The sequence below is a fragment of the Pseudomonas sp. GW821-FHT01C01 genome, from assembly GCF_059422645.1.
In genome coordinates, this window is the sequence record NZ_JBWKXF010000019.1 from 1 (window position 1) to 57,671 (window position 57,671).

Consider the following 57,671-nt stretch of genomic DNA (forward strand, 5'->3'; position numbering starts at 1 on the left):
TCTTTCGTTCATGGAACCTCCAAGTTGGCGAAATCATATCGCCCTTAAGAGGTGTCCGGAATTATTAGGCCAGTTCAGCTTGCTCGCGAAAAGGTCGTGCCAGTCACCATCAATGTTGAAGACTGCCTTCGCGAGCAAGCCCGCTCCCACAACGGAATACGTTTCGTCAGTCGATCAAGTAAACCACCTTCATCGGCTGTTTTTTTTATGCCTGTGCTTTTTGTCTCGCCCCCCGCCAAGAGGACAAACCCTACATTTGAACTGTAGTGATCAATGTCACTGGCAGGAGTTACCAGCACCGAGCTAACGTAGAGGTATTGCCTAAACGATTCGATAAAAGGATCTGCCTGATGCACATCATCAATGCCCGTCTGCGCAACCAGGAAGGCCTGCATGAGTTGTACCTGGAAAACGGCCTGATCAGCAGCGTCACGCGCCAGATCGAAGCCCCGACCCTGGGCCCTGACGATCTGGACGCCGGTGGCAAACTGGTGGTGCCACCCTTTGTCGAGCCGCATATCCACCTCGACGCGACCCTGACCGCCGGCGAGCCGCGCTGGAACATGAGCGGCACGCTGTTCGAAGGCATCGAGTGCTGGGGCGAGCGCAAGGCGACCATCACCCTGGAAGACACCAGGAACCGGGCGAAAAAAACCATCCAGACCCTCGCCGCCCACGGCATCCAGCATGTGCGCACCCACGTCGATGTCACCGACCCGCAACTGACCGCACTCAAGGCCATGCTCGAAGTGCGCGAGGAAAGTCGGCACCTGGTCGATATGCAAATCGTCGCGTTCCCTCAGGAAGGCATCGAGTCCTACCGCAATGGTCGCGAATTGATGGAAGAAGCCATCCGCATGGGCGCGGACGTGGTGGGTGGCATTCCGCATTTCGAATACACCCGCGATCAGGGTGTCAGCTCGGTGAAGTTCCTGATGGACCTGGCCGAACGCAGCGGTTGCCTGGTGGACGTGCATTGCGACGAAACCGACGACCCGCATTCGCGCTTTCTCGAAGTGCTGGCCGAAGAGGCCCGCAGCCGCGACATGGGTTCGCGGGTCACGGCCAGCCACACCACGGCCATGGGCTCCTACGACAACGCCTACTGCGCCAAACTGTTTCGCTTGCTCGGGCATTCGGGGATCAGTTTTGTCTCCTGTCCCACTGAAAGCATCCACCTGCAAGGGCGCTTCGATACCTTCCCGAAACGCCGGGGCGTGACCCGGGTCAACGAGCTGCTGGAAGCGGGCATGAACGTGTGCTTCGGCCAGGACTCGATCGTCGACCCGTGGTATCCGCTGGGCAATGGCAACATTTTGCGGGTGCTCGAAGCCGGGCTGCACATCTGCCACATGCTCGGCTATCGCAACTTGCAAAGTGCGCTGGATCTGGTGACGGACAATAGCGCCAGAGCCATGAACCTCGGCGATCGCTACGGCCTGGAGCGCGGGCGGCCGGCGAATCTGCTGATTCTGTCGGCGGAGAGTGATTATGAGGTGATCCGCAGCCAGGGGTTGCCGCTGTACTCGGTGCGCAATGGCAAGGTGTTGATGAAGCGCACGATGCCGGTGGTGGAGTTCAGTGAGCTGAGCTGAGTTTGGTGTTGACTGATCTGGCCTCTTCGCGAGCAAGCCCGCTCCCACATTAGATTTGTGTCGTTCACAAAACCCTGTGGGAGCGGGCTTGCTCGCGAAGGCTATTTTGAAGTCAATCGATCAACCGAGCCGTACCAAACAGACTGACCCGACTCAATTCCCCCCGCTCTTCTTCCAGCAAGATCGGAGCCGTACCACCCGGCATCGTCACCTTCACCTCCCCCGCACTGACCCAACCTACCCACCATGCCGCGCACGCCACTGCACTGGCGCTGGTCCCCGACGACGCCGTCGGCCCCTCACCCCGCTCGAACACTCGCGCAGCAATATGCCCTTCGGACAAGCGCATTGCCCATTGCAGATTGATCCCCGCCGCACAGGGCCGTCCTGCCCCGGTCGGCATCGCGTAGGCGATTCGCGTCAGCCCCTCACCCAGTCGCGCTTCTCGCATCTGCTCATTGCTCGGCAAGTCGTCGGCGTTTTCGACCAGCGTTACGCAATGCGGATTACCGACCCGCGCGAACTGGCTGCGCGACCATGCGCCATTGAGTGCCGACAACTGCTCAACATGGCTGAGTTCGCGGCCATTCAACAGCGCTGTTTCAACCCCCACGGCACTGACCGCCGACGGCCCGAACCCAGGCTGGCCCAGATCAAGCCAGAAGCCCTTTGCGCCCTCGACTTGTGCGGTTCTCACTGAAGTCTGTCCCGGTGAAGGCGTGTCGGACTTGTCGTGATGAACCCTGAGCAGAAAGGCTTCGTCTCGAGGTAAAAGCCCTTGGTCGCTCAACGCCTGGGAAAAAATCGTCAGACCGTTGCCGCTGCGCTCGGCCAGGGTGCCGTCGGTGTTGACGATCAACAGATCAAAGGGGGGCGACGACTGAAAGGGTCCGACCAGCAAACCGTCGCTGCGATGCTCCTTGCTGCCGGACGGTTGCGTGCCAGGAGCCCAGCTACAGCAAGCCTCAATGGCGGCCAGCGCCCAGGTTTCGAGGGTTTGCGCTGCCTGGCTGGCCTGCCCGGGCAGGTCGATGCCCAGGCGGCGCAGTTCTTCGGGCGCTACCACGATGTAAATATTGCCCCGTGCATCGTACCTCTGCGCCATGGCGCCCTCCGCGTGTCATTGGAATGGCTCAACATATCGCGAAAAACACCGGCGCTGTGTAACGATGTCGCGCTGATTGCCCCGTAAACTTTCCGGGCACTGATCGAACCCTCGCCGGTCGATCACTGTCCGTTGAGGACGTGACGTTTTTTGCCAGGGATTGATATGACCAGCCTCAACAACCAAACCACCTTCGTTCCCGGCCGCCTGGAACAAATGTCCACGCGCATCGCCTTTTTCATCGCCGGGTTCGGCATCGCCGCGTGGGCTCCGCTGGTGCCTTATGCCAAGGCGCGGGCCGGGCTGGATGAAGGCACCCTGGGTCTGTTGCTGTTATGCCTGGGGGTGGGCTCGATCCTGGCGATGCCGTTGGCCGGGATCCTGGCCACGCGTTTCGGCTGCCGTCGGGTGACGACTGGCGGAACGTTGCTGATCTGTGCCGCCCTGCCGCTGCTGGCGACGGTGTCGTCGATACCGGCCTTGATCGCAGCGCTGTTCATGTTCGGCGCGGGCCTCGGCACGGTGGATTCGACGGTCAACCTGCAAGCGGTGATCGTCGAGCGCGCCAGCGGCAAAAACATGATGTCGGGTTTCCATGGCCTGTTCAGCCTGGGCGGGATTGTGGGGGCGGCGGGCGTCAGCGGGTTGCTTGGCCTGGGTATTTCTCCACTGGGAGCCACTTTGGTGGTGATCGTGATGCTCCTGATCGCGCTGGCCAGGGCTGTGCCGCATCTATTGCCCTACGGCAGTGAGAGTTCGGGGCCGGCGTTCGCGGTGCCCCATGGCATTGTCCTGTTCATTGGCGGGATGTGCTTCATCGTGTTTCTCGCCGAAGGCGCGGCACTGGACTGGAGCGCGGTGTTCCTGGCGCAGGAACGTGGCATCGACACGGCGTATGCGGGGCTTGGTTATGCGGCGTTTGCCTTGACCATGACGGCAGGGCGTTTGACCGGCGACAAAATCGTACGGCGCCTGGGTGCGACACGGGTGATTGTGTTCGGTGGGCTGACGGCCGCTTCAGGACTGTTTCTGGCAACGTTCGCGCCGAGTTGGGAAGCCGCGCTATTGGGGTATGCGCTGCTGGGTGCCGGTTGCTCGAACATTGTGCCGGTGTTGTACACCGCGGTGGGCAAACAGACCGTCATGCCGGAAAGCATCGCCGTGCCGGCCATTACCACCCTGGGTTATGCGGGCATTCTGGCTGGCCCCGCCGTCATTGGCTTCATCGCCCATGGCAGCAGCCTGAGTTTTGCCTTTGCCTTGATGGCGGTATTGCTGGTGGCGGTGGCGATTGGCGGGAAGGTGTTGGAGGTCTGAAAAGCTTCGCTGGCAAGCCAGCTCCTACAGTTGATCAATGTCGTACACAAATAATGTGCTCGCAGGATCCCTTGTAGGAGCTGGCTTGCCAGCGATGAATTCACCTCTGTCTATCAGAACCCGACACTGGCCTGCACAAAGAACGTACGCGACGCACCGACGTACATGCCCGAGTTGTTGTCGCTGGAACGGGTGAAGTACTGCTTGTCGAAGATGTTTTTCACTCCTGCGCCCAGTTTCAGGTTCGACACCTGCGGGCCGAAGTCATAGCCGCCACGCACGTTCCAGGTCACGTAACCCGGAATGTCACCGAACTGGCCGTCGGCGGTGCCTTCGGTGATGTAGTTGCCGTTGAAGCTGCCATCGGCGTTCACGCCGGTGCCCGGCGAACGCTGCTTGGACTGGGCGAACGCATCGACGTTGTAAGTCCAGCGGTTGATGTCGTAGCGCAGGCCGGCAGTGGCCACCTGACGGGAGTAGAACGGCAAGTCACGGCCCTTGAAGCCCGGGATATCACCTTCGCTGGTGGCACGGGTGTAGGTAAAGCCGGCGTTGGCGGTCAGGCCGTCAAGGCGTGGGTCCAGCGCGGCCAGGTCGTAGTGCACCGACGTTTCGATGCCCTGGTGCTTGGTCGCGCCGAGGTTGGTCCAGCCCACATCGTTGCTGATGTATTGCAGTTCATCGTCGAAGTCGATGTAGAACAGCGTCACTTCGCCGCCCCACACGTCATCGTTGTAGCGCGTACCGATTTCGTAGGTCTTGGCCTTTTCCGGCTCCAGGCCGTTGGCGGTGTTGTTGCCAATGCCACCCTGCCCCAACTGGAAGTACTGCAGCGCGCCGAACGAGGTTTCGTAGTTGGCGAACAGCTTCCAGGCCTCGGACATGTGATACATCACGCTCAGGGCCGGCAGCGGCTCATTGCTCTCGATGCTGCGATTTTTCTCCGGCACCCGTTTACCGGCGTTATCGAGCACCGGGCGGTCGTGCCAGTCGGTGCTGATGTGCTCGAAGCGAATACCCGGGGTGACGGTCCAGTTGCCAATGTCGATCTTGTTGTCGACGTAGACCGAATTGGCCTCGGTTCCACCGGTGCGGTCCTGATAGACATGGCCGTCCGCCCCCGGACGCACGACTGGCTCGTTGTTGACCAGCGCCACGCGACTGGCCTCTTCGTGCATCGCTTCTTTCAGGTAACGGTAACCGACGCTGACTTCCTGGGTGGTCGGGCCCACATCAAACACATGGGACACCCGTGGTTCGATACCGTAGGTGTAGTAGCTGCGCGGATAGGAGTTAAGTGTGCTCAGGTCACGAGAGGCGATGGTGCTGCCACGAAAACTGTCGGTGTAGTAGGTCAGCACTTCGGCCTGGGTGCGATCGTCGATCTGCCGCACCCACTTGAACGACACATCCTTGCGGCGGCCGCTGAAGTTGTCGTGGTCACGCACGGACTGGAACGGGTCGGCGTCGAATTGCGCCTGGGTCAGGCCGCCGGGCATGTCGGCCTTGGCGTCGTAGTAGTGGAAGTTGAGGCTGAAATCGTCGACATCGGTCGGCGCCCAATGGGTCTTGAGGATTACATCGTCGATGTCGTTGCCGTTGTTGCTTTCACGGTAACCGTTGCCGTTCACGCCGGAGTACAACAGCGCCACGCCCATGCCGTTGTCGGCGGTACCGCCCATGAACGCCGTGTCGATGTGCTTCCAGCCACCGTGCTGCGAAGTTTCCAGGGTGGTGCCGACTTCCGCGGAGGCTTTTTCCGGGATCGCGCGGGTCACGAAGTTGATCACGCCGCCGACGTTCTGCGGTCCGTAGCGTACGGAACCGGCACCGCGCACCACATCGATGCTGTCGAGGTTACCCGAGGAAATCGGCGCCATGGACAGTTGAGGCTGACCGTAAGGCGCGAACGCCGCCGGGATGCCGTCGATCAGCACGGTGGAGCGTGGCGACAGGCGCGAGGTCAGACCGCGCACGCCGACGTTCAGGGAAATATCGCTGCCGCCGGTGCCATTGGCATCTTGCACTTGCACGCCCGGAACGCGTTTGAGTACATCGCCGACGTTCATCGCGCCCTGCTCGATCATGGCTTCGCGGCGGACCACGGTTCGTGCACCGGGGTGGTTCTGCACCAAGGCGGCATCGGCGTCATCGAGCCAGTCGCCGACCACCTTGATGTCGGTCACGCCCAGTTCCAATGGACCGTTTGCCGCCGAAGTCGGTGCCGGCATCAACGTCACCGAACCTTCATCGATCTGGTATTGCAGGCCGCTGCCTTGCAACAACTGACGCAGTGCGTCTTCCGCAGACAAGTTGCCATCCACCGCTGGGGCCTGTTTGCCAGCGACCAGTTCAGGGCTGAAGAACACCTGAAGCGAGGTTTGCTGGCCCAACTGACTCAAGGCCTGTCCCAAGGGTTGCGCCGGGATGTGGATGCCGTCGGCCGCAAAAGCCTGGGGCAGCGCAACGTTGACCGCCAGCGCGAGGACCAGCGGCAACCAGGGGAGATTGTTGTTTTTAGCGGTGGAGTTTTTCACGTCGAACGTAGTCCTGTGGATCGCAAGAGTGTGCGCTTGTTAATGCAAACCAGTTGCAGTTGAACAGGAAGACGATGAACTCGAAAAAAACCTGAATTTTATTTTGAAATTATTTCCTGACTGCCGTCGCCCAGGGTGCGCACGGCCACCGGCAGGATGCTCGGCAAGGCCTTGAGCAGCGCATCGGTGTTGTCGGACTTGAACACACTGGTCAGGCGCAGATTGCCCACCGCCGGGTTGCCGACCTTCAGCGGTTTCTCCCGATAGCGCGAGACCTGCTCCGCGACATCGGCCAGGCTGGCGTTGTTGAACACCAGTTTGCCGTTGCGCCAGGCGGTCATTTCCGCCGGGTTGACTGCGTAGGCGGCCGCGACCTTGCCCTGGGCATCGACATGGGTGCCAAGACCTGCTGTCAGATTGATGAAATCGTTGTCGGCGGCGTCGCGCCCTTGAACCTTGACGGTGCCCTGCTCCACCACGATCCGGGTTTCGCTGGCGCCACGGCGCACATCAAAACGGGTGCCGGTCACCGTGACCTTGCCGCTGCCCGACTCGACCACAAAGGGTCGGCTGGTGTCGTGTTCGACGCGAAACATCGCTTCGCCCGCGCTCAATTCGACGTTGCGACGATCCTTTTCAAACCGCACTTGTATCCGGCTGCGGCTGTCCAGATCGACCACCGAGCCGTCCGGCAGCACCACATGGCGGCGTTCATTCAGGGCCGTTGAAAACTCAGCGGTGTAAGGCGCCGGATGATTCAGGCCGCTGAACAAACCCAGGCCGAGCGCCACGGCCAGCACACTGGCAGCCACCGCGTAACGCAACACGGGACGGCTTTTTTTCAGCACCGGCGGGGTTTCGCACAAAGCCCGCAAACGCGGCGCCGACACCAGGTCGGCGGCGCTCCACAAACCCTGGATTACTTCGAATTCGTTTCGGTGTTGGGGGTGTTCGTCCAGCCAGGCCTGAAACTGGCGATGCACCGCGACATCGGTGACAGGCTCCTGCAAACGCACAAACCACTGCGCCGCGTCATCGCGAACCGTTGTTTGCCCGCACGCACAATCACGAGTATCCATCATGGAAGTTCCTGTCTGGCTGGGGAGGAAATGGCGCGGTCGATCATGACTGCAACCCGTCCAGGCGATCGCGCAGATGCCGAAGCGTGCGGATCATATACTTTTCCACCATGTTCTTGGACAGCCCCAGGCGTTCGGCGATTTCTGCCTGGGTCAGGCCCTCGATTTTCTGCCAGACAAACACTTTGCGGCAGTTGACCGGCAACTCGGTGAGCGCCCGTTCGATGGAATCAGCCAACTGGATCGCGTGCATGAAATGCTCCGGGTCGCCGGTCGGCGACTCACTGAGATCAATCGCCTCTGACTCCATGGCGCCCCGCCGGTCCTCACGCCGATAACCGTCCACGGCGATGTTGCGCGCGGTCTGGTGCAAATACGCCCGGGGCTGTTCCACCACCGCCGAATCGGACTCAAGCACCCGCACGAAGGTATCGTGGGCCAAGTCCTCGGCCTGCTGACGATTTCTCAGGCGACGGGTCCAGGTGCCAACCAACTCTTCGTAATGCTCGAAAAAGCCGTGTCTGCGGGGCAGCTTGAGGGTCATTGCGGTGTGCTGTGGAGATGGGGCGCGAATAGTAATGCTTCCTATTAACCAGAAGCAATGGTTTGCGCCCCCCTGGTCGATCACCTTGCCTGCCTGCCTTTGTGCAATTCGTCAGGAACGCTGGATTGCGGCACAGAACCAAAGAAAAACGCCGACGTTGAACCTCAACAGCCCTCAATAACCCCAAAGTCAAAAGATCGCAGCCTGCGGCGCGCCTACCGACTCACCACAATCTTCCCGATCATCTGCGGGTGCAACGCACAAAAATACTCGAACTCCCCCGGTGTGTTGAACACCCAGGAATAACTGTCACCAGTATCCAGCGCCCCGGAGCGAAACACCTTGTGGGTTTCCGCCACCGTGTGCGGGATCTCGTCGTCGTTAACCCACGTCACCTTGGTACCCACGGCTACCTCCAGATCCTTGGGCCCGAACATGAATTCCTTGATATCGATTTTCACCTCCTGAGCCCACACCGGCATCGATACCATCAGGCAGGCAACGGCCAACAATCGCATTTTCATTGCGCCTCCTCCCCTAAACCAGTGTCGAATCGATCAGCGCCAGCGGATGCTCACCCTGGGTCGCTCGCACATCGGTGAGCCCCAGATAATTGCGCAACTGATCAGCCGCTACCGTCATCGGCCCCGGTGTCGGCGCCGTACCCGGCGCGGGTTGTGGATAAGCCGTGCCGCGAGCGGTATGGAAAGTGATATTGCCTTCGACCTTCTGGATGACCTGGTGGATATGCCCGTTCAACACCGTCACCGAACCGTACTTGCGCAGCATGGCAATCGCCTGATCACCATCCTCGGTGCCCCAGCCCCATGGCTGATAAATCGTCCACAACGGAATATGGGTAAACACCACGATTGGCGTGCTGCTGCTCACCACGCGTAAGTCGTCGGCCAGCCAGGCCAGTTGATCGGCGCCCAGGGTCGCTTCACGGCCCGCCTGGAAGTTGAAGACGTTCACCAGCGCAATGAAGTGCACGCCATGGTCATCGAAGCTGTACCAGCCATTGCCTTTGGTGCCCTTGCCGTAACGCTCCAGATAAAGCTTGCCGCCGCCCTCGTCGAGGGTGTCGTGCTCGCCCGGCACGTAGTGCACGGTGGACGGCAGGCCGTTGAGCAATTGTGCAGCGGTGTCGAACTCGTCGGCTTTGGACAGGTGGGTGATATCGCCGGTGTGCAGGATCAGCGAGGGCCGTTTTGGCAGCGCAATGACCTTGTCGATCGCCACTTGCAAGGTCTTCAGCGGTTCCGGGTTGGCCTCCTTGTTGAAACCGATGTGCGAGTCGCTGATCTGCACGAAGTGGAAGGTGCTGGCGAGCGCCTTGGGGTCGGAAACATTGCCCGCCTCATCCAGGGCGAAGGCCCGGGGAATGCCGCCGCTCAGGGCCCAGATCACGCCGGCCCCGGCCCATGCCGAGCACTTGAGCAGCGTCCGGCGGTCGGGGTTGAGCGGACCGTCGGTGCGTCGTTGGTTTTTTGCATGAATGTCCATCGGTATGCCCTCGGTGGCGTACTACAGTGGTGAAGCGGGTGATGTAGCTGACACGAGGTAAACCGAGCGGAACGGGACTTTATTCCAGATCAAAAAATAAGTTTTTTCCGGGAATAAAATGCGCCGCACCACGGTTATTAGGGGTGGGACAGTGCGGGAACCACTATGAAGCGATTTGAGGAACTGTTTGCGCCCCACTTGGACGCCGCTTACAACCTCGCGCGCTGGCTCACCGGCAACGACAGCGCCGCATCCGATGTCGTGCAGGAAAGCGCCTTGCGCGCCTTCAAGTTTTTGCACCGCTTCGCCGATGGCAACGCCAAGGCCTGGTTCCTGACCATCGTGCGCAACGAAAGCTACACCTGGCTCAAGGCTTCGGCCGGCCACCATTGGGTCGCCATCGGCGATGAACTCCCCGAAGACGACAAGACGCTCAGTCACAGCCAGACCCCGGAACTGCTGGCCATCCACAGCGAAAATGCGGCGCTGATCCAGCAAGCCCTGTGCGCCCTGCCGCCGGCGTTTCGCGAGGTGATCGTGCTCAAGGAACTCGAAGACATGCCCTACAAGGACATCGCCCTGGTGGTCGACATTCCCATCGGCACCGTCATGTCGAGGCTGGCCAGGGCGCGGGCCATGCTCAAGCTCGAACTACTGAAGTTGCACGATCATGAATGAACTCGACTGCACGGTTTGCCAGACGCTGATGCATGGCTATCTGGACCAGGAACTTGATTCGGCGACGGCTGCGAATGTGGCCGGGCATCTGGCCGAGTGCGCCGAGTGCGCGCGGTTGCATGATCAGACGAAGCTGCTGAAGGCCGGTGTGAAGCAACGGGCGCCGTATTACGCGGCGCCTGCAGCATTGACTGCCCGGGTGTTCGCCCCTGCCCCCCCGGCAGCCAGCTTCGTCGAGCGTTGGCGCCAATGGTTCGCACCCGTTTTTTCAGCGGCGGCGCTGGCCTTGGCGGTGGTGTTGTATGTAGCGACGCCGGGCAGCGAACAGCCGTTGATGGACGAGGCAGTCTCCAGCCATGTGCGCTCGTTGATGGGCGAGCATTTGAACGATGTGGTGTCGTCCGACCGCCACACCGTGAAGCCCTGGTTCACCGGCAAACTCGACTTCTCGCCGCCGGTGCTCGATTACTCCGCACAAGGTTTTCCCCTGCTGGGCGGACGGCTGGATTATCTGCAGCATCAGACCACGGCGGCCCTGAGTTATGGTCGGGCCAAGCACATAATCAATGTGTTCATCTTGCCCGTGCAGGAGGCCGACAAGCCGCGACAGAGCCAGACGATCCGAGGTTTCAACGTCGTGTCCTGGCAAGAAAACCACATGCGCTTCGTGCTGGTTTCCGATCTGGAGAAAAGTGAGCTGGAGGCGTTCAGCCAAATGCTCAAACCGTAGATTTCTAAAGAATCGCACCGAAACAGATGACACAAAACCCTGTGGGAGCGGGCTTGCTCGCGAAAGCGGTATGTCAGTCAATGATGATGTCGACTGACACTCCCTCTTCGCGAGCAAGCCCGCTCCCACATTTGATCTCCACTTTGCTCAATGCTTGCGCAACCACTCGATAAACAACGCAAACAGTTCCGACTGCGAACCCACCTGCAGTTTCAGGTACAGGTTCTTGCGGTGCATGCGCACGGTTTCCGGCGAGATGCTCATCTGGCTGGCCGTGGACTTCACCGAATGCCCGCGCAACACCATGTGCGCCACTTCCCGCTCGCGTTCGGTCAGCAAGTCACTGCCGAAATGCTCGAATGCCGCCTGCACGCGGTGCTTGAGATCATCGCGCAGGCCTTGCTCGTTATCGCTCCCGAACCCGCTACCGCGCTGCATGCCACGCTGACTGAACTCGCTGATGAATTCGCGCACCAACGGCTCGACGGCGCGCAGCAGATTCAGCTGTTCGACGCTCAGACATTCCCCGCCGAAACCTTGAAACAGGCTGACGGAGATCTTCGTGTCGTTGCCGGTATCGACGATGTAGTAGCTGTCTTCCGAGCAGCCCGCCTTCAGGTAATAGGATTTGTAGTAGTCACTGTCGAAGAAGTTGTCCGGCGCGATCTCTTCCAGGTGATAGAACCCTTGCGCCAACCCTTGCTCCACTGCCAGGCAGAACGGGTCGAGCAAATAGCCTCCGGAAAAATAGCGCTCAAGAATCGAGACCTGATACTCCTGCGCAATCCCGCGCTGATGCAACAACTGCGGCGCGCGGTCCTTGCGCTCCAGGCTGATCATCATCGACTCGACGGACACCAGTTGCGCCAACGCTGACGCCAGGTATTGCAAGGCGTCAGGCTCATCGATATGGGCGAATGCCTCGCGCATTCCCCCATGCCATTTGTGCAACGCCCCGAAGGGCACTGCGATCAGCGTATCGTCGTCTGGTTTGCTCATGCCCCGCAGTCTAGCGGGTGCGCTGGCCCTTGGTAACAGCCTGCAGGGCGAATTCATTGGCCGAGGTACTGGCCGCTCTGCTCAAGCTCGGCTGCCACTTCCAGAATGCACGCGCGCAGGGTCTCGACGATTTCATCGACCTGGACAACCGTCAGGATCAGCGGCGGCGACATCACGTTGAGGTGCATGATCGGTCGCACCAGCAAGCCCCGGGCCTGAGCGCGCACGTGAATTTTCTCGCCAATGTTGATTTCATCGGGGAACAGCGCCTTGGTGCGTTTATCGGCGACGAACTCCACGCAGGCCATGAGTTTCTGGCAGCGCACATCCCCCACCAGCGGCAAGTCCCGCAGGGTGGCCAGGCGTTCTTCCAGATAAGCCCCCACCGTGTCGACGTGGGCCAGCAGGTTTTCCCGTTCGATGATTTCGATGTTCTTCAGCGCCGCCGTGCAACACACCGGGTGGCCGCTGTAGGTGAAGCCGTGAGTGAAGCAGCGGCCCTTGCCCGGCTCGGCAATGACTTTCCAGATGCGCTCGGAAAAGATACACGCGCCCAGCGGCAGGTAGGCCGAGGTCAGGCCTTTGGCGGTGGTAATGATGTCGGGCTGCACGTCGAACACATCCCGGGAGGCAAAAAACTTGCCCAGGCGCCCGAACGAGGTCACCACTTCGTCGGCGACGAACAGGATGTCGTAGCGCTGGCAGACGTCCCACATGCGTTTGAGGTAACCCTGTGGCGGAATGATCACCCCGCCCGAGCCCATGATCGGTTCGGCGAAAAACCCGGCGACCTTGTCCGCGCCAATCGACAGGATCTTGTCTTCGAACTCCTTGACCAGAAACTCGAGGAACTGCGCCTCGTCCATGCCATCGGGTGCGCGGTACGGGTTCGGGTTGGACACGTGGTGGATCAGCGGGTTGGCGTAGTCAAACTCCGGCACGCGGTCGGCGGCCTTGTTGCCGATCGACATGGTCAGGGTGGTGGAACCGTGATAGGCGTTGAACCGCGCGATGACGTGCTTCTTCTCGGGTTTGCCACGGCAGTTCTGGTAGTACTGGATCAGCCGGTACGCGGTGTCCACGGCGGTGGAGCCGCCGGTGGTCAGGAACACATGGTCAAGGTCACCGGGGGCCAGGCTGGCGAGCTTTTCGCACAGCTGAATCGCCACGTTGTTGGACATGTCGGAAAACGGATTCGAATAGGCCAGTTGCCGCACCTGATCGGCGATGGCCTCGGCCATTTCCTCGCGACCCAGGCCGATGTTGGTGCACCACATGCCGCCCACCGCATCGAGAAAGCGGTTGCCCTGGGTGTCGTAGATGTAGGCGCCATCGCCTGCGACGATGTTCAGCGAGCCTTGTTCGGCGTGTTCGTCGAACATGTGGTAGCCGTGCATGTGATGGGCCTTGTCGGCCTTGACCAGTCTGGACTCATCCGCCGGCGAAAGTACGGTGCGTGTTGGGGTCGCCATAAATAAACCTCTAACCGAATTGACTAACGATCGAACAAATCAAATGCCGCTTTTCACGGTGCTCCAGACCCGGGTGATCGCCCGCATGTCCTTGGCATCCTGGGTCTTCTGCGGGAACAGGCGCTCGCGGGTTTGCGCGTCCGGGTAGATCGCCGGGTTGTTGCGCACATCGGCGCTCAACAACGGAGTGGCCGCCGCGTTGCTGTTGGCGTAATTGATGAAATCGCTTACATCCGCCATCACCTGCGGCTGCATCAGGTACTCAAGAAACTTGTGGGCATTGGCGACGTGGGGCGCGTCGGCCGGGATGTACATGTTGTCGAACCAGATCAGCGAGCCTTCCTTGGGGATGAAGTAGGCAAGGTTGATCTGCTTCTTGGCTTCTGCGGCGCGGGCCATGGCCGTGGCGTAATCGCCGGACCAGGTCATGGCCATGCACACGTCGCCGTTGGGCAGGCTGGTCAGGTAATTGACCGAGTCGAATTTGCGGATGTACGGCCGCACGGACAGCAGCAAGTCCTGGGCGGCTTTCAGATCTGCCGGGGCGGCACTGTTCGGGTCACGTCCCAGGTACTTCAAGGCCAAGGGGATGACTTCGGTCGGGGCGTCGAGCAGGGTCACGCCGCAGTCGGCGAAGCGCGAGACGATCTTCGGATCGAAGATCATCGCCAGCGAACCGATCGGCGCGTCCGGCATGCGTTCCTTGATCTTGTCGACGTTGTAGGTGACGCCATTGCTGCCCCAGGTGTAGGGCGCCGAGTAGGTGGTGCCCGGATCAAACCCCTGCAGGTCCTGCAAGACTTTCGGGTCCAGGTTGCTCCAGCCCGGCAGTAACTTTTTATCCAGCGGCTGGAACACCTTGGCCTTGATCAACGGCGGCGCGAGGGATGCGTTCAACACAATCAAGTCATAGCCGGAGTGGCCGGTGAGCAATTTGGCCTGCACCGTTTCGTAGGCATCGAAGGTGTCGTAGATGACTTTGATGCCGGTGGCCTTTTCGAAGTCGGCCACGGTTCTTTCACCGATGTAATCCGCCCAGTTGTACAGCCGCAGCGTATTGCTGTCGTCCACTTGAGCGGCGTAGGCATTCAAAGTCAGTGGTACAACAAACAGACTGGAAATCACCTTAAGCAGCGTCTTGCCCATAGCAAATGCACCTTATAGCGAGTTCGGCTCTGGATGAGCGGATGCCCCCACTATTGGCGGATTCGCCGGGCGCAACCATACCCCGAATGGGTGTGTGTCGTTTTTGGCGCACCGGCATGGCAAAAAGCGGCAGTGCAGTTGACCCGTTTTGCCATAGATCCGGGGTTTGTCCGGCGCTTAAAGTGGCAGCCTGAACCGACCCTGCGGAGCCTGCGATGACCGACCTGATCAAACACGAGCAACGCGACGGCGTGTTGACGCTGACCATCGACCGCCCGGACAAGCTCAACGCACTGAACAACGCCATGTACACGCAACTGGCCGACCTGTTGCTGACCGCCGACGAAGACGCGCAAACCGGCGTGATCATCCTCACTGGCGGCCCGACCTGCTTTACCAGTGGCAATGACCTGGTGGACTTTCTCCAGCACCCGCCGACGCACCTGGACGCCCCGGCGTTTCGCCTGATGAAAGTCGTCACGCACCTGCAAAAACCGCTGATCGCGGCAGTCTGCGGGGCGGCCATCGGCATTGGCACCACGTTGTTGTTGCATTGCGATCAGGTGCTGGTCACCCGCAATGCCAAGCTGCGCATGCCGTTCGTCAACATCGGCCTGTGCCCCGAATTCGGCGCCAGCCTGTTGCTGCCACGCCGGCTCGGCCATGCCCGCGCCGCGAGCCTGCTGCTGTTGGGCAACGGCCTGGACGGCAACGAAGCGCTGGCCTGGGGCCTGGCCAACGAAGCCTTCGATGACGGCGAACAATGCCTGGCGGCGGCGACAAAAATCGCCCAGCGCTTTTTGGCGATGCCCCAGGAGGCCTTGCGCCAATCCCGGCAATTGATGAAACAGGCGACGTTGCCGGAACTGGAAGCCACCCTGCGCGAAGAAAACACGCTGTTCATCCAGCGCCTGAATACCGATGAGGCGAAATCCGCCTTGAACGCCCTGATCAATCGCAGTACAGATAAGAATCCACCGAAAGGAAACCAGCCATGAACACTCCGGAAATCTACGTCGTCAGCGCCGCCCGTACCGCCATCGGTACGTTCGGCGGTTCGCTCAAGGACGTGCCACTGGCCGACCTCGCGACCACGGCCGTGAAAGCTGCCCTGCAACGCGCCGCCGTGGACCCGGCACTCGTTGGCCATCTGGTGATGGGCAACGTGATCCCGACCGAAACCCGCGATGCCTACATTTCCCGGGTCGCGGCGATGAACGCCGGCATTCCGAAGGAAACCCCGGCCTACAACGTCAACCGCCTCTGCGGCTCGGGCCTGCAAGCGATCATCAACGCCGCACAGACACTGATGCTCGGCGATGCGGAAATCGTCGTCGGCGCCGGTGCCGAATCCATGAGCCGTGGCCCGTACTTGATGCCGACCGCCCGTTGGGGTTCGCGCATGGGCAACGCCCAGGTCATCGACTACATGCTGGGCATCCTGCATGACCCGTTCCATGGCATCCACATGGGCATCACTGCCGAGAACGTCGCCGAGCGCAATGGCATCACCCGTGAAATGCAGGACGCCCTGGCGCTGGAAGACCAGAAACGTGCAGCCCACGCGATTGCCAACGGCTACTTCAGCGAGCAGATCGCGACCGTGGAAATCCAGGATCGCAAAGGCGTCAAACTGTTCAACGTCGACGAACACCCGCGCGCCACGTCCCTGGAACAACTGGCAGCCATGAAGCCAGCGTTCAAGAAGGACGGCTCGGTCACCGCCGGCAACGCCTCGGGCCTGAACGACGGCGCCGCTGCACTGGTCATGGCTACCGGTAACGCGGTCCAGGCCAATAACCTCAAACCACTCGCCCGCCTGGTCAGCTACGCCCACGCCGGCGTCGAACCGGAATTCATGGGCCTGGGCCCGATCCCGGCCACCCGCCTGGCACTCAAGCGCGCCGGTCTGACCGTCGCCGACCTGGACGTGATCGAAGCCAACATCGCCTTCGCCGCCCAGGCCTGCGCCGTCAGCCAGGAACTGGACCTCGACCCCGCCAAGGTCAACCCGAACGGTTCGGGCATCGCCCTGGGCCACCCGGTGGGCGCAACCGGCGCGATCATCGCCACCAAGGCCATCCACGAACTGCATCGCACCGGTGGCCGTTATGCACTGGTGACCATGTGCATCGGTGGTGGCCAGGGGATTGCGGCGATTTTCGAACGCGTCTGAACCCTGCACCATCCCCTGTAGAAGCAACCTCTACAGGGGCAGCAGTACCTGTGGGAGCGGGCTTGCTCGCGAAAGCTCTGGGTCAGGCAATACAAATGTCGACTGACACGCCGCCTTCGCGAGCAAGCCCGCTCCCACAAGGGCAATTTATTGCTTGTCCTTTCGTGCAAGAGGTCGCTGGCCAAAGCAAGCGCACTTGATGATTTCCCCGCGCAACTGGTCGCAATCGATCAATACCGCCCCCGCCCCGCACCCTAGATTAGCTCCCAGAACACGAAGCCGTACCGCGCGGCCAGTCACTGAGGAGATAGCCCCATGCACCGTTTCCAGACCCGTAAGCAGCAGAGCCCGATCGATGGCTGGGATCATCAGGACCCGGAAGAAGCCTTCACCCTGCCCTCGCGTTACTTCTATGACGAAACCCTATTCAAGGCCGAGCGCGACAAACTTTTCATGCACGCCTGGCACGTGGCCGGGCACGTCAGTGAGTTCGCCGAGCCGGGTCAGTACGTAGTCACGGATCTGTTCGACCAGAGCGTAGTGGTGGCGAAAAACCGTCAGGGCCAGATCCACGCCTTCCATAACGTTTGCCAGCATCGCGGCAATCGCCTGCTCGAAGAACGGCGCGGCACCACCGGTGGCGTGGTGCGTTGCGCCTATCACTCGTGGTGCTACGAAATGGACGGCAGCCTGCGCAGCGCACCCCGCTGCGAGAAGATGAAGAACTTCGAGTTGCAGCAGTTCAACATCCCGCAGATTCGCACCGAAGAAATGGGGGGGTTCATCTATTTCAACCTCGACCCGGCCGCGCCGTCCCTGCGGGATTTGTTCCCCGGGGCGGACGAGGAAATGCGCCGGGTGTTTCCAGACCTGGCCGACATGCGCCTGATCGAAGAGCAAGACGTGATCGTACCGGCCAACTGGAAGGTGATCATGGACAACTCCATCGAGGGTTATCACTTCAAGTTGTCGGGGCCGTGCCACATCGACCTGGCCCGGCTGATCGACTTCAAGGGCTACCAATTGAGCAAACGCGACAACTGGTGGACCTACATCGCCCCGGCCAATCTCTCGGTGACCGAAGCCTACGGCGTGCCGTTGCGCGAGGACCTGAACCCGGACGAGTGCTTCTTCAACATCGGCATGTGGCCGAACAACACCTTCTATACCTTCCCGTTCTCGGAGTTCCTGGGCTCGTTCATCATGATTCCGCTGGACGCCGAGCGCTCGCTGCTGCGCTTCGGCTACTACTCCAGCAATGCCGAGACTGCGGCGGTCAGCACGTCGTGCATGAAGTGGATGAACGAGGATCTGGGACCGGAAGACATCGCCCTGAACATCTCGGTGCAGAAAGGCCTGCATTCGCTCGGTTACGACCAGGGGCGCTACATGATCGATGCCCAGCGCAGCAATGAAAGCGAGCATCTGGTGCATCACTTTCATCGGTTGGTGTTCAACGGGATTCATGGGTCTACCGCGAGTTGACCGGACGAATGCAGTCCCTGTGGGAGCGGGCTTGCTCGCGAATGCGGAGTGTCAGTCGACATTTTCATTGCCTGATACACCGCATTCGAGAGCAAGCCCGCTCCCACAGAGTTTTGTGTCTTGACCTTTCATTAAGGGAGAACCCAAACCATGTCCGATCATGAATTTGATTACCTGATCGTGGGCGCAGGGTCCGCTGGCTGCGTATTGGCCAATCGTCTGGGCGAGGACCCGACGGTGCGGATTCTGCTGCTGGAGGCCGGCCCGGCGGACCAGAGCTGGACCATCGACATGCCGTCCGCCGTGGGCCTGGTGGTGGGCGGCACGCGCTACAACTGGAGCTACAGCTCCGAACCGGAGCCGTATCTGGGCGGTCGCCGGATCGGCACACCGCGAGGCCGCACGCTGGGCGGTTCGTCGTCGATCAATGGCATGGTCTACATCCGTGGCCATGCCCGGGACTACGACGGCTGGGCCGAACAGGGCTGCGACGGCTGGCGTTATCAGGATGTGCTGCCGTATTTCAAGCGTGCGCAAACCCATGCCGATGGCGCGGACGATTACCGCGGCGCGGCAGGCCATCTGCACATCACCCCGGGCGATACGACGACGCCGTTGTGCGCGGCGTTTCTGGCGGCCGGTGCCGAAGCCGGATATGGCCTGAGCGATGATTTGAACGGTTATCGCCAGGAAGCCTTCGGCCCGGTGGACCGCACCACCCGCGCCGGACGGCGCTGGAGCACTTCCCGTGGCTATCTGCGTGAGGCGCTGACCCGGGGCAACGTGCAGGTGCGCACTGACGCTCTGGCGCTACGCATTCTGTTCGACGGCAAACGCGCCGTCGGCATTGAGTACGAGCACAACGGCGAGGTCCGCCAGGCCTTTGCCCGGCGCGAAGTGTTGTTGACTGCCGGGGCGATCAACTCGCCGCAACTGTTGCTGCTCTCCGGCATCGGCCCGGCAGCGGAATTGCGGGACCTGGGGATCACGGTCAAACATGATTTGCCCGGCGTCGGCCGGCGCCTCAACGATCACCCGGACACCGTGGTGCAATACCGCTGCAAGCAGCCGGTGTCGCTCTACCCGTGGACCACCGCGCCGGGCAAGTGGTGGATCGGTGCACGCTGGTTCGCCACTCACGACGGATTGGCGGCGAGCAATCATTTCGAAGCCGGGGCGTTCATCCGCTCCCGGGCCGGGGTCGAGTTTCCCGACCTGCAACTGACCTTCATGCCCTTGGCGGTCAAACCCGGCAGCGTCGATCTGGTGCCGGGCCATGCGTTCCAGATCCATATCGACCTGATGCGCCCCACCAGCCTGGGCAACGTCACGCTCAACAGCGCCGACCCCAGGCAGCCGCCGCGCATCCTGTTCAATTACCTGAAAACCGAGCAGGATCGAGCCGACATGCGTGCCGGTGCGCGGCTGGTACGCGAGATCATCGCGCAACCGGCCATGGCTGCTTTCCGGGGTGAAGAACTGGTGCCCGGCCCGCAAGCGCAAAGTGATGCGGCACTGGACGCCTGGGCCAGGCAGGTCACGGAAACCGGCTACCATGCCAGCGGCACCTGCAAGATGGGCCCGGCGGGCGATGCCGAAGCCGTGGTCGATGCGCAATTGCGGGTGCATGGCCTCGACGGTTTGCGGGTGGTGGACGCCTCGATCATGCCGATGATCGTCAGTGGCAACACCAATGCGCCGACAGTGATGATCGCGGAAAAGGCCAGTGACCTGATTCGCGGCCTGCCGCCGCTACCCGCCGCCGAGGTACCGGTGTGGATTCATCCACAGTGGCAGACGCAACAACGATAGAGTTCACCCATGAGCAATCAGTCGTCCAATAGCACAGATGCACGTTTCACCTGGCGGCGCGGCGAGGTCGCGCCGCTGCGGGTCGCGGTGTTGTTGATGCCATCGTTTTCCAACTTCGGCCTGGCTGCGGTGCTGGAACCGCTGGCCATTGCCAACTGGCTGACTCAACGCCCCTTGTTCGAGTGGTCGCTGCTGTCTCTGGACGGCGAGCCGGTGCAGGCCAGCAACGGCCTGACCACCGTCGCCAATGACGGATTGAAGGCCGACCAGGGCTTTGATGTGTGCCTGGTAATTGCCAGTTTCGATGTGCACAAACACAGCCGCAATCTGGCGCTCAAGAGCTGGCTGCGCAAGCAGGCGTTGTTCGGCGCCGTGCTGATGGGCGTGGAAACCGGTACAGAACTGCTGGCGGCGGCCGGCGTGCTCGACGGTTACGAGGCCGCCGTGCATTGGGACAATCTGCAAGGGTTTCAGGAGAGTTATCCACGGGTCCACGCCAAGCCACAGCTCTACACGCTGGAACGCCAGCGCATGACGTGCGCCGGTGCCACCAGCACCCTCGACATGCTGCTGGGCTGGATCGGCCAGAGCATCGACAGCGAGCTGGCCCGGGAAATCGGCATGCATCTGCTGATGGGGCCTGTGCGCGCGCCGGCCGACCATCAACTCGATGGCGGCCTGACCAACACCGGGCTGTACGGCAGCAAGATTCGCCGTGCCATCGGGTTGATGGAACAGGCGCTGGAAGAACCACTCGATTGCGAAGCGATTGCCGCTCAGGTCGGCCTGTCGCGGCGACAACTGGAGCGCCAGTTCAAGCATCAGACTGGCCTGTCGCCGCTCAAGTACTACATCACCTTGCGCCTGGCCAAGGCCCACAGTCTGCTGCAACAGACGCGCCTGAGCGTCGCGCAAGTGGCGGCCTGTTCCGGGTTCGGTTCACTGGAGCATTTCTCCCGCACCTATCGTGCCCGCTTCGGCTGCCCGCCCAGCGAAGACCGCAGCCAGGTCTGGACTGCCCCGGTAATGCGCCAGCCGTTGCTTAAGCAGCCCCGGCCGGCCGAGGCGGATTGAATTCACAGGCGATAGCCCGGCTCTTCTTCATCGAGAATCCCCATCAACGCGTTGAAATGCTTGTCGGCAAAGCCCGGATAGTCGAGCCATTGCCGGCAGGTCTTGCGGGCGATTTCGTCGCTGGCGATGCGCAGTTCACGGCCGGTCGAAAGCGCGGTGATGTAGGTCTCGCAGGCGCGCTCGAAGTAATACAGATCGTCAAACGCCTGGGCGATGCTCGGCGCCGCCACCAGCACACCATGGTTGCCCATCAACAGAATCGGCTTGTCGCCCAGCAGGTGGCTGACCCGTTCGGCCTCGTCGCCCAACCCCATGCCGTCAAAGCCCTCGTCGATCACCACCCGCTCGAAAAAACGCATGCAGTTCTGCTCGATCGGCGGCAGACGTGAATCCTTCAAACAGGCCAACGCCGTCGCGTATTTCGAATGAGTGTGAAGGATGCAACGAGCATGCGGCTGGTTGCGATGCAAGGCGCTGTGCAACGCCCATGCGGTGATGTCCGGCGCGTCCGGGCGATCGAGGCTGGCAGGTTCATCGGCATTGACCAACAGCAAATCGCTGGCCTTGATCCGCGAGAAATGCACGCCGTAAGGGTTGATCAAAAACTCCCGACCGTCCCCCGACACCGCAACGCTGAAGTGGTTGGCAATGGACTCGTGCAGATTCAACCGCGCTGCCCAGCGGAACGCGCAGGCCAGACGGATTCGCAATTGTTCGACAGATTGATTCATCCCGGGCTCCCGGATGTTGATCGGTTGCCTGCCAGTGTAGAGCGACGCCCTGTACGGACTTGACGGTAAACGACACGGATTGCCGTTATCCACCAGCTCGTCAGGGTGAGCAGCCGGGATCCCCTGTGGGAGCGGGCTTGCTCGCGAAGAGGAAGTGTCAGGCCACGACGATGTTGGCTGACACACCGCATTCGCGAGCAAGCCCGCTCCCACAGTGGGTTCTCCAGCGCACACAGAATCTCATCCTCCCGGAAAAACCACCTGACGACCGGTAGCAAAAACCATTTGCCACAAAATATTACATGCGTCATATTACGACCATCATAATTAACCACCGCTCCAACAGGTAACCTCCATGACCAGCATGCCCACCGTTGAACCCGACCTGGCTACCCCGGTGAATGCCGCAAAACCTCCGCTGCTCAAACGCCTGCTTTTGCCGACACTGGGCATCGCTGCGCTGGTGCTGGCCGGTGTGTACGGCACGCACTGGTGGACCGCCGGACGCTTTATCGAAGAAACCGATGACGCCTACATCGGTGGCGATGTAACGGTGATCGGGCCGAAGGTGGCGGGTTACATAGAGGAAGTGCTGGTGGCCGATAACCAGAAGGTCAAGGCTGGCGACGTGCTGATCCGTCTCGATTCGCGCGACTACCGTGCCAACCTGGCCAAGGCCGAAGGCGCAGTGGCCGCCCAGGAAGCCTTGCTGGCCAACCTCGACGCCACCGAACAACTGCAACAGGCCGTCATCGGTCAGGCCCGAGCCGGCATCGACGCCGCCGGTGCCGAAGCCACCCGTTCGCGGGATGACGATGCCCGCTACAAAAAACTGGTGATCACCAACGCCGTCTCGGTGGAAAGCGCCCAGCGGGCCAATACCACGTTCAAGACGGCCCAGGCCCAAAGTAACCGCGCCCAGGCTGAACTGCTGGCCGCGCAACGCCAGTTGAATGTGATCGACACCCAGAAACAACAAGCCCGGGCCGCATTGATCCAGGCCAAAGCTGAACGCGATCTGGCGCAATTGAATGTCGGCTACACCGAACTGAAGGCACCGGTTGATGGTGTGATCGGCAATCGCCGGGCTCGGGTCGGCGCCTATGCCCAGGCCGGTTCACAATTGCTCTCGGTGGTGCCGACCAGCGGTCTGTGGGTCGATGCCAACTTCAAGGAAGACCAACTGGCACACATGGTGCCGGGGCAACGGGTGGTGATTCATGCCGACGTGCTGTCGGGTCAGGAATTCCACGGACACCTGGACAGCCTCGCCCCCGCCAGCGGTTCGCAATTCAGCGTGTTGCCACCGGAAAACGCCACCGGCAACTTCACCAAGATCGTGCAGCGGGTGCCGGTGCGGATTCACCTCGACCCGGCCGACAGCGTACTCGGCCACCTGCGTCCGGGGCTGTCGGTAACAGCCGAAGTGGATACGCGCAAGGCGCCTGAAGCGCCAGCCGTGGCCAGCGCGCCATGAGCCGCGCCCTCGCCGCCCCGGCGCAACCGTTCAATGCCGCGAACATGGCGACGGCGACCAAGGTCTTCGCCTTTGCCAGCATGTGTATCGGCATGTTCATTGCCCTGCTGGATATCCAGATTGTCTCGGCTTCGTTGCGTGACATCGGCGGCGGACTCTCCGCCGGCACCGACGAAACCGCGTGGGTGCAAACCAGTTACCTGATCGCCGAAATCATCGTGATCCCGCTGTCCGGCTGGTTGTCGCGAGTATTTTCGACGCGCTGGCTGTTTTGCGCATCGGCGGTGGGTTTCACCCTGACCAGCCTGCTGTGCGGCGTGGCCTGGAACATCCAGAGCATGATCGCCTTCCGCGCCCTGCAAGGGTTTCTGGGCGGCTCGATGATCCCGCTGGTGTTCACCACCGCGTTCGTGTTCTTCACTGGCAAGCAACGGGTCATCGCCGCCGCGACCATCGGCGCGGTGGCGTCCCTGGCACCAACCCTGGGACCGGTGATCGGTGGCTGGATCACCGACATATCGTCCTGGCACTGGCTGTTTTACATCAACCTGGTGCCGGGGATTTTCGTCGCGGTTGCCGTGCCGATGCTGGTCAAGATCGACCAACCGGAACTGTCGCTGCTCAAGGGCGCGGATTACTTGAGCATGGTGTTTCTGGCGCTGTTCCTCGGCTGCCTGGAATACACCCTCGAAGAAGGCCCACGCTGGAACTGGTTCAGCGACCGCACGATTCTGACTACCGCGTGGATCAGCGGCCTGGCCGGCCTGGCGTTCATCGGCCGGACCCTGCATGTGGCGAATCCGATTGTCGATCTGCGCGCCTTGAAGGATCGCAACTTTGCCCTCGGCTGTTTCTTCTCGTTCGTCACCGGCATCGGCCTGTTCGCCACCATTTACCTGACGCCGCTGTTCCTCGGCCGGGTGCGTGGTTATGGCGCGCTGGATATTGGTCTGGCGGTTTTCTCCACTGGGGTGTTCCAGATCATGGCGATTCCGCTGTATGCCTTTCTGGCCAACCGCGTCGACCTGCGCTGGATCATGATGACCGGCCTTGGGCTGTTCGCGTTATCGATGTGGGATTTCAGCCCGATCACCCATGACTGGGGGGCCAGGGAATTGATGCTGCCGCAAGCGTTTCGCGGGATTGCCCAGCAACTGGCGGTGCCGCCCGCGGTGACGCTGACCCTCGGCGGCCTGGCACCGGCACGGCTCAAACATGCGTCAGGGTTGTTCAACTTGATGAGAAATCTTGGGGGGGCAATCGGTATCGCTGCGTGTGCGACCATCCTCAACGACCGCACCAACCTGCATTTCACTCGATTGGCGGAGAACCTCAACAGCACCAACGAGGCGCTCAACCAGTGGCTGTCCCAGGTCGGCAACAACTTCGCCGCCCTCGGCCAGAGCGGTGACGCCGGGGTCACCGCCAGCCTGCATCAACTATGGTTGCTGACCTACCGCGAAGCCCAGACACAAACCTATGGCGACGCGTTTTTGATGATCATGGTCTGCTTCATCGTCGCCACGGCGATGGTGCCCCTGATGCGCAAGGTGCAACCACCGGCCGCGCCGAGTGCCGATGCCCATTGAGGCATCGGCGGTTTGTTGAACATCAGGCCTGAGGCATTTTACGGAAGCCGACCGCCAGGCGGTTCCAGCTGTTGATGGTGCTGATCGCGACGGTCAGATCGACCATTTCCTTGGGCGTGAACTGCGCGCTGACCACTTCGTAGTCTTCGTCCGGGGCGTGGGTCAGGCTGAGCTGGGTCAGGGATTCGGTCCACAGCAGCGCAGCGCGTTCACGCTCGGTGAAAAACGGCGCCTCGCGCCAGGCCGTCACGGCGAACAGACGACGCGGGGTTTCGCCACCCTTGATCGCATCGGCGGTGTGCATGTCGATGCAGAAGGCACAGCCGTTGATCTGCGAAGCGCGCAGCTTGACCAGTTCGACCAGGTTTTTTTCCAGCGGCAGTTTGGAAACAGCGGTTTCCAGGGCAATCATGGCTTTAAGAGCGTCGGGGCTGGCGGTGTAGAAATCGGTACGCGATTGCATGGCGTGCTCCAGGGCAAGTGGGTGTGTCGCTACGTTAGTCCCTCGGTCGGCATACACAAATAGCCAATTTTTCAGAAGTCGAGGAGGCCACTGGCGCCATCAGGACCATAAACGTGCCCACCTGGAAACCAACCTTCAAGCCCGATTGCGCAACCACTGCAGAAACCCCTTCTTCTTCACTACCACCGGCAAGTCTTGAGTAAGCGATTTCGCTTTTTGCAGCCGGTAATCGAGCAAGGCCTTCATTGCATTGTTGATGTCGTGACGGGCATCCAGGCACGGCTTGAGGTATGACTTTTCGATACGGTACAGGCCACAGAATGTCTTGGCGGTAAACTGCGCAGGCAGCGCGCTGTCAGTGAGAATACCCGCCTCGCCGATCACCTCCCCCGGCCCCATGCGTCCGGATTCGTATGGCGCTCCGTGGCGCATCAAGGTCACCGAGATCACGCCGGACTCGATAATGAACAAGTGATCGCTGACCTCCCCCGCTTCCAGAATCACCTCCCCGGCGCGAAAGGTTTGCAGGGTCATGTTCTGGCTGAACGTGTCTTTCTCTTCCTGACGCAGGGTGGAGAAAATCGGCGAGCTGTCCAGCAACGCCCGTTTCCGTGTCGAATTGATCGGAGGGCTAGGCTCCACGCTCGACAGCAGGTTGACGCCGGACGCCTGCAAGTGCCGGTAGGCCAGGTCGAACAGCTGGTTGCGCACTGAACGTTTCTCGTCCATCGACGCGACAAAACCGCTGATTTCGTAGACCGCTCCGGTGTTGCTGGCGGTTTTCAGGCCAACGCTTGGCGACGGTGTATCCAGCAGCGCACGGCAACCTTGCATGGCCCGCTCCAAGGCCTCGATCACCGTGCTCGGGCGCGCATGCGGGCTCACTTCCAGGGAGACGGAGATACCGAACATGTCGTTCGGCCGGCTGAAATTGATGATCTTGGCCTTGGCTGCCAGGGAGTTGGGTATGACCGCCATGCAACCCTGGGAGGTTTGCAGGCGCGTGGCGCGCCAGTCGATGTCGGTGACCCGGCCTTCCATGCCATCGATGGAGATGTAGTCATCCAGTTGGTAGGGTTTGGTGGTGTTCAGGACAATCCCGGAAAACACATCGCTGAGGGTACTTTGCAAGGCCAGGCCGACAATGATCGCCAACGCACCGGACGTCGCCAGCACGCCCTTGACCGGTAGATCCAATACATAGGCCAGGGCGGCAATGATCGCGATCAGGAAAATCACCGCACCGAGCAAATCCTGAAGCAATCGCCCGGTATGCCCGACCCGTTGCATCATCACCGCGCCGATCAGCACGGTCAGGGTCCGCGCGCCGAACAACCACCAGCCGATCTGCAATCCGGTGGCCGCCAGGTGCAACGCTACGTTGTCGGCCCAGGGCGGCGGCTCCATCGGGTTCAGGCCTTCGTTGAACAACAGCAGGCTGAACAACGAAAAAATCACCACCCGCACCAGCAGCCGCCAGGCACTGCCAAGGGTACTGAGCAAGTACCACAACCCAAGATCGATCAGGATCAGCGCCATCGCGCAGATCAACGGGTGTTCGGTGAGCAATGACAGCATCAAGCAACTCCAGCCAGGGTCAATAACGCGAAGATCGCATGGATTGGCCTTAGTGTAGGAGCAATTGATTTCACTGGAAGACCCCCCCAAAAAAACACCACAAAACCAATGTGGGAGCGGGCTTGCTCGCGAAAGCGGTATAACAGTCAGCACATAGGCTGAATGTTAAGCCGTCTTCGCGAGCAAGCCCGCTCCCACAGGGGGGGATGAGTGTTGCCGAAGTTACTTGCTGTTGGTCTGCGCGTTGTAACTGGTTATCAGGTTGCGGTAATCCGGAATGTGGTTGGAGAACAGCGTGGCCAACCCTTCGATATCGTTGCGCCAGTCACGGTGCAGCTCACAGGCCAGGCCGAACCAGGTCATCAATTGCGCGCCCTCAACGGTCATACGGCTCCACGACGAATCGCGGGTCAGTTCGTTGAAGGTGCCGGATGCGTCAGTGACCACGAACACATCAAAACCTTCGGCCAGGGCCGAGAGGGCCGGGAACGCCACGCACACTTCGGTTACTACGCCGGCGATGATCAGTTGTTTCTTGCCGGTGGCCTTGACCGCCTTGACGAAGTCTTCGTTGTCCCAGGCGTTGATCTGGCCCGGGCGGGCAATGTACGGCGCGTCCGGAAACAGTGCTTTGAGCTCCGGCATCAGTGGGCCGTTGGGGCCGGTGTCGAAACTGGTGGTGAGGATGGTCGGCAGCTTGAAGTACTTGGCCAGGTCGGCCAGGGCCAGCACGTTGTTCTTGAAACGATCCGGTTCGATGTCGCGCACCAATGACAGCAGACCCGCCTGATGATCAACCATCAAAACCGCGGCGTTGTTCTTGTCGAGACGCTTGTAGGAAGTACTCATTGCAGTAGTCCTCGCATGTTATCGATGCCGAGTGAAATCGGCGTGGGGTAACCGGTTAGCGCTGGGAGTCCAGCACCTCGTGTTCGCTCGCCACTTGCTGAGCCTTGAGATAGCTCTCGATCAGCAATTGATAATGCGGCATGGCCTGGGCGTAGACAGCGGCCCACCGCTCGGCATCCGGACGGTTCCACGAGCCTTGCAGCTCAGACAGCGTAGCCATAATGTCGATCGGTACCACCCCGGCCTGGGACAAACGGGCAACAGTCAGATCAGTGGCCAGTTTGGAGTGGTTGCCGGAGGCGTCGACCACCGCAAACACCTTGTAGCCTTCATGCACGGCAGCGATGGACGGGAACGCCAGGCACACGCTGGTCAAGGTGCCGGCGATCACCAGGGTTTTCTTGCCGGTGGCTTTGACCGCCGCGTGAAACTCCGGGTTGTCCCAGGCGTTGATTTCTCCTTTGCGCGCCACGTATTGCGCATGGGGCGCAGCTTCGTGAATCTCCGGAATCAGTGGTCCGTTCGGCCCCTGGGGAACGGAAGCGGTGGTGATCACCGGCATCTTCAGCAGGGTCGCGGCCTTGGCCAGGGCAATGGCGTTGGCGCGCAGTTGTGGCACGTCCATGTCCTTGACGATCTGGAACAGTCCACTCTGATGGTCGATCAACAACATGGCGGCATCGTTGGGGTCGATGGTCGGTTTCTGGCCGTTGAAATTGGCCGCGTTGACGGTACTCATGTGCGTTTCCTCTTTATTACAGGCAACAGCCATCCCTGGCCTCGGACCGGCCTACGCATCCTGGGTAGAACGGGTTGTTGAAACGGAACGGGTTAAGCGTGCATCCGGCCGAAGCGACCGGACTGGAAGTCGGCGAAGGCCTGGTGGATTTCTTGCTCGGTGTTCATCACGAACGGTCCATGGCCGACGATCGGCTCGTCGATCGGCTCGCCGCTGAGCAACAGCACCACCGCATCTTCGCTGGCTTCAAGGGTCAACTGATCGCCCTTGCGTTCGAACAGGGCCAACTGCCCTTGGCGCACCGATTCCAGGCCGTTGACCTGAACGGTGCCGCGCAGGACCACCAGTGCGGTGTTACGCCCTTCATGCAGATCAAGGGTGAGCAACTTGCCGGCATTCAAACGAATGTCCCACACGTCGACCGGGGTGAAAGTGCGCGCCGGGCCTTTGTGACCGTCGAACTCACCGGCGATCAGGCGCAGGCTGCCGGCGTTGTCCTTCAAGGCGATGCCCGGGATGTCGCGGTCGAGAATCGTCTGGTAGCCGGGGTCGGCCATTTTGTCCCTGGCCGGCAGGTTGACCCACAGTTGCACCATTTCCAGGGTGCCACCGCTCCTGGCGAAACCTTCGGAGTGAAACTCTTCATGCAGGATCCCCGAGGCAGCGGTCATCCATTGCACATCGCCGGGGCCGATTTTGCCGCCACTGCCGGTGGAGTCCTGATGCTCCAGTTCGCCCTTGTAAACGATAGTCACGGTTTCGAAGCCACGATGGGGATGCTGACCAACGCCACGTCGTTCAGTGGTCGGGGTGAATTCAGCGGGACCAGCGTGATCCAGCAACAGGAACGGGCTGATGTGTTTGCCCAGGTTGTCGTAGGAAAACAGCGTGCGAACCGGAAAACCGTCGCCAACCCAATGGGTCCGTGGACTGGTGTAGATACCGATGATGTTTTTCATGGTGTCTCCTGATGAATTGAGTGAAGCCATGGACAAAGCTTAAAAGCGTGACCTTTGCTGCGCTAGACTGCAAAAATCAGCTTTAGCGTTCTATTTGGAGAACGATGGTGGAAGACCTCAACACCCTCTACTACTTCACCCAAGTGGTGGAGCACCACGGTTTCGCGGCGGCCGGGCGCGCACTGGACATGCCCAAGTCCAAGCTCAGCCGCCGCATCGCCGAACTCGAAGAACGCCTTGGTGTGCGCCTGCTGCACCGCACCAGCCGGCATTGCTCATTGACGGAAATCGGCCAGGCCTATTACCAGCGCTGCCTGGCCATGCGCGTGGAAGCGGAAAGTGCCGCCGAACTGATCGAGCGCAACCGCTCCGAGCCCCAGGGCCTGGTGCGCGTCAGTTGCCCGACGGCGCTGCTCAACTCCTGGGTCGGGCCGATGCTGACCCGCTACATGCTCAAGTACCCGTTGGTGGAGTTGTTCATCGAGAGTACTAACCGTCGGGTCGACCTGATCCATGAGGGCTTCGACATTGCCCTGCGGGTGCGCTTCCCCCCGCTGGAAAATACCGACATGGTGATGAAGGTACTGGGCAACAGCACCCAGAGCGTGGTCGGCAGCCCGGCCTTTGTCTCGCGCCTGTCGACACCGGCCTCCCCGGCCGACCTCAGCGGCTTGCCGAGCCTGCACTGGGGCGCGGCGCAACGCGAATATCAGTGGGAACTGTTCGGTGCCGATGGCAGCACCGCGATGTTTCGTCACGCGCCGAGGATGGTCACCGATGACCTGTTGGCCTTGCGCCATGCGGCGGTTGCCGGAATCGGCATCGTGCACTTGCCCAGCGTAGTGGTGCGCGATGAAATGGCCACCGGACAATTGGTCGAGTTGGTGCCGGGATGGGCACCGAAAAGCGGTGTCATCCATGCGATCTTCCCCTCACGTCGCGGCTTGCTGCCGTCGGTGCGCACGTTGATCGATTTTCTCGGGGAGGAATTCAGCCGCAGTGATATTGCCTGATGGCAGCTACAAACTGATGGGGGGTAAGGCTTCGGACCGAGTCGCGGCCTTCGCTGGCAAGCCAGCTCCTACAGGGCCTGCGCAAACCTTGTAGGAGCTGGCTTGCCAGCGAAGGCGCCGGATCAGACACCATCACCAAACCAGACTGCCGATGATTCTTGACTTGCGGTAAACATTGCTTTGCCAATCCAGCGGTTTTTCTCACGGATGCAGGCGCGGATACTCGCGCCCATTCCCACTGCAACCTCTGGAGTCATTGATGTCTATTCCCGCATTCGGTCTCGGTACGTTTCGCTTGCAAGGCCAGGTGGTCATCGATTCGGTGAGCACCGGCCTGGAGCTCGGCTACCGGGCGATCGATACCGCGCAAATCTACGAAAACGAAGCCGAAGTCGGCGAGGCAATCGCCGCCAGCGGCATCGCCCGGGAAGAACTGTTCATCACCAGCAAGATCTGGGTCGCCAACTTTTCCGGGGATCGTCTGATCGACAGCCTTGAAGATAGCCTGCGCAAGCTGCGGACCGACTACCTGGACCTGACCCTGATTCACTGGCCGTCGCCGGACGATCAAGTACCTGTCGCAGAATTCATGGGCGCCCTGCTCGAAGCCAAACGTAGGGGCCTGACCCGGCAGATCGGCGTGTCCAACTTCACCGTAGACCTGATGAAACAGGCGATTGCGGCCATCGGTACCGAGCACATCGCAACCAACCAGATTGAACTGCATCCGTACCTGCAAAACCACAAGGTCGTCGCGTTCGCGCAGAGCCAGGGCATCGGCATCACGTCGTACATGACCCTGGCGTACGGTGAAGTCCTCAAGGACCCACTCATCCAGCAGATCGCCGAACGCCTGCAAGCGACGCCGGCTCAGATCACCCTGGCCTGGGCCATGCAATCGGGCTACGCAGTGATCCCGTCGTCCACTCGCCGGACCAACCTTGAAAGCAATTTGAAGGCTCGCGAGCTGACCTTGAGCGAGGCCGACATGGCCTTGATCGCAACGCTGGATCGCGGCCACCGGCTAACCAGCCCAAAAGGTATCGCGCCGAACTGGGATTGAGCCTCAATCCTGCTCGAGACTTTGGTCCAGACGGGCCATGGCTTGCTGCAACTGGTCGACGGCATCGTCGATCAGTGCCGCGCGGCCGTCATGGCACGCCCGCTCCAGTTGTTCGCAACATTCCACCAGGCCAAGCGCTCGTACCATCAACGCCCCGCCCTTGATCCGGTGGGCCAGTGTCTGCAAACCAGGGTGATTGCCGCTGGTGTGCAAGGCCAGCAAATGCACGCGATCCTCGCGGTTAGTCTGTGCCAGATCAAGCAGCAATTGATCGATCAGCTCACGGTCCGAATCCGCATAGCGCTCCAGCCCGCTCAAATCGAACTCGGCGAAGCCAGGGTTCTCGTTTGCCGCTGAGGGTGCGCTGGAAAACCGCTGGGCCAGCCACGCCTGCAAATCCACCAGGCGAATGGGTTTGAACAGGCAATCATCCATGCCCGCCGCCCGACACCGGTCTTTCTCCTCGACCTGCGCATTGGCGGTAAAGCCCAGAATCAGCGTCGGCGACAGACCTTGCACCCGTTCTTGCTCACGTATCGCGCCCGCCAACTGGTAACCGCTGAGCACCGGCATGTTGCAGTCGGTGATGACCAGATCGAACCCGTGCCCGCGCCATTGTTCAAGCCCCTGCGCCCCGTCCTCCGCCAGCACCACACGGTGGCCCAGATAGCTCAGTTGCCGCGAGAGCAACAAGCGATTGGCCGGATAATCGTCGACCACCAGAATCGTCAACGCCCGGGTCGCGAGTTGCTCCGGATCCCGGGACACCACTTCGGCCGGTAACGCTTGCAGGACGGGCAGCTCCAGGCTGATGTCCACCCGTGTGCCACGCCCAGGCTCACTGTCGAGTTGCAACCGACCGCCCATCATTTCGCACAGGGTGCGACTGATCACCAGGCCCAGGCCCGATCCCTGCCGGGCCGTCTGCTGGCTGTTGCCCGCCTGCACGAACGGACTGAACAGGCGTTGCTGGTCGAAAGCGCTGATACCGATGCCACTGTCCTCGATGTGTACGCTGACCGCGAGATGCGTCGGCGCTTGCGGCAGCACCCGCAGCGTCAGACTCACCTGGCCTTCACGGGTGAACTTGATCGCATTGCTCATCAGGTTGGACAGCACTTGTTTGAAGCGCGTGGGATCGAGCATCACGTCACAGTCACTGTCTGCGTCGAGCTCGACTCGCCAGCGCAGATTCTTCTGCACCGCCAGCCCTTCGAAAATCCGGCAGACCGACGTCACCAGCGCGTGCAGATTGACCCGCTCCGGCGCCAACGACAAATGCCCGGATTCGATCCGGGCGACGTCCAGAATGTCGCCGATCAAATCCAGCAACTGCTGCCCGGCGTTGGACGCCACCTCGATGGCGGCACGGTCGGTCACCCCTTCATCGGCCCGTTTCAGCGCCAGTTCGAGCATGCCGATCAATGCGTTCATCGGCGTGCGGATTTCATGGCTCATGGTGGCCAGGAACGTGGTCTTCGCCCGGTTGGCGTCGTCGGCCGCGTCCTTGGCTTCCTGCAATTGCCCGAGCAATTGCTGACGCTGGCGAATCTGGCGTCGCTGCCAGACGATCCCGGCCAACGCCAGCGACAACAAGACACCCGCCACCGCAAACGCCTGCACGATCGCCTGCCGGTGTCGCAGCCAGTAACTCTGCTCGACCATCGAGTCATAGCGCCAGGGTTGAGTCAGCTCGTCAATTTCTTCGGGTGGGATACTCAGTAGCGCTTTGTCCAGAATCGAATGCAGCTCGGTGGCCTCGCGACTGGTTGCCAGGGTGCTTCGGGCGGGGTCGGTGCCCACGGTGCTGGTCACTTGCAGGCGATCGCGATACTGCCGGGAAATCAGGTAACGGGCGCTGATCAAGGAGTTGATGCCACCCTGGGCCTTGCCCTGGGCGACCATTTCCATGGCGTCCGTCGACAGCGGTGCATCCACCAGCTGGATCAGCGGGTAATGCTGGCGAATGTACTCGCCGGCAATGTTGCCCTGGGTCAGCGCCAGGGTTTTCCCCGCCATGTCATCCAGCGTCCTGGGGCTGTCCACGGCCATGCGGGTCACCAGCACCGACGGGCTGCTCAGAAACGAACGGGTGAACCGCAATTCATCTTCACGCTGGGAACTGAGGCCGATACCGGCCAGCACATCGATCTGGCCGCTCGCGATGCCGGTCATCATCTCAGCCACCGACTTCATGCCCTGGATGTCAAATTGCAACCCGGTGCGCAAAGTGATTTTCGCCAGCACATCGACACCGATACCGCGAAACTTGCCTTCACTGTCAACAAATGTAATCGGCGGGATATTTTCATTGATCGCGACCCGCACGCGCGGGTGCCGCTGGAGCCAGTGCTGTTCGGCCACGCTCAATTGCAATGACTGGGTGCCCGGGATTGACACCTCGTTGGCCCCCCAACGGCGCAGGATGTTCATTTGTTCATTAGTGGTGATGGCCGCCAGCGCCTTGTTGACGATGCGTAACAGTGGCACGTTGCCACGAGCCATCGCAAAGGCAAAACGCCCGGACTCCATGGGCGAGAAGTCGGTCAATTGCACGTTGTTCAGGTAATTCTTGCTGATCAGATAATGGGCGTTGATCGCATCGCCGAGGTAAACATCGGCCTGACCGAAAGCCACGGCCCCCATCGCCGCCAGTGTCGAGGGAAACAACTGGACCTGCGCCTTGGAATAGAACTGTTGCACGCTGTATTCGGGCAAGTAGTGATACAGCATCACCAGCCGCTTGCTAGCCAGTGTCGGGTCGAGTACCGGAGGGAAATCGGTGCGCGTGACCAGCACCGGTTGATCGACCGCATAGGCGCTGGACATCCGTAACTGCGGATCCTCGGCTTCAAATCGATTGGCCGTTCCCAGCAGGTCTGCCTGCCCCTCCTTGATGGCCTGCACCGCGTCGGCCCGCGACGGATAACGTCGAACCTCTATCACCACATTCAACAATTGTTCGAGCAACCCGGCGTAATCGGCTGTGACGCCCTCGAACACCTTGCCCGCTGTGTTGAACTCGAAGGGGGGATAATCCGGAGCCGAGACGGCCAGCACCAATCGGCCCTTTTGCCGCAGCCAGCGCAACTCGGACTCCGACAACCTGACGCTCAGGCCTTCGACACTCGAGCGTCCCAACAGGGTCAACGACTGTTGTGCACAGACAGTCGATGCCCATAGAAGAAGGCCAGTCAGCACCCAACCTGCCAACCGTCGGAAAGCGTTCATTCAGATCAAATGATTGCGCAGGGCGAAATCCCTCAAATGCACCGACGAGCTCATGTTGAGCTTGAGGGTGAGTCGGGTCTTGTAGGTACTGACGGTCTTGTAGCTCAGGTGCATGATCTCGGCGATTTCCAGATTTTTCGAGCCCCGGGCCAGGTACTGCAAAATGGTCAACTCACGATTGGATAGCTTGTCGATCAACTGCTTTTCACTGCGTTGCAACTCCCCCATCGACACGGAACTCGAGGAGATCTGGGCGAAATAGGTGTAGCCGGCCATCACGGAATTCACCGCCGCCTTCAAGTCATCCAGGTCCTTGCTCTTGGAAACATAAGCAACAGCCCCGGCACGCATGCACCTGTCCTGATAAAACTGGGCCTCCAGCGAGGTGAACACCACCACGCGGCATCGCGTGTCTTCGGCCTTGATGCGATCCATCACCTCAAGCCCCGCCACACCGGGAAGGCCCAGATCGAGCAGCACGACATCGGGTTGATGCTTGCGGATCAACGACAAGACCTCATCACCACGAGAAGCCTCGTAAATCCGCTTGAACCCTTCGCCCTTGAGTACGAGTTTGATCATGGAGCGAACCACCGGATGATCTTCCACAATCAGTGCTGACTTCATGACAACTCCCGTGCAAAACAACACGATCGGGCAAAAATGCCCTCCAGGCACTGCAGCGGTTGGGCACAACGCTGCGCATAGACTCTTGCATGGAAGGCGGGAAAGAACTACCTGACAGAAATGACAGTTCCGACGAACGGCAACCGAGGATCGACGGCGCTCATCAACCGTGTGATTGACGCCAGGTCGGGCAGAACGGCCTGGCTGACCTGGACTTTGCCCGCGCCTGGCGGTAACGGCGCCCGCTGTTCATTGAAAATAAACCCGTGATGAACCTGTGGGTTGTCGACAAAAAAGCTGAACAGACCCAGCGCTGCGCTGCCCATCGCTCCATTGACGAGCACCAGATCCAGCGGCTCGCCACCGTACTCCACCAGTGACAGAAGCTCGTCGAGGTTCTGCACCGGTGCCACCCGGTAGTAGCCGAGCTGGTTGAACAGACGCTCGATCCGCAAGCGGTTGAAGTGCTGCGCATCGGCGATCAGGATGCGTAAGGATTTGTTCGGCAAGGTGACCTCCAGAAGGATGTCGGTTTCAAGAGGTCGCAAAGCCTACGGAAGACCTCCCGCGCTTTCTGTAGGACTATTCCGAAATAAAGGCCGGTTGGTCTGACTCTTGAGAGGAAACGTAAACACGCCTCAAGGCTTCGCCAACGACTCTTTGCCCCTGAAGCCGTTGCCATTACTCCGTGGTACTCGGACTCCAGAACGCCTGCACCACCAGGGTCGACGTCGAAATCCGCGCCACCAGCGCATCCAGTTCATCACCATCGACCGAAGTGGTCGCCAGGGTGGCTTCGATTTCAATTTCATCCGTGCCGAAGGCATGCACATCGACATCGCTGGCCGGATAATTGCTGCGCTCCAGCTCGGCTTCGAGCAAGGCCAGCACGGTTTTTTGCTGCGTACGCCGGGCAATGACATAGACGATGTTGGTGACTTCTGCCGAAATCACATCCAGCGGCTGACGGTTGATGTTGTTGACGATCGGCCGCAGCAAAGTGTTGGCCGCGAGCACGAACAGCGTGCCGAGCAACGCTTCGGCCAGCAGGTCGGCACCGGCGCAGGCGCCCACGGCCGCCGAGGTCCAGAGGGTCGCGGCGGTATTGAGGCCGCGCACGTTGCCCTCTTCTCGCATGATCACCCCGGCACCGAGGAAACCGATGCCGGAGACCACGTACGCCACGACCCGCACCGCGCCTTCGGCCCCGGCCAGCCGGTTGGCCATGTCAACGAAAATCGCCGCGCCCACCGCCACCAGCACGTTGGTACGCAGGCCGGCGGTGCGTTGCCGGTACTGACGCTCGAAACCGATCAGGCCGCCGAGAATAAAGGCCGCGCTGAGGCTGACCAGGGTGTCGAGCAACGAGGTCAGGTTGAGGTTGTTGATGGCTTGCATATGAAACTCCTTGAAAACTCACACGATCCCTTGTGGGAGCGGGCTTGCTCGCGAAAGCGGTGGGTCAGTCGATGATGACGGTGACTGATACATCACATTCGCGAGCAAGCCCGCTCCCACAGGTTTTGCGGCTTTATTGCCAGCCAAACCGGCGGATGTAGAACCCTTTCACCGCCTGGGTCAGCGCCATGTACGCCAGCAGGATCACCGGCAGGAACACGAAGTACAGCGACGGCAATGCCTGCAGCTTGAAGTAATGCGCCAGCGGCCCCATCGGCAGGAAAATACCCACGGCCATGATCAGCCCGGTCATCACCAGTAACGGCATGGCCGCACGGCTTTGCAGGAACGGGATTTTCGGCGTGCGGATCATGTGCACAATCAGCGTCTGGGTCAGCAGCCCGACCACGAACCAGCCGGACTGGAACAGGGTCTGGTGATCCGGGGTATTGGCATCGAACACGTACCACATCAAGGCAAACGTGGTGATGTCGAAGATCGAACTGATCGGCCCGAAAAACAGCATGAACCGCCCGACATCCGCCGGCTGCCAGCGTTGCGGTTGCTTGAGCATTTCGTCATCGACGTTATCGAACGGGATGGCGATCTGCGAAATGTCGTAGAGCAGGTTCTGCACCAGCAGGTGCATCGGCAGCATCGGCAGGAACGGGATGAACGCACTGGCCACCAGCACCGAGAACACGTTGCCGAAGTTCGAACTGGCGGTCATCTTGATGTACTTGAGCATGTTGGCGAAGGTCCGGCGCCCTTCCAGCACGCCCTCCTCCAGCACCATCAGGCTCTTTTCCAGGAGGATGATGTCGGCCGCTTCCTTGGCGATGTCCACGGCGCTGTCCACCGAAATACCAATGTCCGCCGTGCGCAGCGCCGGGGCGTCGTTGATGCCGTCGCCCATGAAGCCGACCACATGGCCGTTGCCCTTGAGCAGACGGACGATGCGTTCCTTGTGCGACGGCGTCAGTCTGGCGAAGACGTTGGTGGTCTCCACGGCTTTCGCCAGCTCGGCATCCGTCATGCGCTCGATGTCGTTGCCCATCAGCAGACCCTGCTGCTCCAGGCCGACTTCGCGGCAGATTTTCGCCGTCACCAGCTCGTTGTCGCCGGTCAGCACTTTCACCGCCACACCATGCGCCGCCAAGGCCTTGATGGCCGGTGCGGTGCTTTCTTTCGGCGGATCGAGAAACGCTACGTAACCGATCAGTGTCAGTTCCTGTTCATCGGCCAGGCTGTAGGTGTCGCGTCCTTCGATCATCGGCCGTGCCGCTACGGCAACCACCCGCAAGCCTTCGGCGTTGAACGTGGCCGTGACCTGACGGATTCGCGCCAGCAGCTCTTCGGTCAACGCTTCATCGACTTCGCCGTGACGTACCCGCGAGCAGACCGCCAGCACTTCTTCCACCGCGCCCTTGCAGATCAGCAGGTGCGGTTGCTCGCGCTCGGCGACCACCACCGACATGCGCCGGCGAGTGAAGTCGAACGGAATCTCGTCGACCTTGCGAAACGCCGTGCCGACTTTCAATTCGCGATGGACCTCGACGTGTTCGAGCACCGCCACATCCAGCAGGTTCTTCAGGCCGGTCTGGTAGTAGCTGTTGAGGTAGGCCATTTCCAGCACATCATCGGAGTCGTTGCCCCAGACATCGACGTTGCGCGCCAGGAAAATCTTGTCCTGGGTCAGGGTGCCGGTCTTGTCGGTGCACAACACGTCCATGGCGCCGAAGTTCTGAATGGCGTCGAGGCGTTTGACGATGACTTTTTTGCGCGACAGGAACACCGCGCCCTTGGCCAGGGTCGAGGTGACGATCATCGGCAGCATTTCCGGGGTCAGGCCCACGGCAATCGACAGTGCGAACAGCAGCGCTTCGGTCCAGTCGCCCTTGGTGAAACCGTTGATGAACAACACCAGTGGCGCCATGACGAACATGAAGCGGATCAGCAGCCAGCTGACTTTGTTGACCCCGGTCTGGAACGAAGTCGGCGCGCGATCCGTCGCACCGACCCGCTGGGCCAGGGCGCCGAAATAGGTGCTGTTGCCGGTGGTGAGGATCACCGCCATCGCCGTGCCGGACACCACGTTGGTGCCCATGAACAGGATGTTGTCCAGGTCCAGCGGGTTGCGCGTGTCGCGGTCCTGCTGGCGAGGAAATTTTTCCACCGGCATCGATTCACCGGTCATCGCCGCCTGGCTGACGAACAGGTCCTTGGCACTGAGCACCCGGCAATCGGCGGGAATCATGTCACCGGCGGACAGCACGATCAGGTCGCCCGGAACCAGTTGTTTGATCGGCAATTCGATGCGTTGCGCGCTGTGGTCCTCAAGGTCGCGGCGCATCACCGTGGCCGTGTTGCTGACCATGGCCTTGAGGGCATCGGCGGCCTGGTTGGATTTGGTTTCCTGCCAGAAACGCAGCAAGGTCGAGAGCACCACCATGGAAAAAATCACGATGGCGGCTTTCATGTCTTCGGTCAGCCACGAAATGACCGCCAGCAACGTCAGCAGCAGGTTGAACGGATTTTTGTAGCAGTGCCACAGGTGCGTCCACCACGGTAGCGGCTGCTCGTGCTCGACTTCGTTGAGGCCATATTGCTCACGCAGGGCATCGGCTTCGAGTTCGCTCAAGCCGTCGGTGTGGGTGCCGAGTGAGTTGAGCAACTGGCCCGTTTCACTGCCGGCAGCGGCCACCAGGGTTTGCGCCAGGGTCGGCGGGACTTCACGGCTGACCGTGGTGTCGGTGAAGGTTTCCAGCAACGCCAGGCGACGGAAGTGTCGGGCGATGTGGCGGTTGCGCAGGAAGCCTGCGAAGAATTCCTTGAGGGTAAGTTTCATGGCTGGTGCCCCTTTGGTCAGCCGGGAAACCGTCAAGCAGGCAGGTCCACGCCGCTGCCGCCGGAACAACCGGCATGGCAAGGCCTGGCGCGCCGGTCACGAATGACAGGCGTGTCGATAGAGCGGCGGCCACGACAAAAAGTCGAAACCACGCACTGTTCAGCGTCGATGAGAGGGGCGTCGGGACTCGGCCGGAATTGGCCATGACCGGGATGCCGCTGCTCGCTTTTCGGCGAGACAACGGCACAGGAGACTGCGCGTTATCTTGCCGAGAAAATGCCGGTTACCGAGACCGGCCGACAACTGTCACTCGAACAAGTACCCACTGTGGGTCTCCGTAATGGATGAAAACGCGCGAAGCTTACGCCCCGGTTTTTGCAGAGTAAACCAGGCATTGCCGAGCTGAAGTGGAATCGCGGGGTTCTTCAGGAAGGGTTCAGGATTCAACATTTGTGGTGTTTTCCATGGCCCCTTCGCGAGCAAGCCCGCTCCCACAATGGACCTGTGTTCAATGTGGGAGCGGGCTTGCTCGCGAAGAGGGCCTTGTAGTCGCCGCAAATCTCAGCTGGCAGTCGCCAACAACAAATCCACCACCGACCGACTGTGCCCGCGATGCTTGCCATGTTCATACAGCGAGCCGGCAATTTCATCGGCACGAATCGGCAGGATCGACAACAAGGTGTCGCTCAGCCCATGGCTGGCCTGGCAGAAGCCCTGCATGTAGAGACCGGCCTTGCAGCGCTCATCGGTGATCAGTTTGTAGTGGCGATCGACCTCGAAGTCACCCAGGTACTCCTCCAGCGGCGCCAGCAACTTGCGGTGCATCTGCCGCTCGTAACCGGTAGCCAGGACCACGGCGTCGTAGTGACGAACCGAGACTTCACCGCTGGCGTTATTGCGCAACACCAGTTCGATACCACGTTCGTTGGCTGTGGCTTTTGAGAGGGTGGTCAGGGTGTGGAACGCATGGCGGGCGATGCCCGAGACTTTCTGCCGGTAGAAGATGCCGTAGATGCGCTCGATCAGATCGATGTCCACCACCGAGTAATTGGTGTTGTGGTACTCGTTCACCAGTCGCTCGCGCTCGCTGTCGGGCTGCTGGAACACCAGGTCGGTGAACTCCGGCGAGAACACTTCATTGACGAAGGGGCTGTCATCGGCCGGCTTGAGTGCCGAGCCACGCAGGATCATGTCCACCTGCACCGACGGGAAGCTGTCGTTCAAATCGATGAAGGCTTCCGCCGCGCTCTGCCCGCCACCGATGATCGCAATGCGCATCGGCCGGTTGTCCACGCACGGCTGTTTGGCCATCTGCGCCAGGTACTGGGAATGGTGGAACACCCGGCCGTCATCCTTGAGTGCCTTGAACACTTCGGGAATGCGCGGCGTGCCACCGGCGCTGACCACCACCGAACGGGTAGTGCGCACCTGTTGATGCCCGGTCGCATCGCGGGAAATCACCCGCAACGCCTCGACCTGATGGTTGTGCAGCACCGGCTCGATGGTCAGCACTTCTTCGCCGTAACGGCTTTGCGCGGTGAACTGCCCGGCGACCCAGCGCAGGTAGTCGTTGTACTCCATGCGACACGGATAGAAGGTGCCCAGGTTGATGAAGTCCACCAGGCGCCCGTGGGCCTTGAGGTAATTGACGAACGAGTAAGGGCTGGTCGGATTGCGCAGGGTCACCAGGTCCTTGAGGAAGGAAATCTGCAACTCGCTCTGGGTCACCAGGGTATTGCCGTGCCAGCGGTAGTCGGCCTGCTTGTCGAGAAACAGCACATCCAGTTCGCCCTGGCTCGCGCTGCGCTCTTGCAACGCGATGGCCAGTGCCAGGTTCGACGGGCCGAAACCGACGCCGATCAGGTCGTGAACGAGGGGCGATGCAATTGCCTGAGTCATTTCCAGTGTCCTCTGGATGTTCCCCTCAAAAACGGGGCATTGAACCTAAGTGACCTGACCCACCAAGGGCCGCACAACAGGTCGTCTGTTGAGTAGGAACGAGGACAATGAAACAAAATTTAACGGGGCTTGATGGAGCCGGGGGATCAGTGGCCTTCCCACCGACGCATCCGCACACGGCAATGCTTCATGGCATTGACGATGTGCTTTTCGACCAGTGCACGGGAAATGCCCAATTGCTCGGCGATTTGCGGATGGGACAAGCCCTCGATCTTGCGCAACAGAAAGCTCTCGCGGCACAGCCGTGGCAGCTCCGACAAAGCACGCTGGAGCATGTCCAGGCGCTGGCCGTGATCGAGGTCCTTGTGCGGCGAAGGCGTGAAGTAGCGTTCTTCGCTGTCGAGCACGTCCAGCGGTTCGGCGCGACGCAAGGCGTTGCGCCGGTGGTCATCGATGACCAGATTCAATGCGGTGCGATACAGGAATGCGCGGGGCTGCTCGATCGGCGCTTCGCTGGTCCGTTCCAGCACGCGCAGATAAGCGTCATGAACCACATCTTCGGCCACCTGGCGGTTGCCCAGCCTGGCGTTGAGGAAACACACCAGTTCGCGATAGTAGTTTTCCAACATGACTCCCGTCCGCACAGGGGCGCGGTTTCTATCCTTGAGCCGTTTCGGCGACCGCTGAATCACGCAGTGGCACGATAGTGGCAGTTCGAGCCGCGTAATTTATAGTAATTCTCATATAGATTTAAAGTACTGCGTCGCCTTGACCGATAAATAGCTCTGATCCATGTGGGAGCGGGCTTGCTCGCGAAGGCGATGTATCAGTCACCGACATCATCGACTGACCCACCGCTTTCGCGAGCAAGCCCGCTCCCACATTAGATTGTGTCGTCGCCTAAATTCCACGCCCGGTTCAACGTTTACAGGACAGCTCCCCGTCCCTGCCCGGCCCTGCCGACAGTGTTCAGCCATCGACTCGCCGCTGAACGACGGGCCGATTTCCCAAGGCCGGAACCCTGCATGAAACGTCCCCGACAGACCCGACGCGCCCTGCTTGCAGCACTTTGCCTGATCCCCGTGGTTGCCGTCGCCGCCTGGCAGTTCATCCCGCCCGGCCGCGACCAGTTCGCCACCGTCCAGGTCAGCCGCGCCGACATTGAAAGCAGTGTCACGGCATTGGGCACCCTGCAACCGCGGCGTTATGTCGACGTCGGCGCCCAGGCCTCCGGGCAGATCCACAAGATCCACGTGGAAGTCGGGGATGTGGTCAAGGAAGGCCAGTTGCTGGTGGAAATCGACCCGTCCACGCAACAGGCTAAACTCGATGCCGGACGCTTCTCCATCGAAAACCTCAAGGCGCAGTTGCAGGAGCAACGGGCGCAACACCAACTGGCCCGGCAGAAATACCAGCGTCAACAGAACCTCGCCGCTGGCGGCGCCACCCGTGAAGAAGACGTGCAGACCGCCCAGGCGGAACTGCGTGCCACCCAGGCCCGTGTCGACATGTTCCAGGCGCAGATCCGCCAGGCCGAAGCCAGCCTGCGCAGCGATCAGGCCGAGTTGGGCTACACACGGATTTATGCACCGATGGCCGGCACAGTGGTGGCGCTGGATGCCCGGGTCGGCCAGACCCTCAACGCCCAGCAGCAGACGCCGCTGATCCTGCGCATCGCCAAACTCTCGCCAATGACCGTGTGGGCCGAGGTCTCGGAGGCCGACATCGGCCACGTCAAACCCGGCATGCACGCCTGGTTCACCACCTTGAGCGGCGGCACCCGGCGCTGGACCAGCACCGTGCGGCAAATCCTCCCCGTCCCGCCCAAGCCGCTGGACCAGACCAGCCAGGGCGGCGGCAGCCCCGCCAGCAGCAGCAAAAGCGGCAGTGCTCGCGTGGTGCTGTACACGGTATTACTGGACGTCGACAACGCCGATAACGCGCTGATGGCAGAAATGACCACCCAAGTGTTTTTCGTCGCCGATCAAGCGAAGAACGTCCTGACCGCGCCCATCGCAGCCCTGCAAAGCGGCACCCAGGCTGATGGCCAAACTGCCCAAGTCGTCGCCAAAAACGGTGACATCCAGCAACGCAATGTCCGTACCGGCATCAGTGATCGCCTGCGCGTACAGATCCTCGACGGCCTGCAAGAGGGCGATCACCTGTTGATCGGCCCGGCCGACGGGAGTGGCGGCTGAATGCAGACGCCCCTGATCGAACTCCAGGACATCCGCAAAGCCTACGGCGGTGGCGACGCGCCTGAAGTTCACGTGTTGCGCGGCATCGACCTGTCGATCCATGCCGGGGAGTTCGTGGCGATTGTCGGCGCCTCCGGCTCCGGCAAGTCGACGCTGATGAACATCCTCGGCTGCCTCGACCGCCCGACCTCGGGTGAATACCGCTTCGCCGGGGAAAACGTCGCCGCCCTCGACAGTGACGAGCTGGCCTGGCTGCGTCGCGAAGCCTTTGGTTTTGTGTTCCAGGGTTATCACCTGATTCCGTCCGGTTCGGCCCAGGAAAACGTCGAGATGCCGGCGATCTACGCAGGTACCCCAGCCGCCGAACGCCACGCCCGCGCCGCCGCCCTGCTCGACCGCCTCGGCCTGGCTTCGCGCACCGGCAACCGTCCGCATCAACTCTCGGGCGGACAACAGCAACGGGTGTCGATTGCCCGCGCCTTGATGAACGGCGGCCACATCATCCTCGCCGACGAACCCACCGGCGCCCTCGACAGCCACAGCGGCGCCGAGGTCATGGCCCTGCTCGACGAACTGGCGAGCCAGGGCCACGTGGTGATCCTCATCACCCACGACCGCGAAGTGGCGGCCCGGGCCAAACGCATCATCGAGATCCGCGACGGTTTGATCATCAGCGACAGCGTCAGGGACAACCCTGCCGCGCAACACTCGGCCAACCCCGGCGCCCTGCAAGCGGTAGACCTGCGCAAGCGCCTGAGCGAAGGCGCAGAAGCCACTGGCGCCTGGAAGGGTGAATTGGTGGATGCCGTGAATGCGGCGTGGCGGGTGATGTGGATCAACAAGTTCCGCACCGCGCTGACCTTGCTCGGGATCATCATCGGCGTGGCCTCGGTGGTGGTGATGCTGGCCGTGGGCGAAGGCAGCAAACGCCAGGTGATGGCGCAGATGGGCGCGTTCGGGTCCAACATCATTTACCTCAGCGGCTCGGCGCCCAACCCGCGCACGCCAATGGGCATCGTCACCCTCGATGAGGTCGCGGCGATTGCAAGTTTGCCTCAGGTAATGCGGATCATGCCGGTCAACGGCCAGGAGGCCGGGGTGCGTTTCGGCAACCTTGATCACTTGAGCTACGTCGGTGGTAACGACACCAACTTCCCGGCCATTTTCAACTGGCCGGTGGTCGAAGGCAGCTACTTCACCCACGCTGATGAACAGAACGCCGCCGCAGTCGCCGTGATCGGGCACAAGGTGCGGAGCAAATTGCTCAAGGACGTGGCCAACCCGATCGGCCAGTACATCCTGATCGAAAACGTACCCTTCCAGGTGGTCGGGGTGCTCGCGGAAAAAGGCGCCAGCTCCGGCGACTCCGACAGCGACGACCGCATCGCCATCCCCTACTCCGCCGCCAGTGTGCGCCTGTTCGGCACCCACAATCCCGAGTACATCGCCATCGCCGCCGCCGACGCGCGCAAGGTCAAGGAGACCGAAAAAGCCATCGAGCAATTGATGCTGCGCCTGCACGACGGCAAGCGCGATTTCGAACTGACCAACAACGCGGCGATGATCCAGGCCGAGGCACGCACGCAAAACACCCTGTCGCTGATGCTCGGCTCGATTGCCGCGATTTCGCTGCTGGTGGGCGGGATCGGCGTGATGAACATCATGCTCATGACCGTGCGCGAACGTACCCGCGAGATCGGTATCCGCATGGCCACCGGCGCCCGCCAGCGCGACATCCTGCGCCAGTTCCTCACCGAAGCGGTGATGCTTTCGGTGGTGGGCGGCCTCACCGGGATTGCCCTGGCGCTGATCGTCGGTGGCGTGCTGATTTTCAGCGAAGTCGCTGTCGCATTCTCCCTGATAGCGGTGCTGGGCGCCTTCGGCTGTGCCCTCGTCACCGGTGTTGTTTTCGGCTACATGCCGGCCCGCAAAGCTGCCCGACTCGACCCGGTCACGGCCCTTACCAGTGAATGATCGATTGATGAAGCCGCCACTCAGTGTGTTAACCCTGTGCCTGTTGCTCAGCGCCTGCGGCAGTCCGGCCCAGCGTCCCGACAGCGGCATTCAGCCTGCGGCCACCTGGCAATCGCCGCACACCGTCGGTGCAGCCCACGACAACCAGCAATGGTGGAACCGTTTTGGCAGCCCGCAACTGGGTCGCCTGATCGAACAGGCGCGGCTCGGCAGTTACGATTTGGCCGCAGCCATCGCCCGGGTGCGCCAGGCCCAGGCCGACACGGTGATTGCCGGCGGCTCGCAACTGCCCGAGGTCAAGGCCGGGGTCAACGCCAATCGCCAGAAGCTGCTGCGTGGCAGCGGCTACAGTCAGCTCGACGCCGACAGCGATAACGACGCCGTCGACTACTTCACTGCGAACCTGACTGCCAGCTACGAAATCGATTTCTGGGGTGGCCAACAGGCCAGCCGCGACAGTGCGCAATTCAGTCTGAAAGCCAGCGAGTTCGATCAGGCCACCGTGGAGCTGACGTTGCTCAGCAGCGTCGCCAACGGCTATGCGCAAGCCTTGTCGTTGCAGGAGCAGAGCCGCATCGCCGGGTTGAACCTGGCCAATGCCCAAAGCGTGTTGAATCTGGTGCAGACCCGCTTCGATTCGGGTTCGGCCACGGCCCTGGAACTGGCGCAGCAAAAAAGTCTGGTGGCGGCGCAGCAACGCCAGTTGCCGCTGGTGCAGCAACAGGCCGAGGAGGCGCGGATCAGTCTCGCCGCCCTGCTCGGCCGCCCGGTTCAGGCGCTGGCGCTGGGCCAGGAACGCTTCGATCAACTGACCTGGCCTACAATTGACGCCGGAGTGCCCAGCCTGTTGCTCAGACGCCGCCCGGACATTGCCCGGGCCGAGGCGCAACTGGCCGCCGCTCAGGCCGACGTCAGCGTCGCCCGGGCGGCGATGCTGCCGACCGTGACCCTCACCGCCGAACTCGGCTCCGGCGCCAACCGGGCCGACGACATTCTGCGCAGCCCCTTCTACAACCTCACCGCCGGACTGCTCGCGCCGGTGTTCAACAACGGCCGCCTCGGCGCCCAGCGCGACAAGGCCACGGCGCGCCAAGAGGAACTGCTGGAGACCTATCGCGGCGCGATCATCAATGGCTTCGCCGACGTCGAAAAAGCCCTCAACAGCATTCGCGGACTGGATGAACAGCGCCAATGGCAGAGTGAAGAATTGAGCCAGGCGCAAACCGCGTTCGACATCGCGCAAAGCCGTTATCAGGCCGGGGCCGAGGATTTGCTGACAGTGCTGGAAACGCAACGCACGCTGTATGCGGCGCAGGATTTGAACGTGCAACTGCGGTTGTCACGGATGCAGGCGAGCATTGCCCTGTACAAGGCGTTGGGTGGGGGGTGGCAGGTTCTTTAATCATGGTGTCTGTCGGGACGCCTTCGCGAGCAAGCCCGCTCCCACATTGGAATGCGGTTACCTGTGGGAGCGGGCTTGCTCGCGAAGGGGCTGGTACATCCAACATCAACATTGCCTGCTCGCGATAAACGATAACGCGCTATCAAGCCTGGTTCTGTCTAGCCTTCAGATTGCGCGCATACCACGGCCGCTGCGGCACTTTGCGGAACAAATCCTTCAGCTTCTTCTCGTCTTCGCCAAAGGTAATGCGCAACGCCAGCTTCATGGTTTCCGGGTCCATTTCCACTGACTTGCCAGCCTGCAACCCCGGCGTGGTGCTGCAGCCGTGGGTGATCGGGCCGAGCCACGGATCATCGATCTCGACCCAGCGCCCCGGCGCAAACCATTGCACGCCGTTGACCTGCAGCCGACTGACCTGCCCCGGATGGAAGCGCTCGTGGGCGCGAAACCAGTCCTCCAGGCGATCGTCGATCCAGCCGTGGAAATGCCAGAACACCGGGCTCACATGGGAAGAAAACGGGTCACCGAGGAAGTCGTTTTCCGCGGCGAACCAGCGTGCGGAAAAGTCCGCCGGATCCCGGGCGAACGGCACCGGCTGACCGTTGGACGGATCACGCGGCACCGAGGCCCAGCGCATGTGCAGCCAGTCGTGCAGGCCCAGTTCGACCTCGGAACCGAACTGCCCCAGGGTCAGCGTCGACAGGTAACGCGGATCACGGTAGCGGGATTCCCAGACCTGGAAATTGCTGTGATACGTCTCGCGGGTCTTGATGTCGCTGACCCATTGCGTGTACTCGTCATCGTCCTCGGCCAGCCAGGTCGGCGGCAGCGCAGTGCCGTCGTAATTGTCGAAGTAACGCGCAAAGCCGAGCCGGTCCCGCACCAGTTCCGGCTGCGGCAACGGGAAATGCGTCCAGGACGGCAAGTCCTGCATCGAACGTGCAGTACCGAGCATGTGCCGGTGCATGAAGAAAAAGTCCACGCCCGAACCATTGCGATCCTTGCGCGGACCACGGGCGTCGCGCTCCCTGTCCCGCGGGCCGGGCTGCCAGCCGATGCCACGCAAGGCGCCGCGCTGGTCTTCGGACAGCTTGTGCCATTTGTCCCGGGAGGCATGCCAGAGCTGGTGAAACAAACGGTGCTCCGCTGAGACCAGCCAGGCCAGCAGGGTCGGATTGAGGCCGCTGCGCTCGCGGGCTTCAGGGAATACCCGCTTGACCGCAATGAAGCGATTGTCCTGGGCCGTCAGCATCAGCGGGCGATTCAGGTCCAGCACGCGCCCACTGAGGCTACCGCTGCCAGCGTTACCGAAACCGGCCCAGACCTCGTCCAGGGTCATGTCGAACTCGTAATCGCAACAATCATTGGCACCAAGCAATCGCCAACTCAACTGTTTCGGGTTGGCTCCAGACAGATCGCCGAGCACCCGGTAGCGGGGCTCTTCGGTGGAGCGCAAACGCTCACCGGTGTCGAGAAACCCCACCACGCCGCGACCTTTGTGGCCGATATCGAGGAACACTTCCAGCCCCTCCAGCGGCAAGCCTTCGATACCGGCGTCACGGCCTTCGAAACGAATCTGCCAGACCCCGCGCAAGGTATCCGACAGGCGCTGGCCGGCAACATCCGCCACGTCGAACGAGGCTTCGCCGGGGGTAATCGTCGGGTCCGGTCTGGTCAGTTCGCGATGACCGAAATACACCGCCGGCACGGCGGCACCGGTCAGCGCCAGACCCGCGAGGAACCATCGTCGAGAAATCGTCATTGCCCTACCTGTGTCAGCCATGGAGCAGGCTTTATCCAAGCTAGAACGTTTGTTGTCCGCATAAATTTAAAAGCTTCGCTGGCAAGCCAGCTCCTACATTTGACCGCGTTCCCTTGTAGGAGCTGGCTTGCCAGCGAAGGGGTCGGCACAAACACTAAATTCCTTCCCCGGCCACTCGTTCCCCCCAGATAGCAAAGGCCCCCTGCGCCTGATCCCCGACGGCGAACCTGACTGAGACGGCAATGACAAAACCACGTTCGAAAAAGGCTCTTTTCATCGGCCTGCCGCTGGCCCTGGCAATCAGTGCCGGTGCCGGCTTTGCGGTCTGGGATTATGGATTCAGGGACAACCCCGGCTACCCGGTCAAGGTAATGAAACAGGCCGACCAACTGCAGGAACGCATCCTCTCGTTCGACAGCCACATCACCGTGCCCATGGATTTCGGCACCACCGGCAACGAAGTCGACAAGGATGGCGAAGGCCAGTTCGACCTGGTCAAAACCGGACGCGGGCGCCTGTCCGGGGCCGCGCTGACGATTTTCGGCTGGCCGGAAATCTGGAACGGCCCCAACGCGCCCCATCGCCCCACCGCCGGTTTCGTCGACGAGGCCCGACACGAGCAGGAAACCCGCTACAAGATCATCAGCGCGATGGTGCGTGACTTCCCCCATCAAGTCGCCATCGCCTACACCCCCGACGACTTCCGCCGCCTGCACGGCGAAGGCAAGTTCGCGGTGTTCATCAGCATGCTCAACGCCTACCCGCTGGGCAATGACCTCAACGCCCTGGACAAGTGGGCGGCGCGCGGCATGCGCATGTTCGGTTTCAGCTACGTGGGCAACAATGCCTGGGCCGACTCGTCGCGGCCACTGCCGTTTTTCAATGATTCGCGGGATGCCTTGGGCGGGCTGTCCGACATCGGCAAGCAAGCGGTGCATCGCCTCAACGACCTGGGCGTGATCATCGATGTCTCGCAGATGTCGACCAAGGCCCTGGAGCAAGTTGCGCAATTGAGCCGCACGCCGATGGTGGCGTCGCACTCGGCACCGCGAGCGCTGGTGGACATCCCGCGCAACCTCAGCGACCCGGAAATGCAGCTGATCAAAAACAGCGGCGGCGTGGTGCAGATTGTCGGTTTTCCGACTTACATCCGCCCCCTCAGCCAGGCCACCCAGGACAAGCTCAACGCCCTGCGCGCGCACTTCGACCTGCAACCATTGCAAGGCCTGGAGATGGCCCTGATGCCTGGCGACCCGGTGATCACTGTCTGGCCCGAGCAGCGTTTCGGCGAGTACGCCAGCCAGCTCTATTCGATCCTCGACGAAGAACCCAAGGCCAGTCTCAAGGACTACGGCGATGCGATCGATTACGCCGTGAAGAAAATCGGCATCGACCACGTCGGCATCAGTTCCGACTTCAACGACGGCGGCGGCCTCGACGGCTGGAAAGACGTCAGCGAAGCCCGCAACGTGACCGCCGAACTGATCAGCCGCGGCTACAGTGAAGCCGACATCGCCAAGCTCTGGGGCGGCAACTTCCTGCGGGTCTGGGACCAGGTACAGAAGTCTTCCCGGCCTGTGGTCCAGAACTGATATTTCCTTTTGCCAAAGCGAACCGAACCCATGACCAATCGTCGTTCATTCCTCAAGCAGGCCGGCATTCTGGCGGCCGGCATTCCCCTGGCCTCGGCCGTAAACATGCCGACACAGGCCGCAGCCCCGGCGCCCTTGCCCAAGGACAAATGGGAGCAGTTGCGCCAACTGTTCACCCAAGACCCGAACTACCTGCACTTCGCCAACTTCCTGGTGACCTCGCACCCGCGTCCGGTGCGTGAAGCCATCGAGATGCACCGCGCCAGCCTCGATCGCAACCCCGGCCTGGCCATGGACTGGCATCGCGGCGAAACCGAACGCCGCGAAGAAGAGGTGCGCGTGTGGGCCGGCCGTTACTTGAAGGCCAAGCCGTCACAAATCGCCCTGACCGGCAGCACCACCGAAGGCCTGGCGATGATTTACGCCGGCATCCACGTGCGCCCGGACCAGGAAATCCTCACCAGCGAACACGAACACTACGCCGCCAACAGCGTGTTCGAGTTCCGCACCCAGAAGGACGGCACCCAGGTTCGTAAAATCAGACTGTTCGAAGACCCATACAAAGTCTCGACTGCCGAAGTGCTGGCGGCGATTGAGAAAAACATTCGTCCCGAGACTCGCGTACTCGGCATGACCTGGGTGCACTCCGGCAGCGGCGTGAAGTTGCCGATTGGCGAGATCGGCAAACTGGTGGAAGAAAAAAACCGTGGCCGCGCCGACAAGGACCGCATCCTGTTCGTGGTGGACGGCGTCCACGGCTTCGGCGTGGAAAACCTCGACTTCCCGGACATGCACTGCGATTTCTTCATCGCTGGCACCCATAAATGGATGTTCGGCCCACGGGGTACCGGGATCATCTGTGCCCGTTCCGACGAACTCAAGGACGTGACCCCGACCATCCCGACCTTCTCCGAAGCGACTCAGTTTTCCACGGTGATGACCTACGGCGGCTATCACTCGTTCGAACACCGCTGGGCGCTGACCGAAGCCTTCAAATTGCACCTGGAACTGGGCAAGGCCGAGGTCGCGACGCGCATTCACGACATCAACAGCTACCTGAAAAAACGCTTGCAGGCGCACCCGTCGGTGGAGCTGGTCACGCCGTTGTCGCCGGAGTATTCCGCCGGTTTCACCTTCTTCCGCATCAAGAATCAGGACTGCGAGGAAGTCGCCAATTTCCTGATGGACCAGCGTGTGGTGTGTGACGCCGTCGACCGCGATGTCGGGCCGATCATTCGTGTGTCGCCGGGGCTGCTCAATACCGAAGCGCACATCGACAGGTTGATGGAGCTGATGGCCAGCAAACTCTGAACCGCCGATTCCCTTTAGCGAGAAGCCTTATGAAAAACATCCTGTACAGGTGGCGCGCCAAACGCCTGGGCACCCTGATGCTGCTGGCATTGCTCGGCAGTGCCGTGCCGAGTCTCGCCCAGGCGTACACGGCGCCGTTGCCGGGCAAGGTCTTTAAAGACTGCCGTAATTGCCCGGAAATGGTGGTGCTGCCCGCCGGCACCTTCACCATGGGCACCCCGGAAGACGAGGTTGGCCGCGAGCCAGATGAAGGCCCGATGCATGAAGTGACGTTCGCCCAACCGTTCGCCATGAGCCGTTACCAGATCACCGCCGCTGAATGGGACCAGTACCTCAAGGAAACCGGACTCACCCTGCCCGATGGCGACACCCGCCCCGGCCGCGAGTGCATCAACGGCAAGCCGCGCTATCCCCAGGGGCCGCGCCAGCCTGCGGTGTGCATGAACTTCGCCGAAGTCTCGGCGTATGTCGCCTGGCTGTCGCTGAAAACCGGCCAGCACTACCACATCGTCAGCGAGGCCCAACGCGAGTACGCGGCCCGTGCCGGTTCAACGGGACCGTTCCCCTTCCCGTTCGACCCCGGCACCGAGTACAGCATCGCCACCCACGCCAACACTTACGGCCCCACCGATGGCTACAGCTATAGTTCGCCGGTCGGCAGCTACCCACCGAATGCCTTTGGCCTGTACGACATGCACGGCAACGTCTACGAGTGGATCGCCGACTGCTACCACCCGGACTACGTCGGCGCGCCCACCGACGGCAGTGCCTGGACCGAACCCAACTGCGACACCCTGCGCATCCGCGGCAATGACTGGGGCGAAGCACCGGTATTTTCCCGCTCAGGCAACCGCAATGACATCGACCCGCAGACCCGTGGCGACTGGATCGGATTTCGTGTAGTACGCACTCTCTAATCACTCCCACAGGCGATAGGTGCTGTTGCGCTTTTATGCAGACGGTTCGATTTGATCCAGCACGCGGTTTGCGGTGATCTCCGCGAGCATCACGCTATTGGAAATGCCCAGCAGTGTATTGCGGTCACCGCCCTCCAGATGACGGTGATTAATTCGTAGTCGTGGTTGACCTTGTATTCTTCTTACAAACGGCTGGCGATCACATCGAACTACAACACACCGAGACTGCCGACGATGAATATATTGCTGCGTCCTAATGAGCTCAGGCAGTGCACGTAATGGAGGCATAGCACGCTGTAGACGTCAGCGCATTCGGAAGCTGTCATGCCTGCTTTTTAAGTAGGCATCGGCAAGCATGTCGATGGTCGCGAGCAGACTATCTATATCTACCAATGTAGTTCGTGGGTTCAACAACGTAATCTTCAATGCTATTAGACCATCGTGGCGGGTGACCCCAAGATTCGCGATGCTCCTATCGAGCAATATCGTCGCGAGATGCCTGTGCAATGCGTCCCGATCAGCATCAGCGAAGAAAGGCCGACGGACCCGGAACAGGACACTCGATAATTGCGAACGGCTAACCAGTTCGAACGACAATGATGTATCGATACAGCTAGCAACCTCGCTTGCTAGATCAATTGCTTGGTCAATCAGTTCCGCATACCGGATGGTTCCGAGACTGCGCAGACTCATCCATAATTTCAGGGCGTCAAATCGACGGGTCGTTTGCAGAGACTTTCCAACCAAATTTTGTATGCCATCCCGATCATCTTCGACCGGGTTCAAATAGTCCGCATGAGTACCCATCAGATCGAAATTTGCCGCATCGCGAACCAGGAATGCGCCGCAACTGATGGTCTGGAAAAATTGTTTGTGGAAGTCGAGTGTGATCGAGTCGGCACGCTCAAGACCTTGCAGGCGATCGCGATGTTTTTGCGATAGGAGTAACGCACCACCCCATGCAGCGTCTACGTGGAGCCAAAGCCCACGAGCCTGTGCAATGTCGGCAAGTGCATTGATAGGATCGATTGCGCCTGTATCCGTCGTACCGGCGGTTGCGACTATGGCAAAGGGTGTCAGCGATTCGCTTGTTAGTCTGTGCAGCGTGCGCTCGACGTCGCCTGCGACCAGTCGCCCTTCGGAGTCGCATGGAACGGATATCGCAGCGCTCCTACCCAGGCCGAGCAAGGACATCGATTGCTGAACTGAAAAGTGGGCCTGGCTCGAACAAATTACAACCATGCGTTTGGCGTCGGCCGAAAGCCCATCCTCCTTGACGTTGACCCCCAAATGAAGCAACGCATAATGATCCCGAGCAAGCAGCAGTCCCATTAAATTGCTTTGCGTACCGCCGCTTGTCAACACGCCAGCGTCGTTTACCGGGTAGCCAATACGCGCTCGGAGTGCGCCGACGAGATGCTGTTCAAGGATCGTGGCCGATGGGCTCTGGTCCCAGGAGTCCATCGACTGGTTAGCTACGTTGATCAACACCTCTGCAGCTTGAGAAGCAAGCGTTGTCGGGCAGTGCAAATGCGCGATGCAGAGCGGATGATGGACCTGTAGCGCGTGGTCAAGAAAACACGCCTTTGCGTCCGCTAAGGATTGCTCGTCGCCGACACCATGTTCGGGAAAGATGTCGTGATCTGACAGTTTCCTCCGCAGCGTATCGGGCTGCGCTCCGTCAAACAGCACACCTGCTTCGAGCCATTGGCTCGCAGTGTCCACCGCCTTTGTCATCAAGAAACGATAGGCTGTCGATCCCTGCTCATCGGCGGTCGTCATTCCTAGAGTCGGCAATTCAAGCATGGTCGATCGACTCCTGCTCGGCATGCATTACCGTTTCCAATGCCGCCTCCAGCCGTTCGATTACGATGACCCCTTCCTGATGTGTCAATGTCAACGGTGGTAGGAGACGCAGGACCGCGCCGTGCCGGCCACCGCGCTCTACAATCAGTTGATTGTCGAAGCAGGCTCGTTGTAGCGCTTGCGATAATCGTGGATGGGGGGGATGGCTGCCAAGTGAATCGACGGGGTGTTCGGTATCAACAATCTCAATACCGAGCATCAGACCACGTCCGCGAATGTCACCTATACATGGGAAGTTTCGCTGCAGGCACACAAGTCTGTGTTCCAGTGCAGTGCCGACCGAAACTACGTTGTCGAGAACGCGTTTCTTAACCATGATGTCAAGCGTTGCTTGTCCGGCGGCCATCGCGAGTTGATTACCTCGAAATGTACCGGCGTGTGCGCCCGGTGACCAAACGTCAAACCCGGCCTGATAGGCCACCAACGATAACGGAAGGCCACCACCTATTGCCTTCGACAGGACGATCATGTCGGGGACGATTTTCGCGTGGTCAAAAGCAAACCATTGCCCGGTACGCCCGACTCCCGCTTGCACCTCATCTAGTATCAGGATGATGCCGTGTCGTTGTGTAACCTCGCGTAGTTTTACCAACCATGGAACTGGCGCGGGAATGACGCCGCCTTCACCTTGGATCGCCTCGACGATAATCGCTGCCGGCTTGGTGACACCGCTCTCGACGTCATCGAGGAAACGCTCGATTAATACGCCCAAGGCAATGGCGGCCGTTTCGCCGCCAATACCGAGCGGGCAACGATAAGAATATGGATATGGCAGGAACTGTATACCCGGCATGAGACCACCAACGGAAGTCTTCGGTCCGAGGTTACCGGTCACGCTCAAGGCTCCATGCGTCATACCGTGGTATGCGCCGCTGAAACTTAGTATGCCGGAACGCCCTGTAGCAATTTTCGCTAGCTTAAGCGCAGCCTCTACGGCGTCGGCACCTGTCGGTCCGCAGAACTGCAGTCGCCAGTCGCCTGGTGAACCCGGAAGTAACTTAAGCACGGTTTCGCAGAATGCATCCTTGACAGGTGTCGTCAGGTCGAGCGTGTGTAGCGGTATCTGGTGATCGAGCACAGTTCGTATTGCACCGATGACTTCCGAATGGTTATGTCCGAGCGCCAAAGTTCCTGCACCCGATAGGCAATCGAGGTACTTTCGACCTTCGACATCAGTAATCCACGCGCCTTGCGCTGACTTAATCGCGATCGGAAATTTATGTGGATAGCTTCTCGCGTTCGACTCAAAGCGAGATTGTCGTTCAAGATAATATGCATTATTAGCTGGCTTGGTTAAACCTTCCATGTTCGTCCTTCCATCTAGTAGTCGAGAAAATCGCCAGCCAGAAGTACAACAGCTGACTAACGAGTGAGAAGAGCCTGACTAATTACATTGCTATGCTGTCTGGACAACCGCCTCCTGACGAGCATATCGATCATTGCAGACAACGGTTTGAACATTCTTAGGATTCACCGCCAAGCACACGACAATCGTGCTCTTTGAACATCCTCCCCAAGCGTTGAAGCAAAAACAACATCAAGACAAACGAGCAAAATACAAGAGCTATAAATATGGAGCGCACACTATACTCAAAAAACGAAAGCAAACTAATAGAAACAATCAAACCTAATATATTTAGTGACGCTATAGTGAAAAGTGCTGGCATCCAAAAATCCCCCATACTTCTTAATGTCATTCGAGTCACAATATAAGCATACTCAAAGACCAAAAATGGTATCGATACTAGAATATTACTCTCAATCAATCGCCTTACCACTTCATCAGACGTATAAAGAAGGGAAATATTTTCCTTTAAAAAAAAGCAAGCTAGCAAAAATGGGATCAACATAACAAACCCAAACACCATCCCTTGAAAGTATGTTTGTTTCAGTAAAGAATATTCTTTTAGCTGATAGTGGCGAGCCGTAATTATACCGGTAGCATTCCCCACTCCAATTGAAATCATGTATAAAATACTCAAAAAATGTAGAGATGCCTGATAGGCAGAAAGGCTTGCATCTCCCAGGTTTTTTGAAACAAATGAAAGAATAAAAAACAAAAGACTTTCACCACCAAAACAAAGTGCTAACGGAAGCCCTTTAAAAAAATAATTTGCATATGTTATTTTCTCGACACTTTGCAAGTACCGAAACCGAAAAACATAGAGATTGATTTTCCTACTAAAAAAAAAAATAACGCTGCTACAGCGAAAAACCATCTCAGGACAACATACGCGAACACGAAATAAATAACATTCGAATACACATCTAGCAGGACAAAAATAGAGCCCATTACAACTAGCGCCAGATTAAAAACCCAAGCATATAGAACCTCATACTTTGTTTTTTTAACAGCATTGAAAAAGTTAAAAACAACAATTTGAACATAAATAGCAGGAATTGAAAACGAGAACACCAGCAGCACTTCGAGCCCGAGATTGTTATCGTTCACAGATGGAAAGTCCGAGACACTAATAACGTAAAGGAGCACTCCAAAAACAATACCACACCCAAATAAAATCGCATATCTGAAGGAAACATTTAAATCAAGCGCAACAACGTTAGCATTTAGATCCGTCGAACCTGCCACATTCACCAGCAAAATTGAGAAAAATCCAATCCCGATAACCGTCAAAAAAGAAACCAATGCCCAAGCCAATGAGGCCTGACTCAGCGAATCAACTATAAAGTGCCCTATGAAAGAAAAATAAAAGAGAGATGCGACCATCTCGCCTAATCTGGAAACTATCAATGCAAAAGAAATTCTGGCAATTTCCATATATCCCCCCCTGCGCAAGCACTACCGGATCTCACCAAGAATGTCTGAATATACGTCGCCTTCCCAATCGGTGGACAACTCCAAACCCAATGAAATTAAAAAAGTAGAGAGAATTTTTCCAAAGATAAAATGCAGAGATAAATTTCTTGCA

47 protein-coding genes and 1 pseudogene (1 of these 48 running past the window's edge) are annotated in these 57,671 nt (G+C 60.2%); 19 read left to right on the top strand and 29 right to left on the bottom strand.

Annotated elements, in window-relative coordinates; translation table 11 throughout:
- Positions 1-350 precede the first annotated feature (350 nt).
- Positions 351-1,595, top strand: coding sequence for a cytosine deaminase (codA, locus tag AC07XF_RS13985; protein ID WP_495026947.1), 1,245 nt, complete (start codon positions 351-353; stop codon positions 1,593-1,595).
- 112 nt (positions 1,596-1,707) lie between these two features.
- On the opposite strand, the gene AC07XF_RS13990 is transcribed toward codA, so the two are convergent.
- Positions 1,708-2,700, bottom strand: a complete 993-nt coding sequence (locus AC07XF_RS13990; RefSeq protein WP_495026948.1) for a diaminopimelate epimerase — start codon at positions 2,698-2,700, stop codon at positions 1,708-1,710.
- 165 nt (positions 2,701-2,865) lie between these two features.
- Here AC07XF_RS13990 and AC07XF_RS13995 point away from each other — a divergent pair, with 165 nt between their 5' ends.
- Complete coding sequence (locus AC07XF_RS13995; protein WP_495026949.1) at positions 2,866-4,017, top strand: MFS transporter; 1,152 nt, start codon at positions 2,866-2,868, stop codon at positions 4,015-4,017.
- A gap of 113 nt (positions 4,018-4,130) precedes the next feature.
- Here the strand turns inward: AC07XF_RS13995 and AC07XF_RS14000 are convergent, their stop codons facing one another.
- The 5 genes from AC07XF_RS14000 to AC07XF_RS14020 form a co-directional block, all read right to left on the bottom strand.
- Positions 4,131-6,554 carry a TonB-dependent siderophore receptor gene (locus AC07XF_RS14000; protein WP_495026950.1) on the bottom strand — a complete coding sequence of 808 codons (2,424 nt, stop codon included), beginning with the start codon at positions 6,552-6,554 and terminating at the stop codon, positions 4,131-4,133.
- A gap of 98 nt (positions 6,555-6,652) precedes the next feature.
- Positions 6,653-7,636, bottom strand: a complete 984-nt coding sequence (locus tag AC07XF_RS14005; RefSeq protein ID WP_495026951.1) for a FecR family protein — start codon at positions 7,634-7,636, stop codon at positions 6,653-6,655.
- Between the two features lie 40 nt (positions 7,637-7,676).
- Entirely contained in the window at positions 7,677-8,177 is a 501-nt protein-coding gene (locus tag AC07XF_RS14010; protein WP_111285873.1) for a sigma-70 family RNA polymerase sigma factor, read from the bottom strand.
- 215 nt (positions 8,178-8,392) lie between these two features.
- A complete protein-coding gene (locus tag AC07XF_RS14015) occupies positions 8,393-8,701 on the bottom strand; it encodes a cupredoxin domain-containing protein (protein WP_495026952.1) in 309 nt (102 codons plus the stop codon).
- A gap of 13 nt (positions 8,702-8,714) precedes the next feature.
- Positions 8,715-9,683 (bottom strand): metallophosphoesterase family protein, encoded by a 969-nt coding sequence (locus AC07XF_RS14020; protein WP_495026953.1) that lies wholly within the window; start codon positions 9,681-9,683, stop codon positions 8,715-8,717.
- Positions 9,684-9,848: 165 nt separating this feature from the next.
- Between AC07XF_RS14020 and AC07XF_RS14025 the strand changes: the two genes are divergently transcribed.
- Positions 9,849-10,361 carry a sigma-70 family RNA polymerase sigma factor gene (locus AC07XF_RS14025; protein ID WP_495026954.1) on the top strand — a complete coding sequence of 171 codons (513 nt, stop codon included), beginning with the start codon at positions 9,849-9,851 and terminating at the stop codon, positions 10,359-10,361.
- Positions 10,354-11,091 (top strand): anti-sigma factor family protein, encoded by a 738-nt coding sequence (locus tag AC07XF_RS14030; RefSeq protein ID WP_495026955.1) that lies wholly within the window; start codon positions 10,354-10,356, stop codon positions 11,089-11,091. The genes AC07XF_RS14025 and AC07XF_RS14030 overlap by 8 nt, the downstream gene beginning before the upstream one ends.
- Positions 11,092-11,238: 147 nt before the next feature.
- On the opposite strand, the gene AC07XF_RS14035 is transcribed toward AC07XF_RS14030, so the two are convergent.
- The 3 genes from AC07XF_RS14035 to AC07XF_RS14045 are packed head-to-tail and all read right to left on the bottom strand — an operon-like array spanning position 11,239 to position 14,708.
- Positions 11,239-12,147 (bottom strand): LuxR C-terminal-related transcriptional regulator, encoded by a 909-nt coding sequence (locus AC07XF_RS14035; protein WP_495026956.1) that lies wholly within the window; start codon positions 12,145-12,147, stop codon positions 11,239-11,241.
- Positions 12,144-13,562: an aminotransferase gene (locus AC07XF_RS14040; RefSeq protein WP_495026957.1), complete on the bottom strand. Its 1,419-nt coding sequence runs from the start codon at positions 13,560-13,562 to the stop codon at positions 12,144-12,146. Before AC07XF_RS14040 ends, AC07XF_RS14035 begins: the two co-directional genes overlap by 4 nt.
- Positions 13,563-13,601: 39 nt before the next feature.
- Entirely contained in the window at positions 13,602-14,708 is a 1,107-nt protein-coding gene (locus tag AC07XF_RS14045; RefSeq protein WP_495026958.1) for a polyamine ABC transporter substrate-binding protein, read from the bottom strand.
- 215 nt (positions 14,709-14,923) lie between these two features.
- Between AC07XF_RS14045 and AC07XF_RS14050 the strand changes: the two genes are divergently transcribed.
- The 5 genes from AC07XF_RS14050 (at position 14,924) to AC07XF_RS14070 (ending at position 21,255) form a co-directional block, all read left to right on the top strand.
- Positions 14,924-15,706 (top strand): enoyl-CoA hydratase, encoded by a 783-nt coding sequence (locus tag AC07XF_RS14050; protein ID WP_495026959.1) that lies wholly within the window; start codon positions 14,924-14,926, stop codon positions 15,704-15,706.
- Positions 15,703-16,884, top strand: coding sequence for an acetyl-CoA C-acyltransferase family protein (locus AC07XF_RS14055; RefSeq protein WP_495026960.1), 1,182 nt, complete (start codon positions 15,703-15,705; stop codon positions 16,882-16,884). The genes AC07XF_RS14050 and AC07XF_RS14055 overlap by 4 nt, the downstream gene beginning before the upstream one ends.
- A gap of 315 nt (positions 16,885-17,199) precedes the next feature.
- The gene (locus AC07XF_RS14060; RefSeq protein WP_495026961.1) at positions 17,200-18,369 is read left to right on the top strand and encodes an aromatic ring-hydroxylating oxygenase subunit alpha; all 1,170 of its coding nucleotides are present in this window, start codon (positions 17,200-17,202) and stop codon (positions 18,367-18,369) included.
- Positions 18,370-18,519: 150 nt separating this feature from the next.
- Positions 18,520-20,181 carry a choline dehydrogenase gene (locus AC07XF_RS14065; RefSeq protein ID WP_495026962.1) on the top strand — a complete coding sequence of 554 codons (1,662 nt, stop codon included), beginning with the start codon at positions 18,520-18,522 and terminating at the stop codon, positions 20,179-20,181.
- A 9-nt stretch (positions 20,182-20,190) separates the two neighbouring features.
- Positions 20,191-21,255 (top strand): GlxA family transcriptional regulator, encoded by a 1,065-nt coding sequence (locus tag AC07XF_RS14070; RefSeq protein WP_495026963.1) that lies wholly within the window; start codon positions 20,191-20,193, stop codon positions 21,253-21,255.
- Between the two features lie 2 nt (positions 21,256-21,257).
- Here the strand turns inward: AC07XF_RS14070 and AC07XF_RS14075 are convergent, their stop codons facing one another.
- The gene (locus AC07XF_RS14075) at positions 21,258-21,986 is read right to left on the bottom strand and encodes a class II aldolase and adducin N-terminal domain-containing protein (RefSeq protein WP_495026964.1); all 729 of its coding nucleotides are present in this window, start codon (positions 21,984-21,986) and stop codon (positions 21,258-21,260) included.
- A 355-nt stretch (positions 21,987-22,341) separates the two neighbouring features.
- Here AC07XF_RS14075 and AC07XF_RS14080 point away from each other — a divergent pair, with 355 nt between their 5' ends.
- Positions 22,342-23,463: an HlyD family secretion protein gene (locus AC07XF_RS14080; RefSeq protein WP_495026965.1), complete on the top strand. Its 1,122-nt coding sequence runs from the start codon at positions 22,342-22,344 to the stop codon at positions 23,461-23,463.
- A complete protein-coding gene (locus AC07XF_RS14085; RefSeq protein WP_495026966.1) occupies positions 23,460-25,052 on the top strand; it encodes a DHA2 family efflux MFS transporter permease subunit in 1,593 nt (530 codons plus the stop codon). The genes AC07XF_RS14080 and AC07XF_RS14085 overlap by 4 nt, the downstream gene beginning before the upstream one ends.
- 22 nt (positions 25,053-25,074) lie before the next feature.
- Here the strand turns inward: AC07XF_RS14085 and AC07XF_RS14090 are convergent, their stop codons facing one another.
- The 5 genes from AC07XF_RS14090 to AC07XF_RS14110 all read right to left on the bottom strand — a co-directional run bounded on the left by AC07XF_RS14090 (position 25,075) and on the right by AC07XF_RS14110 (position 29,640).
- Positions 25,075-25,515, bottom strand: a complete 441-nt coding sequence (locus AC07XF_RS14090) for a carboxymuconolactone decarboxylase family protein (protein WP_007984219.1) — start codon at positions 25,513-25,515, stop codon at positions 25,075-25,077.
- 135 nt (positions 25,516-25,650) lie between these two features.
- Complete coding sequence (locus AC07XF_RS14095) at positions 25,651-27,093, bottom strand: mechanosensitive ion channel domain-containing protein (RefSeq protein ID WP_495026967.1); 1,443 nt, start codon at positions 27,091-27,093, stop codon at positions 25,651-25,653.
- A 222-nt stretch (positions 27,094-27,315) separates the two neighbouring features.
- The gene (gene ycaC, locus AC07XF_RS14100; RefSeq protein WP_495026968.1) at positions 27,316-27,942 is read right to left on the bottom strand and encodes an isochorismate family cysteine hydrolase YcaC; all 627 of its coding nucleotides are present in this window, start codon (positions 27,940-27,942) and stop codon (positions 27,316-27,318) included.
- A 55-nt stretch (positions 27,943-27,997) separates the two neighbouring features.
- A complete protein-coding gene (locus AC07XF_RS14105) occupies positions 27,998-28,681 on the bottom strand; it encodes an isochorismatase family protein (protein ID WP_495026969.1) in 684 nt (227 codons plus the stop codon).
- A gap of 92 nt (positions 28,682-28,773) precedes the next feature.
- Entirely contained in the window at positions 28,774-29,640 is an 867-nt protein-coding gene (locus AC07XF_RS14110; protein WP_495026970.1) for a pirin family protein, read from the bottom strand.
- Positions 29,641-29,744: 104 nt separating this feature from the next.
- Here AC07XF_RS14110 and AC07XF_RS14115 point away from each other — a divergent pair, with 104 nt between their 5' ends.
- Together AC07XF_RS14115 and dkgB are read left to right on the top strand one after the other, a co-directional pair.
- On the top strand, positions 29,745-30,653 hold the full coding sequence (locus AC07XF_RS14115) for a LysR family transcriptional regulator (protein ID WP_495026971.1): 909 nt from the start codon (positions 29,745-29,747) through the stop codon (positions 30,651-30,653).
- A gap of 259 nt (positions 30,654-30,912) precedes the next feature.
- Positions 30,913-31,716, top strand: coding sequence for a 2,5-didehydrogluconate reductase DkgB (gene dkgB / locus AC07XF_RS14120; RefSeq protein ID WP_495026972.1), 804 nt, complete (start codon positions 30,913-30,915; stop codon positions 31,714-31,716).
- 3 nt (positions 31,717-31,719) lie between these two features.
- Here the strand turns inward: dkgB and AC07XF_RS14125 are convergent, their stop codons facing one another.
- From AC07XF_RS14125 to AC07XF_RS14155, 7 genes are all read right to left on the bottom strand, one after another.
- A complete protein-coding gene (locus AC07XF_RS14125; RefSeq protein WP_495026973.1) occupies positions 31,720-34,947 on the bottom strand; it encodes a transporter substrate-binding domain-containing protein in 3,228 nt (1,075 codons plus the stop codon).
- Complete coding sequence (locus AC07XF_RS14130) at positions 34,948-35,574, bottom strand: response regulator (protein WP_495026974.1); 627 nt, start codon at positions 35,572-35,574, stop codon at positions 34,948-34,950.
- 107 nt (positions 35,575-35,681) lie between these two features.
- Positions 35,682-36,083, bottom strand: a complete 402-nt coding sequence (locus tag AC07XF_RS14135; protein WP_495026975.1) for a chemotaxis protein CheY — start codon at positions 36,081-36,083, stop codon at positions 35,682-35,684.
- 172 nt (positions 36,084-36,255) lie between these two features.
- Entirely contained in the window at positions 36,256-36,972 is a 717-nt protein-coding gene (locus tag AC07XF_RS14140; RefSeq protein WP_007999644.1) for an MgtC/SapB family protein, read from the bottom strand.
- Between the two features lie 133 nt (positions 36,973-37,105).
- Complete coding sequence (gene mgtA, locus AC07XF_RS14145; protein ID WP_495026976.1) at positions 37,106-39,820, bottom strand: magnesium-translocating P-type ATPase; 2,715 nt, start codon at positions 39,818-39,820, stop codon at positions 37,106-37,108.
- Positions 39,821-40,381: 561 nt separating this feature from the next.
- Positions 40,382-41,719, bottom strand: coding sequence for a lysine N(6)-hydroxylase/L-ornithine N(5)-oxygenase family protein (locus AC07XF_RS14150; protein ID WP_495026977.1), 1,338 nt, complete (start codon positions 41,717-41,719; stop codon positions 40,382-40,384).
- Positions 41,720-41,865: 146 nt separating this feature from the next.
- The gene (locus AC07XF_RS14155) at positions 41,866-42,348 is read right to left on the bottom strand and encodes a sigma-70 family RNA polymerase sigma factor (protein ID WP_495026978.1); all 483 of its coding nucleotides are present in this window, start codon (positions 42,346-42,348) and stop codon (positions 41,866-41,868) included.
- Positions 42,349-42,744: 396 nt separating this feature from the next.
- Here AC07XF_RS14155 and AC07XF_RS14160 point away from each other — a divergent pair, with 396 nt between their 5' ends.
- From AC07XF_RS14160 to AC07XF_RS14170, 3 genes are read left to right on the top strand one after another with little or no spacing between them, the layout of a single operon-like run.
- Complete coding sequence (locus tag AC07XF_RS14160; RefSeq protein WP_495026979.1) at positions 42,745-43,917, top strand: efflux RND transporter periplasmic adaptor subunit; 1,173 nt, start codon at positions 42,745-42,747, stop codon at positions 43,915-43,917.
- Positions 43,918-45,891 (top strand): MacB family efflux pump subunit, encoded by a 1,974-nt coding sequence (locus tag AC07XF_RS14165; RefSeq protein ID WP_495026980.1) that lies wholly within the window; start codon positions 43,918-43,920, stop codon positions 45,889-45,891.
- A gap of 7 nt (positions 45,892-45,898) precedes the next feature.
- Positions 45,899-47,293: an efflux transporter outer membrane subunit gene (locus AC07XF_RS14170; RefSeq protein ID WP_495026981.1), complete on the top strand. Its 1,395-nt coding sequence runs from the start codon at positions 45,899-45,901 to the stop codon at positions 47,291-47,293.
- A gap of 142 nt (positions 47,294-47,435) precedes the next feature.
- On the opposite strand, the gene pvdP is transcribed toward AC07XF_RS14170, so the two are convergent.
- The gene (gene pvdP, locus AC07XF_RS14175; RefSeq protein WP_495026982.1) at positions 47,436-49,055 is read right to left on the bottom strand and encodes a pyoverdine maturation tyrosinase PvdP; all 1,620 of its coding nucleotides are present in this window, start codon (positions 49,053-49,055) and stop codon (positions 47,436-47,438) included.
- A 242-nt stretch (positions 49,056-49,297) separates the two neighbouring features.
- Here pvdP and pvdM point away from each other — a divergent pair, with 242 nt between their 5' ends.
- Genes pvdM through pvdO form a run of 3 tightly spaced genes read left to right on the top strand, consistent with a single transcriptional unit; the run spans position 49,298 to position 52,875 of the window.
- On the top strand, positions 49,298-50,647 hold the full coding sequence (gene pvdM, locus AC07XF_RS14180; RefSeq protein WP_495026983.1) for a pyoverdine-tailoring dipeptidase-like protein PvdM: 1,350 nt from the start codon (positions 49,298-49,300) through the stop codon (positions 50,645-50,647).
- A gap of 30 nt (positions 50,648-50,677) precedes the next feature.
- Positions 50,678-51,958 (top strand): pyoverdine-tailoring periplasmic protein PvdN, encoded by a 1,281-nt coding sequence (pvdN, locus tag AC07XF_RS14185; protein WP_495026984.1) that lies wholly within the window; start codon positions 50,678-50,680, stop codon positions 51,956-51,958.
- Positions 51,959-51,987: 29 nt separating this feature from the next.
- On the top strand, positions 51,988-52,875 hold the full coding sequence (pvdO, locus tag AC07XF_RS14190) for a dihydropyoverdine dehydrogenase (protein WP_495026985.1): 888 nt from the start codon (positions 51,988-51,990) through the stop codon (positions 52,873-52,875).
- 33 nt (positions 52,876-52,908) lie between these two features.
- Here the strand turns inward: pvdO and AC07XF_RS14195 are convergent.
- From AC07XF_RS14195 to AC07XF_RS14220, 6 genes and pseudogenes are all read right to left on the bottom strand, one after another.
- Positions 52,909-53,016 (bottom strand): annotated as a pseudogene (locus tag AC07XF_RS14195) (DUF6124 family protein); the annotation flags it as partial.
- Positions 53,017-53,178: 162 nt separating this feature from the next.
- Positions 53,179-54,681, bottom strand: a complete 1,503-nt coding sequence (locus AC07XF_RS14200; RefSeq protein WP_495026986.1) for a pyridoxal phosphate-dependent decarboxylase family protein — start codon at positions 54,679-54,681, stop codon at positions 53,179-53,181.
- On the bottom strand, positions 54,674-56,047 hold the full coding sequence (locus AC07XF_RS14205; protein WP_495026987.1) for a diaminobutyrate--2-oxoglutarate transaminase family protein: 1,374 nt from the start codon (positions 56,045-56,047) through the stop codon (positions 54,674-54,676). Before AC07XF_RS14205 ends, AC07XF_RS14200 begins: the two co-directional genes overlap by 8 nt.
- Before the next feature lie 157 nt (positions 56,048-56,204).
- Positions 56,205-56,885: an MATE family efflux transporter gene (locus tag AC07XF_RS14210; protein ID WP_495026988.1), complete on the bottom strand. Its 681-nt coding sequence runs from the start codon at positions 56,883-56,885 to the stop codon at positions 56,205-56,207.
- On the bottom strand, positions 56,864-57,520 hold the full coding sequence (locus AC07XF_RS14215; protein WP_495026989.1) for a hypothetical protein: 657 nt from the start codon (positions 57,518-57,520) through the stop codon (positions 56,864-56,866). The genes AC07XF_RS14210 and AC07XF_RS14215 overlap by 22 nt, the downstream gene beginning before the upstream one ends.
- 21 nt (positions 57,521-57,541) lie before the next feature.
- Positions 57,542-57,671, bottom strand: partial view of an NAD-binding protein gene (locus AC07XF_RS14220; protein WP_495026990.1) — the 3' end only. 1,037 nt of this gene lie beyond the right edge of the window; 130 of the gene's 1,167 nt are visible here — the last part of the coding sequence; its start codon lies off the right edge, out of view — the gene reads right to left on this strand; its stop codon occupies positions 57,542-57,544.

What these genes read in the sequence shown, in the direction of transcription:
- codA (WP_495026947.1), top strand. Translation starts at nt 351, where the DNA reads ATGCACATCATCAATGCCCGTCTGCGCAACCAGGAAGGCCTGCATGAG.
- AC07XF_RS13990 (WP_495026948.1), bottom strand. Translation starts at nt 2,700, where the DNA reads ATGGCGCAGAGGTACGATGCACGGGGCAATATTTACATCGTGGTAGCG.
- AC07XF_RS13995 (WP_495026949.1), top strand. Translation starts at nt 2,866, where the DNA reads ATGACCAGCCTCAACAACCAAACCACCTTCGTTCCCGGCCGCCTGGAA.
- AC07XF_RS14005 (WP_495026951.1), bottom strand. Translation starts at nt 7,636, where the DNA reads ATGATGGATACTCGTGATTGTGCGTGCGGGCAAACAACGGTTCGCGAT.
- AC07XF_RS14010 (WP_111285873.1), bottom strand. Translation starts at nt 8,177, where the DNA reads ATGACCCTCAAGCTGCCCCGCAGACACGGCTTTTTCGAGCATTACGAA.
- AC07XF_RS14015 (WP_495026952.1), bottom strand. Translation starts at nt 8,701, where the DNA reads ATGAAAATGCGATTGTTGGCCGTTGCCTGCCTGATGGTATCGATGCCG.
- AC07XF_RS14020 (WP_495026953.1), bottom strand. Translation starts at nt 9,683, where the DNA reads ATGGACATTCATGCAAAAAACCAACGACGCACCGACGGTCCGCTCAAC.
- AC07XF_RS14025 (WP_495026954.1), top strand. Translation starts at nt 9,849, where the DNA reads ATGAAGCGATTTGAGGAACTGTTTGCGCCCCACTTGGACGCCGCTTAC.
- AC07XF_RS14030 (WP_495026955.1), top strand. Translation starts at nt 10,354, where the DNA reads ATGAATGAACTCGACTGCACGGTTTGCCAGACGCTGATGCATGGCTAT.
- AC07XF_RS14035 (WP_495026956.1), bottom strand. Translation starts at nt 12,147, where the DNA reads ATGAATTCGCCCTGCAGGCTGTTACCAAGGGCCAGCGCACCCGCTAGA.
- AC07XF_RS14040 (WP_495026957.1), bottom strand. Translation starts at nt 13,562, where the DNA reads ATGGCGACCCCAACACGCACCGTACTTTCGCCGGCGGATGAGTCCAGA.
- AC07XF_RS14045 (WP_495026958.1), bottom strand. Translation starts at nt 14,708, where the DNA reads ATGGGCAAGACGCTGCTTAAGGTGATTTCCAGTCTGTTTGTTGTACCA.
- AC07XF_RS14050 (WP_495026959.1), top strand. Translation starts at nt 14,924, where the DNA reads ATGACCGACCTGATCAAACACGAGCAACGCGACGGCGTGTTGACGCTG.
- AC07XF_RS14055 (WP_495026960.1), top strand. Translation starts at nt 15,703, where the DNA reads ATGAACACTCCGGAAATCTACGTCGTCAGCGCCGCCCGTACCGCCATC.
- AC07XF_RS14060 (WP_495026961.1), top strand. Translation starts at nt 17,200, where the DNA reads ATGCACCGTTTCCAGACCCGTAAGCAGCAGAGCCCGATCGATGGCTGG.
- AC07XF_RS14065 (WP_495026962.1), top strand. Translation starts at nt 18,520, where the DNA reads ATGTCCGATCATGAATTTGATTACCTGATCGTGGGCGCAGGGTCCGCT.
- AC07XF_RS14070 (WP_495026963.1), top strand. Translation starts at nt 20,191, where the DNA reads ATGAGCAATCAGTCGTCCAATAGCACAGATGCACGTTTCACCTGGCGG.
- AC07XF_RS14075 (WP_495026964.1), bottom strand. Translation starts at nt 21,986, where the DNA reads ATGAATCAATCTGTCGAACAATTGCGAATCCGTCTGGCCTGCGCGTTC.
- AC07XF_RS14080 (WP_495026965.1), top strand. Translation starts at nt 22,342, where the DNA reads ATGACCAGCATGCCCACCGTTGAACCCGACCTGGCTACCCCGGTGAAT.
- AC07XF_RS14085 (WP_495026966.1), top strand. Translation starts at nt 23,460, where the DNA reads ATGAGCCGCGCCCTCGCCGCCCCGGCGCAACCGTTCAATGCCGCGAAC.
- AC07XF_RS14090 (WP_007984219.1), bottom strand. Translation starts at nt 25,515, where the DNA reads ATGCAATCGCGTACCGATTTCTACACCGCCAGCCCCGACGCTCTTAAA.
- AC07XF_RS14095 (WP_495026967.1), bottom strand. Translation starts at nt 27,093, where the DNA reads ATGCTGTCATTGCTCACCGAACACCCGTTGATCTGCGCGATGGCGCTG.
- ycaC (WP_495026968.1), bottom strand. Translation starts at nt 27,942, where the DNA reads ATGAGTACTTCCTACAAGCGTCTCGACAAGAACAACGCCGCGGTTTTG.
- AC07XF_RS14105 (WP_495026969.1), bottom strand. Translation starts at nt 28,681, where the DNA reads ATGAGTACCGTCAACGCGGCCAATTTCAACGGCCAGAAACCGACCATC.
- AC07XF_RS14110 (WP_495026970.1), bottom strand. Translation starts at nt 29,640, where the DNA reads ATGAAAAACATCATCGGTATCTACACCAGTCCACGGACCCATTGGGTT.
- AC07XF_RS14115 (WP_495026971.1), top strand. Translation starts at nt 29,745, where the DNA reads ATGGTGGAAGACCTCAACACCCTCTACTACTTCACCCAAGTGGTGGAG.
- dkgB (WP_495026972.1), top strand. Translation starts at nt 30,913, where the DNA reads ATGTCTATTCCCGCATTCGGTCTCGGTACGTTTCGCTTGCAAGGCCAG.
- AC07XF_RS14125 (WP_495026973.1), bottom strand. Translation starts at nt 34,947, where the DNA reads ATGAACGCTTTCCGACGGTTGGCAGGTTGGGTGCTGACTGGCCTTCTT.
- AC07XF_RS14130 (WP_495026974.1), bottom strand. Translation starts at nt 35,574, where the DNA reads ATGAAGTCAGCACTGATTGTGGAAGATCATCCGGTGGTTCGCTCCATG.
- AC07XF_RS14140 (WP_007999644.1), bottom strand. Translation starts at nt 36,972, where the DNA reads ATGCAAGCCATCAACAACCTCAACCTGACCTCGTTGCTCGACACCCTG.
- mgtA (WP_495026976.1), bottom strand. Translation starts at nt 39,820, where the DNA reads ATGAAACTTACCCTCAAGGAATTCTTCGCAGGCTTCCTGCGCAACCGC.
- AC07XF_RS14150 (WP_495026977.1), bottom strand. Translation starts at nt 41,719, where the DNA reads ATGACTCAGGCAATTGCATCGCCCCTCGTTCACGACCTGATCGGCGTC.
- AC07XF_RS14155 (WP_495026978.1), bottom strand. Translation starts at nt 42,348, where the DNA reads ATGTTGGAAAACTACTATCGCGAACTGGTGTGTTTCCTCAACGCCAGG.
- AC07XF_RS14160 (WP_495026979.1), top strand. Translation starts at nt 42,745, where the DNA reads ATGAAACGTCCCCGACAGACCCGACGCGCCCTGCTTGCAGCACTTTGC.
- AC07XF_RS14165 (WP_495026980.1), top strand. Translation starts at nt 43,918, where the DNA reads ATGCAGACGCCCCTGATCGAACTCCAGGACATCCGCAAAGCCTACGGC.
- AC07XF_RS14170 (WP_495026981.1), top strand. Translation starts at nt 45,899, where the DNA reads ATGAAGCCGCCACTCAGTGTGTTAACCCTGTGCCTGTTGCTCAGCGCC.
- pvdP (WP_495026982.1), bottom strand. Translation starts at nt 49,055, where the DNA reads ATGACGATTTCTCGACGATGGTTCCTCGCGGGTCTGGCGCTGACCGGT.
- pvdM (WP_495026983.1), top strand. Translation starts at nt 49,298, where the DNA reads ATGACAAAACCACGTTCGAAAAAGGCTCTTTTCATCGGCCTGCCGCTG.
- pvdN (WP_495026984.1), top strand. Translation starts at nt 50,678, where the DNA reads ATGACCAATCGTCGTTCATTCCTCAAGCAGGCCGGCATTCTGGCGGCC.
- pvdO (WP_495026985.1), top strand. Translation starts at nt 51,988, where the DNA reads ATGAAAAACATCCTGTACAGGTGGCGCGCCAAACGCCTGGGCACCCTG.
- AC07XF_RS14200 (WP_495026986.1), bottom strand. Translation starts at nt 54,681, where the DNA reads ATGCTTGAATTGCCGACTCTAGGAATGACGACCGCCGATGAGCAGGGA.
- AC07XF_RS14205 (WP_495026987.1), bottom strand. Translation starts at nt 56,047, where the DNA reads ATGGAAGGTTTAACCAAGCCAGCTAATAATGCATATTATCTTGAACGA.
- AC07XF_RS14215 (WP_495026989.1), bottom strand. Translation starts at nt 57,520, where the DNA reads ATGGAAATTGCCAGAATTTCTTTTGCATTGATAGTTTCCAGATTAGGC.